This window comes from Pseudomonas sp. Ma2-10, assembly GCF_054330215.1.
Window position 1 is genome coordinate 1 of the sequence record NZ_JBTEYL010000007.1, and the last position, 56,333, is coordinate 56,333.

General features: G+C 58.3%; 54 protein-coding genes and 1 pseudogene (1 of these 55 running past the window's edge). 23 read left to right on the forward strand and 32 right to left on the reverse strand.

The window, feature by feature from the left end; all coding sequences use genetic code 11:
- Positions 1-147, forward strand: a 147-nt coding sequence (locus tag ACXPVS_RS10950; protein WP_458510125.1) for a transposase domain-containing protein, incomplete at its 5' end; no start/stop codon positions are given.
- Between the two features lie 512 nt (positions 148-659).
- Here the strand turns inward: ACXPVS_RS10950 and ACXPVS_RS10955 are convergent.
- A complete protein-coding gene (locus ACXPVS_RS10955) occupies positions 660-1,688 on the reverse strand; it encodes an AraC family transcriptional regulator (protein WP_458509953.1) in 1,029 nt (342 codons plus the stop codon).
- A gap of 534 nt (positions 1,689-2,222) precedes the next feature.
- Here ACXPVS_RS10955 and ACXPVS_RS10960 point away from each other — a divergent pair.
- From ACXPVS_RS10960 to ACXPVS_RS10980, 5 genes are all read left to right on the forward strand, one after another.
- Positions 2,223-2,714 (forward strand): lecithin retinol acyltransferase family protein, encoded by a 492-nt coding sequence (locus ACXPVS_RS10960; protein WP_458509954.1) that lies wholly within the window; start codon positions 2,223-2,225, stop codon positions 2,712-2,714.
- A 308-nt stretch (positions 2,715-3,022) separates the two neighbouring features.
- On the forward strand, positions 3,023-4,267 hold the full coding sequence (locus ACXPVS_RS10965; protein WP_140678256.1) for a dienelactone hydrolase family protein: 1,245 nt from the start codon (positions 3,023-3,025) through the stop codon (positions 4,265-4,267).
- Positions 4,268-4,277: 10 nt separating this feature from the next.
- Positions 4,278-5,063 carry an SDR family oxidoreductase gene (locus ACXPVS_RS10970; RefSeq protein ID WP_458509955.1) on the forward strand — a complete coding sequence of 262 codons (786 nt, stop codon included), beginning with the start codon at positions 4,278-4,280 and terminating at the stop codon, positions 5,061-5,063.
- Positions 5,064-5,142: 79 nt separating this feature from the next.
- The gene (locus tag ACXPVS_RS10975) at positions 5,143-6,381 is read left to right on the forward strand and encodes a styrene monooxygenase/indole monooxygenase family protein (RefSeq protein WP_140678258.1); all 1,239 of its coding nucleotides are present in this window, start codon (positions 5,143-5,145) and stop codon (positions 6,379-6,381) included.
- A gap of 25 nt (positions 6,382-6,406) precedes the next feature.
- Positions 6,407-6,949: a flavin reductase family protein gene (locus tag ACXPVS_RS10980; protein WP_140678260.1), complete on the forward strand. Its 543-nt coding sequence runs from the start codon at positions 6,407-6,409 to the stop codon at positions 6,947-6,949.
- Between the two features lie 54 nt (positions 6,950-7,003).
- On the opposite strand, the gene ACXPVS_RS10985 is transcribed toward ACXPVS_RS10980, so the two are convergent.
- Complete coding sequence (locus tag ACXPVS_RS10985) at positions 7,004-7,594, reverse strand: SDR family NAD(P)-dependent oxidoreductase (RefSeq protein WP_458509956.1); 591 nt, start codon at positions 7,592-7,594, stop codon at positions 7,004-7,006.
- A 406-nt stretch (positions 7,595-8,000) separates the two neighbouring features.
- Between ACXPVS_RS10985 and ACXPVS_RS10990 the strand changes: the two genes are divergently transcribed.
- Together ACXPVS_RS10990 and ACXPVS_RS10995 are read left to right on the forward strand one after the other, a co-directional pair.
- Positions 8,001-8,948, forward strand: a complete 948-nt coding sequence (locus ACXPVS_RS10990) for a SphA family protein (RefSeq protein WP_458509957.1) — start codon at positions 8,001-8,003, stop codon at positions 8,946-8,948.
- Between the two features lie 97 nt (positions 8,949-9,045).
- On the forward strand, positions 9,046-10,593 hold the full coding sequence (locus ACXPVS_RS10995; RefSeq protein ID WP_458509958.1) for a methyl-accepting chemotaxis protein: 1,548 nt from the start codon (positions 9,046-9,048) through the stop codon (positions 10,591-10,593).
- 93 nt (positions 10,594-10,686) lie between these two features.
- Here ACXPVS_RS10995 and antC read toward each other — a convergent pair whose 3' ends face one another.
- From antC to antA, 3 genes are read right to left on the reverse strand one after another with little or no spacing between them, the layout of a single operon-like run.
- A complete protein-coding gene (gene antC / locus ACXPVS_RS11000) occupies positions 10,687-11,718 on the reverse strand; it encodes an anthranilate 1,2-dioxygenase electron transfer component AntC (protein WP_458509959.1) in 1,032 nt (343 codons plus the stop codon).
- An 18-nt stretch (positions 11,719-11,736) separates the two neighbouring features.
- A complete protein-coding gene (gene antB / locus ACXPVS_RS11005) occupies positions 11,737-12,225 on the reverse strand; it encodes an anthranilate 1,2-dioxygenase small subunit (protein WP_458509960.1) in 489 nt (162 codons plus the stop codon).
- Position 12,226: 1 nt separating this feature from the next.
- The gene (gene antA / locus ACXPVS_RS11010; RefSeq protein ID WP_458509961.1) at positions 12,227-13,612 is read right to left on the reverse strand and encodes an anthranilate 1,2-dioxygenase large subunit; all 1,386 of its coding nucleotides are present in this window, start codon (positions 13,610-13,612) and stop codon (positions 12,227-12,229) included.
- A gap of 239 nt (positions 13,613-13,851) precedes the next feature.
- Here antA and ACXPVS_RS11015 point away from each other — a divergent pair, with 239 nt between their 5' ends.
- Positions 13,852-14,859, forward strand: coding sequence for an AraC family transcriptional regulator (locus ACXPVS_RS11015; protein ID WP_458509962.1), 1,008 nt, complete (start codon positions 13,852-13,854; stop codon positions 14,857-14,859).
- A 172-nt stretch (positions 14,860-15,031) separates the two neighbouring features.
- Positions 15,032-15,472, forward strand: a complete 441-nt coding sequence (locus tag ACXPVS_RS11020) for a CBS domain-containing protein (protein WP_458509963.1) — start codon at positions 15,032-15,034, stop codon at positions 15,470-15,472.
- A 272-nt stretch (positions 15,473-15,744) separates the two neighbouring features.
- Here ACXPVS_RS11020 and ACXPVS_RS11025 read toward each other — a convergent pair whose 3' ends face one another.
- From ACXPVS_RS11025 to paaF, 17 genes and pseudogenes are all read right to left on the reverse strand, one after another.
- Positions 15,745-16,476 (reverse strand): TIGR03747 family integrating conjugative element membrane protein, encoded by a 732-nt coding sequence (locus ACXPVS_RS11025; protein ID WP_458509964.1) that lies wholly within the window; start codon positions 16,474-16,476, stop codon positions 15,745-15,747.
- A 90-nt stretch (positions 16,477-16,566) separates the two neighbouring features.
- Positions 16,567-17,409: pseudogene (locus ACXPVS_RS11030) on the reverse strand (TraM recognition domain-containing protein); the annotation flags it as partial.
- Between the two features lie 649 nt (positions 17,410-18,058).
- Complete coding sequence (gene paaZ, locus ACXPVS_RS11035) at positions 18,059-20,113, reverse strand: phenylacetic acid degradation bifunctional protein PaaZ (protein WP_458509965.1); 2,055 nt, start codon at positions 20,111-20,113, stop codon at positions 18,059-18,061.
- A gap of 58 nt (positions 20,114-20,171) precedes the next feature.
- Positions 20,172-21,425, reverse strand: coding sequence for an OprD family porin (locus tag ACXPVS_RS11040; protein ID WP_458509966.1), 1,254 nt, complete (start codon positions 21,423-21,425; stop codon positions 20,172-20,174).
- Positions 21,426-21,458: 33 nt separating this feature from the next.
- Positions 21,459-23,105 carry a cation acetate symporter gene (locus ACXPVS_RS11045; RefSeq protein ID WP_458509967.1) on the reverse strand — a complete coding sequence of 549 codons (1,647 nt, stop codon included), beginning with the start codon at positions 23,103-23,105 and terminating at the stop codon, positions 21,459-21,461.
- On the reverse strand, positions 23,102-23,410 hold the full coding sequence (locus ACXPVS_RS11050; RefSeq protein ID WP_128872699.1) for a DUF485 domain-containing protein: 309 nt from the start codon (positions 23,408-23,410) through the stop codon (positions 23,102-23,104). Before ACXPVS_RS11050 ends, ACXPVS_RS11045 begins: the two co-directional genes overlap by 4 nt.
- Positions 23,411-23,547: 137 nt before the next feature.
- Entirely contained in the window at positions 23,548-24,624 is a 1,077-nt protein-coding gene (paaE, locus tag ACXPVS_RS11055) for a 1,2-phenylacetyl-CoA epoxidase subunit PaaE (RefSeq protein WP_458509968.1), read from the reverse strand.
- Between the two features lie 33 nt (positions 24,625-24,657).
- Complete coding sequence (paaD, locus tag ACXPVS_RS11060; RefSeq protein ID WP_458509969.1) at positions 24,658-25,191, reverse strand: 1,2-phenylacetyl-CoA epoxidase subunit PaaD; 534 nt, start codon at positions 25,189-25,191, stop codon at positions 24,658-24,660.
- Positions 25,178-25,939 (reverse strand): 1,2-phenylacetyl-CoA epoxidase subunit PaaC, encoded by a 762-nt coding sequence (gene paaC, locus ACXPVS_RS11065; protein ID WP_458509970.1) that lies wholly within the window; start codon positions 25,937-25,939, stop codon positions 25,178-25,180. The genes paaD and paaC overlap by 14 nt, the downstream gene beginning before the upstream one ends.
- Positions 25,940-25,947: 8 nt before the next feature.
- Positions 25,948-26,229, reverse strand: coding sequence for a 1,2-phenylacetyl-CoA epoxidase subunit PaaB (paaB, locus tag ACXPVS_RS11070; RefSeq protein ID WP_003208899.1), 282 nt, complete (start codon positions 26,227-26,229; stop codon positions 25,948-25,950).
- A 27-nt stretch (positions 26,230-26,256) separates the two neighbouring features.
- Positions 26,257-27,246: a 1,2-phenylacetyl-CoA epoxidase subunit PaaA gene (paaA, locus tag ACXPVS_RS11075; protein WP_111449688.1), complete on the reverse strand. Its 990-nt coding sequence runs from the start codon at positions 27,244-27,246 to the stop codon at positions 26,257-26,259.
- Positions 27,247-27,478: 232 nt separating this feature from the next.
- Positions 27,479-28,804 carry a phenylacetate--CoA ligase PaaK gene (gene paaK, locus ACXPVS_RS11080; protein WP_458509971.1) on the reverse strand — a complete coding sequence of 442 codons (1,326 nt, stop codon included), beginning with the start codon at positions 28,802-28,804 and terminating at the stop codon, positions 27,479-27,481.
- Between the two features lie 99 nt (positions 28,805-28,903).
- The gene (gene pcaF, locus ACXPVS_RS11085; protein ID WP_458509972.1) at positions 28,904-30,115 is read right to left on the reverse strand and encodes a 3-oxoadipyl-CoA thiolase; all 1,212 of its coding nucleotides are present in this window, start codon (positions 30,113-30,115) and stop codon (positions 28,904-28,906) included.
- Complete coding sequence (gene paaI / locus ACXPVS_RS11090; RefSeq protein ID WP_458509973.1) at positions 30,108-30,557, reverse strand: hydroxyphenylacetyl-CoA thioesterase PaaI; 450 nt, start codon at positions 30,555-30,557, stop codon at positions 30,108-30,110. Before paaI ends, pcaF begins: the two co-directional genes overlap by 8 nt.
- Positions 30,544-32,067, reverse strand: coding sequence for a 3-hydroxyacyl-CoA dehydrogenase PaaH (paaH, locus tag ACXPVS_RS11095; RefSeq protein ID WP_458509974.1), 1,524 nt, complete (start codon positions 32,065-32,067; stop codon positions 30,544-30,546). Before paaH ends, paaI begins: the two co-directional genes overlap by 14 nt.
- A gap of 3 nt (positions 32,068-32,070) precedes the next feature.
- Complete coding sequence (paaG, locus tag ACXPVS_RS11100; RefSeq protein ID WP_458510126.1) at positions 32,071-32,862, reverse strand: 2-(1,2-epoxy-1,2-dihydrophenyl)acetyl-CoA isomerase PaaG; 792 nt, start codon at positions 32,860-32,862, stop codon at positions 32,071-32,073.
- 55 nt (positions 32,863-32,917) lie between these two features.
- Entirely contained in the window at positions 32,918-33,691 is a 774-nt protein-coding gene (paaF, locus tag ACXPVS_RS11105; protein WP_458509975.1) for a 2,3-dehydroadipyl-CoA hydratase PaaF, read from the reverse strand.
- 371 nt (positions 33,692-34,062) lie between these two features.
- Here paaF and paaY point away from each other — a divergent pair, with 371 nt between their 5' ends.
- The 3 genes from paaY to feaR (ACXPVS_RS11120) all read left to right on the forward strand — a co-directional run bounded on the left by paaY (position 34,063) and on the right by feaR (ACXPVS_RS11120) (position 36,781).
- Entirely contained in the window at positions 34,063-34,659 is a 597-nt protein-coding gene (gene paaY, locus ACXPVS_RS11110) for a phenylacetic acid degradation protein PaaY (RefSeq protein WP_458509976.1), read from the forward strand.
- A 198-nt stretch (positions 34,660-34,857) separates the two neighbouring features.
- Positions 34,858-35,781, forward strand: coding sequence for a phenylacetic acid degradation operon negative regulatory protein PaaX (gene paaX, locus ACXPVS_RS11115; protein ID WP_458509977.1), 924 nt, complete (start codon positions 34,858-34,860; stop codon positions 35,779-35,781).
- Between the two features lie 85 nt (positions 35,782-35,866).
- A complete protein-coding gene (gene feaR / locus ACXPVS_RS11120; protein WP_458509978.1) occupies positions 35,867-36,781 on the forward strand; it encodes a transcriptional regulator FeaR in 915 nt (304 codons plus the stop codon).
- Positions 36,782-37,012: 231 nt separating this feature from the next.
- On the opposite strand, the gene tynA is transcribed toward feaR (ACXPVS_RS11120), so the two are convergent.
- From tynA to ACXPVS_RS11155, 7 genes are all read right to left on the reverse strand, one after another.
- Entirely contained in the window at positions 37,013-39,301 is a 2,289-nt protein-coding gene (tynA, locus tag ACXPVS_RS11125) for a primary-amine oxidase (protein WP_458509979.1), read from the reverse strand.
- 110 nt (positions 39,302-39,411) lie between these two features.
- Entirely contained in the window at positions 39,412-39,933 is a 522-nt protein-coding gene (locus ACXPVS_RS11130; protein ID WP_111449903.1) for a cytochrome C, read from the reverse strand.
- A gap of 107 nt (positions 39,934-40,040) precedes the next feature.
- Entirely contained in the window at positions 40,041-40,562 is a 522-nt protein-coding gene (locus ACXPVS_RS11135; protein WP_033062059.1) for a methylamine dehydrogenase light chain, read from the reverse strand.
- Positions 40,563-40,581: 19 nt separating this feature from the next.
- A complete protein-coding gene (gene mauD / locus ACXPVS_RS11140; protein ID WP_458509980.1) occupies positions 40,582-41,202 on the reverse strand; it encodes a methylamine dehydrogenase accessory protein MauD in 621 nt (206 codons plus the stop codon).
- 3 nt (positions 41,203-41,205) lie between these two features.
- A complete protein-coding gene (locus tag ACXPVS_RS11145) occupies positions 41,206-41,745 on the reverse strand; it encodes a MauE/DoxX family redox-associated membrane protein (RefSeq protein WP_458509981.1) in 540 nt (179 codons plus the stop codon).
- Between the two features lie 12 nt (positions 41,746-41,757).
- Positions 41,758-42,906, reverse strand: coding sequence for an amine dehydrogenase large subunit (locus ACXPVS_RS11150; protein ID WP_458509982.1), 1,149 nt, complete (start codon positions 42,904-42,906; stop codon positions 41,758-41,760).
- 168 nt (positions 42,907-43,074) lie between these two features.
- A complete protein-coding gene (locus ACXPVS_RS11155) occupies positions 43,075-44,556 on the reverse strand; it encodes a PAS domain-containing sensor histidine kinase (protein ID WP_111449674.1) in 1,482 nt (493 codons plus the stop codon).
- Positions 44,557-44,797: 241 nt separating this feature from the next.
- Here ACXPVS_RS11155 and ACXPVS_RS11160 point away from each other — a divergent pair, with 241 nt between their 5' ends.
- The 9 genes from ACXPVS_RS11160 to feaR (ACXPVS_RS11200) all read left to right on the forward strand — a co-directional run bounded on the left by ACXPVS_RS11160 (position 44,798) and on the right by feaR (ACXPVS_RS11200) (position 52,767).
- Positions 44,798-45,961 (forward strand): acyl-CoA dehydrogenase family protein, encoded by a 1,164-nt coding sequence (locus tag ACXPVS_RS11160; RefSeq protein ID WP_458509983.1) that lies wholly within the window; start codon positions 44,798-44,800, stop codon positions 45,959-45,961.
- Between the two features lie 30 nt (positions 45,962-45,991).
- Complete coding sequence (locus ACXPVS_RS11165; protein WP_033062066.1) at positions 45,992-46,363, forward strand: hypothetical protein; 372 nt, start codon at positions 45,992-45,994, stop codon at positions 46,361-46,363.
- Positions 46,364-46,366: 3 nt separating this feature from the next.
- Positions 46,367-46,837, forward strand: a complete 471-nt coding sequence (locus tag ACXPVS_RS11170) for a nuclear transport factor 2 family protein (RefSeq protein ID WP_458509984.1) — start codon at positions 46,367-46,369, stop codon at positions 46,835-46,837.
- Complete coding sequence (locus ACXPVS_RS11175) at positions 46,834-47,982, forward strand: amidase (protein WP_458509985.1); 1,149 nt, start codon at positions 46,834-46,836, stop codon at positions 47,980-47,982. The genes ACXPVS_RS11170 and ACXPVS_RS11175 overlap by 4 nt, the downstream gene beginning before the upstream one ends.
- 20 nt (positions 47,983-48,002) lie before the next feature.
- Positions 48,003-49,286, forward strand: coding sequence for an aromatic ring-hydroxylating oxygenase subunit alpha (locus tag ACXPVS_RS11180; protein WP_458509986.1), 1,284 nt, complete (start codon positions 48,003-48,005; stop codon positions 49,284-49,286).
- Positions 49,283-49,783, forward strand: a complete 501-nt coding sequence (locus ACXPVS_RS11185; RefSeq protein ID WP_458509987.1) for an aromatic-ring-hydroxylating dioxygenase subunit beta — start codon at positions 49,283-49,285, stop codon at positions 49,781-49,783. The genes ACXPVS_RS11180 and ACXPVS_RS11185 overlap by 4 nt, the downstream gene beginning before the upstream one ends.
- An 11-nt stretch (positions 49,784-49,794) precedes the next feature.
- Positions 49,795-50,535: an SDR family NAD(P)-dependent oxidoreductase gene (locus ACXPVS_RS11190; RefSeq protein ID WP_458509988.1), complete on the forward strand. Its 741-nt coding sequence runs from the start codon at positions 49,795-49,797 to the stop codon at positions 50,533-50,535.
- Positions 50,536-50,716: 181 nt separating this feature from the next.
- A complete protein-coding gene (locus ACXPVS_RS11195; protein ID WP_458509989.1) occupies positions 50,717-51,667 on the forward strand; it encodes a PDR/VanB family oxidoreductase in 951 nt (316 codons plus the stop codon).
- Positions 51,668-51,819: 152 nt separating this feature from the next.
- Entirely contained in the window at positions 51,820-52,767 is a 948-nt protein-coding gene (feaR, locus tag ACXPVS_RS11200; RefSeq protein WP_458509990.1) for a transcriptional regulator FeaR, read from the forward strand.
- Here the strand turns inward: feaR (ACXPVS_RS11200) and ACXPVS_RS11205 are convergent.
- Positions 52,754-53,383 carry a response regulator transcription factor gene (locus ACXPVS_RS11205; RefSeq protein ID WP_111449665.1) on the reverse strand — a complete coding sequence of 210 codons (630 nt, stop codon included), beginning with the start codon at positions 53,381-53,383 and terminating at the stop codon, positions 52,754-52,756. The two genes, feaR (ACXPVS_RS11200) and ACXPVS_RS11205, sit on opposite strands and share 14 nt — an antisense overlap.
- Positions 53,384-53,641: 258 nt before the next feature.
- On the opposite strand from ACXPVS_RS11205, the gene hpaC reads away from it, so the two are divergent.
- Positions 53,642-54,154 carry a 4-hydroxyphenylacetate 3-monooxygenase, reductase component gene (gene hpaC, locus ACXPVS_RS11210; RefSeq protein ID WP_111449664.1) on the forward strand — a complete coding sequence of 171 codons (513 nt, stop codon included), beginning with the start codon at positions 53,642-53,644 and terminating at the stop codon, positions 54,152-54,154.
- Positions 54,155-54,237: 83 nt separating this feature from the next.
- Here the strand turns inward: hpaC and ACXPVS_RS11215 are convergent, their stop codons facing one another.
- Both ACXPVS_RS11215 and ACXPVS_RS11220 read right to left on the reverse strand, forming a co-directional pair.
- Complete coding sequence (locus ACXPVS_RS11215; protein ID WP_458509991.1) at positions 54,238-55,251, reverse strand: phosphotransferase enzyme family protein; 1,014 nt, start codon at positions 55,249-55,251, stop codon at positions 54,238-54,240.
- 9 nt (positions 55,252-55,260) lie between these two features.
- Positions 55,261-56,333 carry the 3' portion of an aspartate aminotransferase family protein gene (locus ACXPVS_RS11220; protein ID WP_458509992.1) on the reverse strand. 208 nt of this gene lie beyond the right edge of the window, so the window shows 1,073 of its 1,281 coding nt (coding positions 209-1,281); the start codon falls outside the window, past its right edge; the stop codon is at positions 55,261-55,263.

Genomic DNA, 56,333 nt, shown 5'->3' on the forward strand with positions numbered 1-56,333 from the left:
CTGATGAGTTTGATCCAATCGGCCAAGCTTAACGGGCATGATCCGTATGCTTATCTCAAGGATGTGCTGATGCGGCTGCCGACGCAGCGCGCCAGTGAGGTCGCCGAGTTGTTGCCGCATAACTGGCTGCCGTTGCGCAACCTGTAATGCCCGTTCGCTTACGATAGTCGAATCGATAGCGTTCGTTTGGTTTAGAGGTACTGCCTAATTCGGCTCGTATCGTTAGGCTTTGGATAGTGTCGAGCTGCTGTTGGATCAGGCTGAGCTGCAATTGCTCATAAGTTGATGCGGCGCTGCTGCCATGGACAATAGTCAGCGAGATCAGTAACAAGCAGCGAGAAAGGGTAGTTGGCATGATGCTGGCCCATATGGATATGGGAGCAGAATCAAGTTAGAGGTCAAATCATTCAGTAAGAAACCTGAGGTCTGATGAATCGCTTTTTCTGAGGATGTCCAGGAGGTATTTACTCACAGCTATGTGGCCCTTCGATCTTTTGGACAATGGTTGGGACAATAGGGAGATTCCGCACTCAATCAGCTTCATTGATGACGCTATCGCCACAACCGACTTTCCAGAGAGAAGATCCAAGACCCGCCAGCTCATGCAATACTCGACAACTTTGATGGTGGCCACGGACCGTGCACTGTGATCTCTGAGTTCAGCTTCGGAATCTGAGTGTGGTTGAAGGAGCCTCGCCAAAACGTCTTTTATATTCTTGGGCAAACCGTCCTAAATGGGCAAAGCCCCATTTGAATGCTATGTCGGTCACTGACGCGTCAAGACTCTGACTGCTCAACTCAAGATGCACCTGCTCCAGGCGCAGATTGCGCAGGTATGCCATGGGAGTGGTGTCGCAAAAATCCCGGAAGCCGGCAAATAATGTGCGAACGCTAACCCCCGCGTGCTCGGCCAATTGCTCTATGCTCAGGGGTTCATTCGCATGTGCCCGCATATACTCCTCGGTCCTTTTGACGAAATAGGGTAAGAGCGCTTTTGGTTTACTGGCGCACTCCAGTTGTTCTTGCAGATTATTGGGTTGGCCATAGACCAATGCATTGATCAGAACCGACTCGAATTGCTTGAGCACCAAGGCGTGGTGGAGTGGATGTTCGTCCAATGTGATCGCGTCTGCCAGCAAGGCGATCAGCTGGAGGAAATAGCTTCCGCCTGGGGTGGTCAGATCGAGTTCTGGATGAAACTCCAGTGATCTGTCCATCACATGTCCAAGGTGCTGAGCGCAATGGTACTCAACCTCGCTACGTTCGATTCGAAGTGCCAGTTGGGGCGCATTGGCATCCCAGCACATCGATAACGGCAGGTTCGGTGAAATCAGGGAGGCCTTGTTGGGGGAAGAGATGAAGTCGTGCCCGCCACAAATGATGCGCGCCTTTCCGCTGATGGGGACCTGGATCAAAAAGAAATCTTCAAGGCGACCGGGATCGATGTTTACCCGGGCCCCATATTCCAGGCGGTTCAGGGACATGCGCCCACGACTGACATGATGCATACGCGCGCTGATGCGGTCGGTTTCCTGGATACAGCGCAGTTCGTGTTTTTTGAAGACGCTGCTGACACCGTCGCGAATGGCATCCAGGTCATTGAGAAGAAACAACTGATTTTTAGGGGTGAACAGCGAAGCTCTGTCAAAGAGACTGCCGCAACCCTCCAGAATGAGATTCAGGCTCATGGTCGCCTCACTTACATGCACGATTTCAAGGCATTGCGCACAATAGTGTTACCGAGGTTTTGCAGGATAAGGATAGTCGCTGCGTTAACCGGATAACCCGTGGCATGTCCGTTTCTTTTTGTGCCCTCATCGGGGCTTTCTACCTGCTCAAGCAATGGGCATGCCATAGGGCGTTCGGTTGTTCGGGCAGTTCCTGAACATGATTTATTCGCTCCTAGAATCCCCCCCGTGAATATTAGGTGTCCAACGTTATTTTTGTTGGCTGTGTCGTGTTTTTTAAGGATGGGCAACCAGGGTTTGCGAGTCAGTCGCGAAGTTCTGCTGCCTCGCCGACTCTCGGTGCCGATCTGAAAATCCCGGTAGTCAAATCCGAAACCTTTCTGCATGCCGTGGACAGATTTAGCGCCCAGCGGATAGTCCCTCTCGGGGCAGATGTTCAATATCTTATCAACGCTTCTGAATTAACTGAGGTGGGAGCGCCGTCCAGATCATTTTGGGGGGCACTCCTCCACAATTTTGGTAAGGCGAAGCTTGATGAACATCTCCCTTAAATTCTCTCCAGCAGAGGAACTTCCTACCCGCCAATGGTATGACTGGCATTGGGAAGCTGACGCAGAGGTACCCGTGGGGAGCCATCTCGTCACCTCACGAAATGGTTATTACCATCACGGGATCTACCTGGGAGCATCTCAAGTCGTTCACTACTCCGGCCTTTGTGCAGGCTTACACGCAGGTCCTGTAGAAGTGCTTGCATTGCAACAGTTTGCCTCGGGGAAACCGGTCTGGGTCCGGAGTACCCAACAGGTCAGATTCGAACGAGAAGAAGTGGTCCGGCGAGCCCTCTCTCGGGTGGGAGAAAATCAATACCGACTGTTGACCAACAACTGCGAACATTTCTGCAATTGGTGCCTTTACGGCGAGAGTCGCAGTGACCAGGTACGAAATTTTGCGGTTCATCCTTTCGCAGCGCTGCGGCTGCTTCTGCAAACCCTGCCGGGACTGTTTCAGCGCGCCGCCATCGTTTAGTGCTTCGCTTTCGCCCTTCAGATCGATTATTACGCTGAGCAGCGTATTCATTCGATTCATGTAGGAATCGACCACCCTTTTTCTTTTTTTCGTCGAGCATATCGAGGAGGAAAGGCGACTCTCTGCAACATATCTCGCTCTGTTTATCTTTAGGCTCTCACACAGCTTTATTTCATTCCGCGCATCGGTCCTGCTACTCCTGATAACTTCCCGCATGTCACGGATAGGCATCGCATTCAGCGGATAGTCGGCACCGCTGAAGGTGCCCAATATCATCTCCAACGTTCCTGAACCATTGGAGACTCGATATGAAAGGCCAGTATGTCAGCGTGCCGGTTGCGTCCGGCAGTCACTTCCAGGCTTACCTGGCGACCTCTGTCGATGGTCGCGGGCCGGGCGTGGTGCTCTGTCAGGAAATCTTTGGCGTTAACCAGGCTATGCGTGAAGTCGCCGACCTGTTGGCCGAGGAAGGGTACACCGTGCTGGTGCCGGACCTTTACTGGCGCCAGGAGCCTGGTGTCGAGTTAGGTTATACCGAGGCAGACTTTGGTCGTGCCTATGAGCTCTACCAGGGGTTCGACGAGGCACTTGGCATTGATGACATTCGCGCCAGTCTGAATGCCTTGGAGACCTTACCTCAATGTAAACCGGGTGACCTGGGGGTTGTCGGCTACTGCCTGGGCGGCAAGTTGGCTTACCTGGCGGCCTGCCGGTTGCCTGAGGTGGCTTGTGCCGTCGGTTACTACGGCGTGGGTATTGAAAACGCCTTGTCGGAAGCTGAAGGACTGCAGGGTCGTCTGGTGCTCCATATGGCCGAACAGGATCAGTTCTGCCCCGCCGAAGCTCGGTCCGCGATCCAGAAGGTCCTGCACGATAAGCCAGGCGTCGAACTCTACGTTTACCCAGGGGTTGATCACGCCTTTGCTCGCCCAAACGGTCATCACTATCACAAACCGTCGGCACTGTTGGCTCACGAACGGACTGTTGCTGCATTGCGTCGGGTTCTAGGACCAGACTACAACCTTTCTGATCTCTGGGATGAGCACGTGCGTCACGAGTTCGATACCCGGGACGTACCTGCGACCATGGCCACTATGGTCGCCGAGCCTTACGTCAATCACATCCCGACCATGACGGGTGGTGTGGGTGCAAAAGAGTTGAGCCGCTTCTACCAGCATCACTTCGTCCATGGCAATCCCAAGGACATGGCGCTGACACCACTGTCACGCACGGTGGGTGCGTCACAGATCGTTGATGAATTCATCATGAGCTTTACCCATGACTCGGAGATCGACTGGATGCTTCCCGGAGTAGCACCGACCGGGCGCCATGTCGAGATCCCGATGCTGGGCGTAGTCAAGTTTCGCGGTCCCAAGCTTTATCACGAACATATCTACTGGGATCAGGCCAGCGTGCTGGTTCAGATCGGCCTGCTTGACCCGACAGGGCTGCCAGTGGCGGGTGTGGTGACGGCGCAAAAACTGCTCGATGAAACGCTGCCTTCCAATACGTTGATGCCGAGTTGGGCCTCCAGCGCCGACAAGCCGGTTTAAGGAGATAACCATGTCTCATCTACAGAATAAGGTCGCCGTGATTAGTGGCGGCGCGACCCTGATTGGCTCCGCCGTGGCTCGAGCGTTGTTGGACGCAGGGGCTAGCGTTGCGCTGTTTGATATCGATCGTGAAGCGGGTCTCAAGGCGGCGGTCGAGCTCGGTGAGCGAGCTGCATTTTTTCACCTCGATGTGACGGATGACGAACTTATTGCGCATGCGGTCGAAGAGGTGCGTGCACGTTTCGGCGGCGTCGACCTACTGATCAATCTGGCCTGCACTTACAGCGACCAAGGCTTTGCCTCAAGCCGCCAGGATTGGTTACACGCACTTGATGTGAATCTGGTTTCTGCAGTGGCTTTGACTCAAGCGGTGCATCAGGACCTCAAGGCGCGACGTGGTGCAATTGTGAATTTTGCTTCTATCTCGGCCAAGTGCGCCCAGACAGGGCGCTGGCTTTATCCGGTCTCGAAGGCCGCCATGGTGCAGCTGACTCGCTGCATGGCCATGGACTTGGCCGCTGACGGTATCCGCGTCAATTCGGTATCGCCTGGTTGGACCTGGTCGCGAGTGATCGCCGAAGTCAGTGGCGGTAACCGTGAAAAGGCTGATGCAGTCGCCGCTTCTTATCACCTGTTGGGGCGCCTGGGAGAACCTTGCGAGGTGGCCAACGTGGTGGCGTTCTTGTGTTCACCCGCCGCCAGCTTCGTGACGGGCGCGGATTACGCCGTCGATGGAGGCTACTCGGTCATGGGGCCGGAACAGAACCTGCCGGCGATACCACGGCTTGCCGAATAAGACAGAACCCTAACAAGAAACCTAGTTCGGCGACTGCCGAATGCTGCACCTGTAACCGTCGATAACCAGGAGAATAACAATGCGTCGAATCGCCATCGTCGGAGCCGGCCAAGCCGGCCTGCAACTCGCTCTAGGCCTGCTCGCCAAGGGCTACCACGTGACCCTGACCACTAATCGCAATGGCGAGGACATTCGCAACGGCAAAGTGATGTCCAGCCAATGCATGTTCAACGCCGCGCTGCAAAGTGAGCGTGATCTGGGGCTGAACTTCTGGGAAGACCAATGCCCGGCTGTTGAAGGTATTGGCCTGGCAGTGCCTAACCCAGAGAACCCGAATGAGCCACTGTTCAGCTGGAGTACTCGACTGGATCGCTATGCTCAATCGGTCGATCAGCGCCTGAAAATGCCGGTATGGCTGAACGAGGTCGCGAAGCGTGGCGGCGAGGTCATTATCCAGGATGTAGGTGTGGCCGAACTGGAGCAATTGTCGACGAGCCATGACCTTGTACTGCTTGCTGCGGGTAAAGGTGAGATCGTCAATCTGTTCGAAAAAGATGCCGAACGGACTCAGTTTCAGCAACCACAACGGGCGCTGTCATTGACCTATGTGAAGGGCATGACACCGATGTCGCCGTTTTCCCGAGTCAGTTTCAACTTGATTCCAGGTGTAGGCGAATACTTTGTGTTCCCTTGCCTGACGACTACCGGACCTTGCGAAATCATGGTCTTCGAAGGAATTCCGGGCGGGCCAATGGACTGCTGGCAGGGGATTACATCTGCCGAGCAACATCTCGAAAAAAGTCTTGAACTTATCAATCGTTACGTTCCTTGGGAAGCCGAACGCTGTCGCTCCGTGGAAATGACTGATGACAAGGGTTTCTTGTCCGGCAGATTCACGCCGATGGTACGCAAACCGGTATTGACGCTGCCATCTGGCCGCAAGGTCTTTGGCATGGCCGATGCTCTTGTAGTCAATGACCCGATTACCGGCCAAGGTTCGAACAATGCGGCCAAGTGCAGCAAGGTTTACCTGGATGCGATTATCGCTCGTGGCGCGCAAGACTTTGGCCCTGACTGGATGCACGACACGTTCGAGCAGTACTGGAGCTATGCGCAGCATGTGGTCAAGTGGACCAACACCATGCTGACGCCACCACCTCAACACCTGCTTGAACTGCTCGGTGCCGCCAGCCAGTCAAAACCTCTGGCATCGGCTATCGCCAATGGCTTCGATGATCCACGCAACTTTGCACCTTGGTGGTTCGACGCCCAGTCTTGCCAAGCCTTTATTCAGGAAAAGACTCGTCAGGCCGCTTGAGCCGCCATCGAGCCAGGAGTTCATCATGAATGCATTTACCGCAGAATCCATCCAGCATGATTTGGTCAACGCGCAGGACTGCGATCCGCGCGAACTGCGCAATCTGCTCGGGCAGTTTGCCACTGGGGTGACCGTAATCACTACGCGCACGACCGATGGACGCAATGTTGGCATGACTGCCAACTCCTTTTCGTCGGTTTCACTCGATCCGCCACTGGTGCTTTGGAGTATTGCCCGCAACGCGCCGAGTCTGCCGGACTACCTGTCGTGTGAGCATTTTGCGATCAACGTCCTGGGCGCTGATCAGCACGATATTTCCGGACGTTTTGCACGACCTGCGCCAGACAAGTTTTCGGGTGTGGCCTTCAAGGCCGGAGAGTCCGGGGTGCCTCTGCTCGATGGCGTGATTGCCACGCTGGTCTGCCGCAATGTCACTCAGTATGAGGGCGGTGACCATTTGATATTCCTTGGACAAATCGAACACTACCGCCACGGCGCAGGGGAGCCGCTGGTGTTTCACGGCGGGCAGTATCGAGTGGCTGCGCACCATCCTGGGTTGAGTCGATAAGTCAGGAGCCTTTGAGCTTCGCCGTTCTTTTCGAGCGGCGAAGTACGCCTACTGCTATGACACGTATCTTGCCGCAGGAATGATGGTTCCGAAACATTGCAGAGTGACCATGACCCCGGCCGGGGCAAGTTCTTTGGATGCGGCCTGAGTCAGCGCACGTACAGCCATTTTCGACGCGGTGAGAATATCCACCAAAGCCGGGTTTTCATGCCCTGCGCTGGACGATACGTTGATGATCGTGCCTTTTTGGTTTCGCTGACGAAATTTATCCGCCGCGGCCTGAATACCCCAAAGTGTGCTTTGAATACTGTGACTGATCAGTCGCTCGACTTCTTCATAGCCAATATCAGCGTCTGCGTGCTCTCTTTCGAAGACAGGGTTGTTGACCATGATGTCGAAGTTTCCGAATGTTTTTTCCGCATGGTCGACTGCGTCCCGAAGTTGTTCCTGTCGGGTGATATCGGTCAAGAAAATTGACACGCGACGACCTATTGCTGTGATCTCGTCTGACGTATCCTTCAGCGGCGCTGCGTCCTTATCGACCAACACTATATCAGCCCCCTCCTTGGCCAGGCGGAGAGCGATACCCCGCCCGATACTCTGTCCGGCACCCGTTACAAGTGCAATTTTTCCAGGGCTATTCATATTAACTTATTCGCTCTCTCGGATAATTAGCTGAAAGACTCTAATGTCGTTTATTTTAATGAGGCCGAAGCCTGCTTTACAACCCGCTTTGAATTTTAAATGGAGGAGGCGAATCTGTCGTCTTAAACAAATAATCCAATGGTTTTATTTGCGCATAGCGGATAGCCCCTGCAGTTGGCGGATAGTCAGAAAGAGATGGGGTGATCATGATCAGCTCAGCCGCACAACGAAAAAAAGTGGCTGTAAAAACACAAATACCTGCTGAACATTCTATAGGTATCGAGATTTGTTGATGCTGTGGCTTGTGCGGCGAGGGTTCAGCGTTATGTGTTAACGGATGGACTTTACGCGCCGGTTGCTACGTTCAACTACTCTGCCTTTAGCCTTGCTGCAAGTGGAGAGCGTCATGAAAATAAAAAGAAAACTGCTATCGGTATGTGTGTTGGGCACTGGCCTCTTGGGAATTGAAACCGCGCAGGCGTATGACCTGCCAGTCGTCAATCTGGGTTTAACAACTTTTCTCGATGGCGCGCCGCCAGCGGGGGCGGGGTGGTACTTTCAGGAATACTTCCAGAATTACAGTGCCAATCGTTTTCGGGATCAAAATGGCAAATCGCTGGGCTTGCCCAAGCAGGAGCTGGATTATCAGGTCGCGGTGACACAGGTCAGCTATTTTTCCGACCTTCGCTTGGGCAACGCGACGCTGGGCATGAATGCCGTGCTTCCTTTTGTAACGAGCATGGATGTTGATGACGGACTCAATAACGCGGCGCTGAAGGCTCAAAGTGGCGTAGGCGATCTGCTTTTGGGCCCGATGATTCAGTTTGATCCAATCATGGGGCCCGATGGACCGCGTTTCGCGCACCGCATTGAGTTGCAGGTGAACGTGCCGACTGGCAAATACGACAGTAAGCATGACATCAACCCGGGTGCCAACGCTTGGTCGTTTGACCCCTATTGGGCGGCCACTTACTGGTTTACTCCAAAATGGACGGCGTCAGTCCGTGCTCACTATCTTTACAGTGGCAAGAACGATGATCCGGGGCCAGGGTTTGGTGGCGCCGACGATATGCAAGCCGGCCAGGCTTTACACGCAAACTTTGCTACCGAGTATGCGGTGACGCCGCAGCTGCGTTTGGGTATCAATGGCTATTGGCTAAAGCAAATCACCGATACCAAAGTTGACGGTCATGAGGTTTCCGGCCGCCGCGAAAAGGTATGGGCTATCGGGCCTGGGGCGATGTACAGCTTTTCCAAAGAGGATCATGTGTTTGTGAATGCGTACTTCGAACAAGACGTCGAGAATCGTCCTGAAGGTAGTCGTGTGCAAGTGCGGTATGTCCATCACTTTTAAGACTGCCATAGTTATTGTGCTCCATAGCTTCGATTACTTTGGTCTTCTGCCTGCCCCTAGGGGGCGGGCTTTTTTTTCCTTTTTGGGACCTTCAGCCATGTCTGCATCTCCTACTTCTTCTGATAATGTTGTTCTGATATGTCGTACCGACTTGCTGGGGCGCATTACGCACAGTAGCGAAGCGTTTATCAAACTTAGCGGGTATACGAGTAAGGAGCTGTTGCAACAGTCAAGCAGTCTTCTGAAGCACCCTGATATGCCTGCACATATTTTCAGTAGCCTGTGGAACGCGCTGCAACAGAGAAAACCCTGGATGGGACTTTTGAAGAACAGGCGCAAGGACGGTTCAACGTACTGGTTGAACGTCTACATAAAACCAGTGTTCGGCGATGATGGTGTTCAGGCATATGGGGCTGTCTATAGCTCACCCTCGCAAGCGCAATGTGAGCGTGCAGAAAAGCTCTACTCACGATTGAAATCTGGAGGCGGCGCTCTGCAGTGGAGTTCTCATATCCATCAACTGGTGGGCGTTGCATTACCGAGCCTGCCGCTCGGATTACTGTTGTCGGCAGGCCTTTGGCAACTGAACTCCCATATGGCCCAGAGCGCTTTCATTGTTGCTGGATCGCTCGTTATGGCGGGTATTCAGGATTGGCGGCAGACCCGAGCCGTCAAGCAGGTTTTTGTGGCGCATCCCAAAGCGTTTGCCGATCGATTGACCGCGAAAATTTACAGCAGCGCGCCAGGTGTTGCAGCGTTGATGGAGATGGCCCTCGTTGCCGAAGAACGTCGTCTGCAAAGCGCATTATCACGAATAGGGACGACCGGGGGCGTCGTAGAGCAGCGGGTGGTCGAGCTTGCCCAGTTGATCCAGGGCGAAACCCTGCGCCTCGAACGTCAACGCGATGAAACCGACTTGTCGGTGACCGCCCTAAGCGAATTGGGCGCCACCATTCAGGAAGTTGCCAGCAATGTTCAGGCTACCAATCTGGCCACTCAGGAAGCTGCCCGGCTTGCCAATCATGGCGAACAATTGTCCGGCAAAAGCCTCGATGCGATGCAGCAGCTCAGTGCATCAGTTGGGGATATTGCACTGGCGGTTCAACAACTGGCCAGCTCTACCGAGTCCATTGGCGCTATTACCAACATCATCAGTTCGATTGCCGGACAAACTAATCTACTGGCTCTGAACGCGGCTATTGAGGCAGCTCGCGCCGGCGAAGCGGGCAGGGGGTTCAGTGTCGTTGCCGACGAGGTACGGCAACTGGCAACTCGGACGCAGGAAGCAACACAGCAGATCCAACCGCTGTTATTGCAACTGCGTAATGCCACAGAACGCACCGTACAACTGACCAAGGAGGGGCGGGAGTTCGCGCGAAACAGTACGTGTGAGGTGGAATCAGTCCAAGGCAATTTGGTTGGAGTGAGTTTTTCACTGACCCAGATATCTGGCATGAGCATGCAGATCGCATCCGCCATGGAGCAACAATCCCAAGTGGTCGAGAGCTTGTCGCAACAGGTTATGCAAGTGTCCGAGCTGTCGACGCAAAGCGTTGATAAGGCATTGGACGGTCAGCGGATTGGTGAGGATCTGCTCGCTCAAGCCAAAGCGCTACGGCATTTGGCAGATCGTTTTGATCGCTGAGAGTTCGACGCTGGGGCATTGATCAGTAGCGTCGGCGGATGATGAAAAAAGCACAGGAATATCTGGTCTGCACCAGATATTCCTCATGCAACCTCAGTGCTTGGAATTGCTCTCGATGAATTTTTCGTAATACATCTGGAACCGCTCAATCTTCTGATCGCTGAACCAGGTTTTAATCGCTTCGACCATCGGCGGGGGACCGCACAGGTAAATGTCGAATGGATTGGCTTCGAACGACTGGCGGTCGAAGTGATCAGGAATCCAGCCGGTTTTACCTTTCCAGTGTTCTGATGGCTTCGACACTACCAAGTGATAATCGAAGTTCGCGATTCTGTCGCGATAATCAGCCAGGCGTTGAGTTTCGCAGAGGTCATTATCCTGCGTGACGCCATAGAACAGTTGGATCGGGTGTCCGCAACCACCTTTTTCGGCAATGGTATCCAGCATTCCGAGGAAGGCCGATAGGCCGGTTCCTCCTGCCACCAGGACGAGAGGCTTACTGACCTGACGTAGATAAAAGCTACCCAAAGGCGCCTCGAATTCGAGCATTTCTCCGGGGCGGCAATGCTCGCGGATGAAGTTGCTCATCACCCCATCAGGCAACAGCCTGATGAGAAACTGAAGCTGGTTATTGGGGTTGGGTCGGTTGGCAAATGAGTAGGAGCGCCACTCATCGGTGCCAGGTACATGCAGTCGAGCGTATTGCCCCGGAAGAAAGTCCAATTGCTGGGAGTGGGAGCAAGCATCTAGATGAAGGATCGCCGTGGTGGCCGAAACCTGCTCTACACCAGTTATCACCGCTTGCAATAACTGAGTGGCCCCAGCGTTGCACAAGCTCGAATCGAAGTCGAAGTAGAACGAGGCATCCGATTGCACGCGGGTCTGGCAAGAGAGCATCTTGCGTTGCGCCAGGTCCTGTTCGGAAAGGGCCTCGTCATCGACGTAATCTTGAGTGTATTGGCCTGATTCGCAGCGCCCCTGGCAGGTCCCGCAAACACCTTCGCGACAGTCCAGGGGGATGTTTACGCCATTACGTAGCGCGGCGTCGAGCAGCAACTCGTTTGGCTTGACCTCGAAGAACGAGGTCTTGCCGTCGGCGAAGCTGAAAGCGACTTTATGATTCATGACAGCGTGCTCCTCAGCTCACAGGTGATAGAAATCAAGCACTGAGTTGATGGTGTCGTTGAGCAATACGATGTGCTTGCGAGTGATCTTCCAGCTGTCCGCGACGGGTTTGAGGTGGTAGGTCACATGGCCGTAGAACTGCTCGGACAACCCTTGTCGTGTGAAGAGCGTGACCCATGCTGCCTTGACTTCAAGTAGTCCGTTATCGAGCTCGTTGATGCGCACATTGCTGATTTGATGCAAGGTGCGCGGCATCGGCGTTGAAGCCGCCGACTTACCGGTGCGCAAACGAAACACGCGATCTTCCAGGCCGGAGCGGTTCGAGTAGTAAATCAGCGACATGCCGCGCTTGGGGTCGGTGGTGTACACATGCTCTGACTCCCATTGCGGCAGGTGGAATTCACTCTGCTCATCAAACAAGGCGATATAGGCGTCCCAGTTCTGTTGATCACACAGCTCGGCTTTGCGGTAGAGAAATTGTTCGACGGAATACTGTAGTGCGGTCATTTCACACCTCCTTCAACTTCAGGGCTTTTTGTTCCAGGCCTTGCAAAAGGAAGCGCTGCCAGGATCCGTGCTGATTGATGTAAAGCCCTTCATGGGTGAACTCGGTGCCGGTCAGTACCGGGCTGATACCCAGAACCTCGCTGTTAGGTGTGGGACCTTCGACCCATTTTTCACTGCCGCGAGACACTTCGTTCCAGCGCTCGAGGCGCGCCTGGAATCCGCGCTGGGCTTCGCGAAACTCAACCAGGTCGTCCGGGGTTCCCATGCCTGAAACGTTGAAGAAATCCTCGAACTGGCGAATCCGGTTTTCCCGGTCGGCGTCGGATTCACCCTTGACGCCGATGCACTGGCTGGTGATCTCTGTCTTGTTCCAGGCCACCGGGCGCACGATACGCAGCTGTGAGCTGATTTGATCCATAAAGAACAGGCTTGGATAGATGTTGAGGTTGCGCAGGCGGTGCATCATCCACTCGGCCTGCTGCTGGCCGTATTCCTCGATCAGGCGCGGCATGACCGTGGCATAACCGGCGCGCACCGATGGATTGGGCATGTCGCTGAACAACAGGCTGTGGCCATTCTTGAACGAGAACCAGCCGTCGTCGGTTTCTGCATCGCCGGCGCCCAGTTTGCTGTAGTCCAATGTGTCGGACACGCCGCCATTGGCGGCATTGACTTGCTGGCGATGTTGCACCGTGGAGACGTAGTTGTAGTGCACAGTGCTGACGTGATAACCGTCCAGACCGTTTTCGTGCTGCAGTTTCCAATTTCCGTCGTAGCTATACGTCGACTTGCCGGGCAGTATTTCCAACTCTCCAGTGGGAGACTGCGCGACCATCATGTCGAAGAACACTTTTGCATCGCCGAGGTAGTCTTCCAGCGAGTCGCTGCCGTTGACGTCCAGGCTAATGAAGACGAAGCCCTTGTAGCTCTCGATCCGGGCTTTCTTCAGGCCGCGGGTGGCCTTGTCGAAACCTTCCGGATACTCCCCCGGGGCCTTGACCTTGACCAGGCGACCATCACTTTTGTAACACCAGGCATGGAACGGGCAGGTGAAGGTGGACTGGTTCCCTTTACTGACGCGTGTCAGGGTCGCGCCCCGATGCTGACAAGCGTTGATCAGCGCGTGGAACTGGTTGTTGCCGTCGCGGGTGATGATCATCGGCTGACGACCTGCACGCATCGTCAGAAAGTCATTGGGATTGGCGATTTCACTCTCGTGGCAGGCGTAGATCCAGTTCTTCTCGAAGATCAGTTCCATCTCCAGGTCGAACAGTTCCGGCTCGGTGAACATGTCACGGGCGACGCGGTAAATACCTTCGGCTGGCCGAAAATCCAGGCAACCCTGAATGTATTCCTGCCACTGAGTAATGCTTTTAGCGCTGTTCATCAGGTACACCCTTTTTGTAGTTTTAGGCTCACCCCGATTGAATGCCTTTCTGTGCGGTGCAACTATCCGCATTTGAGGCGATATCTATCCGTTTCTGAGGGGCGGAGCTGGCTTTTCGTGAGGATGAATAGACAAGGTTTATTTGTGCGTTTTTTTGATCATTTTTGCATTATGCGGATAGCGATCCTGAGGCCTTGGAAGTACGGTTGCAGTTAATCTGTAACCACTGTGGTGCTGCGATGAATCTGCAAACTCATGCGGGAACCGATGTTGAATTTCAAGACATCCATGCGGTACGTCATGACCTGCAGAGTGCGCAGGCCTGGATGGCGAACATTTGCGGCCCCCACGAGCTCAAGGCCTCGTGTCCACAACGTATTCATTTTCAACATGCCGGAAACGTTTTGAAGTCGATGTCTACGGTGATTGGGTATATCGAATATGGTACCGATGTCACTATCGATATTGATGCCTCGGAACTCAACAGCTACAGCATCAGTCTTCCTATCAGTGGTCAACAGGAACTCCGGAAATCAAATGGATTGCTGATGTCCGATAGCGATAATGGACTAATCGTTTCGCCTTATGATCGGCAAGAGCTTTCTATTGCCGGTGATTGCCGCAAGATTCAGGTCGCAATTAAGTGTGCAGCAATGCGTCAGGTGTTGGAGGAGTTACTACAGCGACCCACGCAACAACCCATAGTCTTCGAGACGCAGGTAAGTACAAATCAGGGAGCTCCTGCAGCATGGTGGCGGTTTGTCAAGTACCTGCTTGTGGAGATGGATCAGGCGCGTAACTTATTGGGTTATGTATCCGTGGCTCGTGATATTGAAAAAGCATTGATAAAGGGTTTTATTTTGTCGCAGCCAAATAATTATTCAAGCGAGTTGGTTGGCCTCTCGCAAGCTCGGTGTCCTGAGTACTTGTTGAAAGCCAAGCGGCTTATACATGAGCATGCTAGCGATGAAGTCGATTTGGACGAGGTCGGTCGGGCGGTTGGAGTGTCTCGCTTCAAACTATATGATGACTTCAAGAAGTACTTTGATATCACGCCAACTTTGTACTTGAAGCGTTTTCGGCTTGAAGCGGTAAGACAGGCACTGCTGGAAGGAGGCCACAATGAAAACATTACTGCGGTGGCGATGCGCTGGGGATTTAATCACTTGGGTCGCTTCTCATCCGATTACAAAAAATTATTTTTGGAAGTGCCATCGAAGACGGTTGAGCGAAGTCGCAAGCATTGATCGCAGACGATGGGTTCAATGCCAGGTTTTTCGAAGCAGGTGCGTCAAGGTTAAACTGATTTAAAAATTTTCTTCTTTTGATTTACACGTGTTTTGTTGGCTGTCGTGGTCTTTGCGGGCTAAGCGCCCGGCAGAGGGCGTTCGCATTCAAGAAAAATAAGAGAGAATCATTGTGAAAACGGTTGCGCAGGTACTTTTTTTAAAAGCAGAACATAATCAAAAGGTTCATACCGTTGCACCGGAACAAATGGTGCTTGAGGCGGTTAGGATTATGGCTGAACGGAACGTTGGCGCTCTACCTGTCGTAGAGAACGGGATCGTAATCGGCGTTATCAGTGAACGAGACTACGCGCGAAAGATGGTGCTACAGGGGCGCTCCTCGGCAGGTACGCCCGTTAGGGTTATTATGAGTTCGCCAGTGGTAACGGTGGACTCTCGTCAGAGCATTGAGGCGTGCATGGGTATTATGACCGATAGTCACCTTCGTCATCTGCCGGTTGTAGAGAACGAAAAACTGCTTGGCTTACTGTCGATTGGCGATCTGGTAAAGACAGCCATTACCGAGCAAGCTGACCTAATACTGCAACTTGAACGGTACATTCGCGGAGATTAATGCTTCTCCGACGACTGGCACGGTTTGGCCCGAGTGGGGGCATAAGTTCTTTGACTTGACTTGACTTGGTTCGCGCCTCGTTGATTTCGTCCGCATGAGCACAGACGCATTCAGTAAAGCCGCACGTGCGAAGTCGGGATCGGAGCACCACGCTCCTCGTATAGTCAATGCCTCGTTGGTTACAGATGCGGCAGTGGTAGTGGTAGTGGTAGTGGTAGTGAGTGGGCGTCATGATATCGACTGTAATGAAAAAATTAGCACTCGTATCGCACTCAGATATATTTTTTGAACGTCGCCGCCGTGATTGCCATAGTTACCCCAAGCATCACGGAGCAAGGCAGAAATATCGCCATTGGAATGATCGAAAAGGGCAGGGATAGATAAATGATCCACGGCACAATCAGCAGTGGTATCACTGCTCGTTTAGCGCGGTGATAGACAAAGCTGCTTTCTCGCCCAGCGCCAAACTTGCGTAGGTCGCGGCGCATCAAGCCATCGACAAAACCGGTGAACGAAGCCAACAAAAATAGTGGTGTGGACAGGACCAGAATGGTCAAGCGCACCACGAAGGTAAAGGTCACATACACCGCGGCCAGCACGAAATCCTCAATGCTCACGTAGAGCTGATTGGTCCAACTCCAGAAGCCGTTGCCCTGGCTAGACACCCGCGCCAACTGGGCAACATCCGCAAAGCCAGTCTTGACCAGCAACCACTGATTAAGGAAATCCAGCCACTGGACGATGGTTGGCCCGGGTTGTTGGAGGATGAGTGACGATTTGAAGTGCTCACTGAGCCAGTCCAGTTCGCTGCTCAGCATGGCCTGACTATGCTGCCAGCCCTGATCACCCCAGAACAGCAGGAGACCGGCGAACTCGATCAGGATCGAGAACAGCAACGAGGCGATCAACACGCTGATGATGCGCAGGACTAGGCTGATTCCTGAGATGATCAATCCCGGGCGCTGGATCGGTTGTGGCGGCGTGTTCTGGGCAGAAGTCGCCATTGTTCACTCCACTGCGCGCTGCAGAGTTGATGTGGGCAATACGTCTTCTGGATCGTTTCCTGCTGAATTGAAACCTGTGGTGGGGGAGGGCTATTCCACCTGATCCAGATCGAAGTTGGTTGTTGGGCTACCACCGCTCGCACTCCACCATTGGCCCGCCTGTTCGTTGTAAGTGGCCCGCATCCGCTGGGTGAGGTCCTGCAGGTCCTTGGGCATGGCATCGTCGTTGGAGGGTTTTGGCAAAGGCATGCGCACTTTCCAGAGCTGGCCACCGGCCTGGAAGGAGAACATTTGTCCCTTGGGCAAACTGACGATATGCGCTGGCTCGATTAGCGGCACACTGGTGCTACTGACGCGATCCTGCGAGGATGAAGTGAAGTCCGTGTTGGCCTCTGGATCAGAGGTGTCGGTGGCGCCCGACACCAGGGTTTTGGTCAGCACATTGACCTTGGGCAACTGCTGGGTGAGCAGTTCAGCGGTGGCGGTTTCGCGCACGCGGAGCATCTGCAGGGTGTTGAAATTGCCGATCACCTGGCCGGCCTTGGCGCGGTTACCGATTCGCGCTTCGATGTCGCTGAGGGTCTGGGTGTAGGCGGTTACCTGGATACCGGCACCACCGCCCTTATTGATCAGCGGGATGAATTCATCACCCATCAACTCGTTGAACTCATCGGCGTGGAGGTTGATCGGCAGCATGTCACTGTTGTCACCCGATTGGGGCAGGCCATGGTCGATGCCGTGTTTGTAGATGTGTCCGGCGACCGAGACCAAGTCGGCGAACATGGAGTTGCCCACGGCGGCGGCCACCTCGGCATCGGTCAGCGCATCCAGGCCGACGTAAACGATGCCGCGTTTACGGATGATCTGCATCCAGTCGAAGATTGGCCGCGGGTCATCTAAATCGGTGTAGTTGGGGGCCAGTAACTGGGTGCTGAGATGTCACTGACCCAGTCTGTTCCTCGCAAACCGTTGCCTTGGCTGGATTTGTGTAAATTTGGATATGGGTCAGTTTTGCGTCAGCACGTGGGGGATGCGGCGTCGGCGTCAACAATTGTGACGCAAAACACCGGCGTCCAGCGCTCTCTAGTATTCCGAAGAGCATCGTAAACCGCATTGCCGTGCTGTCAGTTTTGCGGCAAATCATGCTCTCGAGGCGGTGTACAAGCAGTGGGTCGAGTTTCGCAGGCAGAGCCTGAAGGAGGGTCACCAGAGCACGCTCTCGCAAATATCAAGAATCTTCAACAAACACATCCTGCCATTTATTGAGTTATTGAAAGAAAATTCTGAGATCGCTTAGGGCTAGACTCATATTTATCTCGGAGAGCGTTGGACTTTGCTGGAGTTCATTGGACGATAAATTGGTGGCTATAGCCCCGCCATTTTTATGCGACAAAGCCCTGATTATTCAGGGCTTTGTCGTTGATGGGGTTCGGATTGGGAATTTTTTTGGTTCATGCGTTCCCAAACCACCCCTATTTTCAAGGTTTGGTATTGGCCCCGGCCTTTTGACACGCCCGCTTTGAGACATCCCCTGTGCGGGTCCTGAGAAGCGGGCTTGGCCGTTCAAGGCTTTTGAGTCGGATTACTCCTCGCGCTTCACTACCAGGGTCAAAATGTCGTAACTGGCTACCAGTTCTCCCAACTGATTGGTCACTTCCACATCCCAGGCCACCACGCCTTGCGGAATGCCTTGCGGGCTCTTTTTGCCCTGGTCGATTTTGCGTTTGCAGGTCAGGCGCGCCTGGATGGTGTCGCCGATGCCCACCGGGGTGATGAAGCGCAAAGTATCCAGGCCATAGTTGGCCAGGACCGGGCCCGGCGCCGGGGACACGAACAGGCCGGCCGCCGCCGACAGCACGAAGTAACCGTGGGCGATGCGTTTGCCGAATTGCGACTCCTTGGCGGCGATGTCGTCGAAGTGCATGTAGAAGTGATCGCCGGACAGGCAGCCGAAGTTCACCAGATCGGCTTCGGTCACGGTGCGACGGTGAGTCAGCAGCGATTCGCCGATCTGCAGGTCCTGGAAGAACCGGCGGAACGGATGCACTTCGGTTTCGATGACCTTGGCGCCACGCACGTATTCGCCGGTGACCGCCGCCAACATGGTCGGCGAGCCTTGCACCGCCGCACGTTGCAGGTAGTGCTTCACGGCGCGTAGACCTCCGAGTTCTTCACCGCCGCCGGCACGACCCGGGCCGCCGTGTTTGAGTTGTGGCAGGGGTGAACCGTGGCCGGTGGATTCGGCGGCGGATTCGCGGTCCAGCACCAGCAAACGGCCGTGCCAGGCAGCCGCTACCGGGATTGCCTTGGCGGCGATCTGCGGATCTTTGGTGATCAAACTGGCCACCAGGCTGCCTTTGCCGCGAGCGGCCAGGACCAGTGCTTCGTCCAGATCGTCGTAGGCCATCAGGGTGCTGACCGGGCCGAACGCTTCGATATCGTGAGCACCGCCCTCGGCGTGCGGGTCGCGCGACTGCAGCAACGTCGGCGCAAAGAACGCGCCCTGGCTGACGTTTTCGCCACGAGGTGCGAAACCGTCACGGGCGCCGAACAACAGGTCACTGCTCTGCAACAGGCTTTCAAGACGCTCAGCCACGTCTTTCTGTTGATCGTGAGAGGCCAGCGCACCCATGCGCACACCTTCCACCGATGGGTCGCCAACCACGACTTTCGCCAAGCGATCCCGCAGGCGGGTCGCCACCGCATCGATGTGCTTGGCCGGAACGATGGCGCGGCGGATGGCCGTGCATTTCTGCCCGGCCTTGGTGGTCATTTCCCGGGCGACTTCCTTGATGAACAGCTCGAACTCTTCGTCGTCCGGCGTCACGTCCGGGGCGAGGATCGCGCAGTTCAGCGAGTCGGCCTCGGCGTTGAACGGCACCGAATTACGGATCAGGTTCGGATTGACTCGCAGCTTGGCGGCGGTGTCGGCCGAGCCGGTGAAGGTCACTACGTCCTGGCCTTGCAGGCGATCTAGCAGATCACCGGTGCTGCCGATGATCAACTGCAAACTGCCTGTGGGCAGCAAACCGGATTCGTCCATCAGGCGCACCACGGCTTCGGTCAGGTAGCTGGTAGCGCTGGCCGGTTTGACGATGCACGGCATGCCGGCGAGAAAGCTCGGTGCGAACTTTTCCAGCATGCCCCAGATCGGGAAGTTGAAGGCGTTGATGTGCACCGCCAGGCCACCACGGGGCACCAGAATGTGCGTGCCGGCGAAGGTGCCGAGTTTGCTCAGCGGCATCGCCGGGCCTTCGTGGACGATATTGCCCGACGGCAGTTCGCGGGAACCGAGGCCGGCGTAGGTGAACAGCGTGCTGTTGCCGCCTTCGATGTCGATCCAGCTGTCGGCACGGGTGGCGCCGCTGTGGTGCGAGATAGCGTAGAGCTGTTCTTTGCGTTCGCTCAGGTACAAGGCCAGTGCCTTGAGACGCTGGGCCCGTTGTTGGAAATCCAGCGCCATCAGCGCGCTGACGCCTTGGCGACGACCATGCTCAATGGCTTCGGCGAAGTCCGGACGCTCTTCGTGAGTGCGCGCAATCTCGTGGCCATCGATGGCGCTGCGCAGCACCTGGGCACCGTGTTGGCCGATCCAGCGACCGGCGATGAAACTTTGCAGGGTAGGGGCGTGAGGCATCACGATTCCTCCAGGTTATGAAAAGTGCGGGCGCGGCTGTAGCCACGCCCTTCAGGGATTACCAAAGCGCCACGGTGTAACCGACGATCAGCCGGTTTTCATCGATGGCGGTACTCAAGCCATTGCCGGAACGGAAGGTCACGTTGCGCCAGCGCAGGCTGACGTCCTTGAGCACGCCGCTCTGGATGACGTAACTGATGTCGGTGTCGCGTTCCCGCTCACGGCCGTTGTCGACGCTGCCGGATTTAACGTGGCTACCGTCGGTGTAACGCGTCATGAAGGTCAAGCCGGGGATGCCTTGCGCCGCGAAATCATAGTCGTAACGCAGCTGCCAGGAGTCCTCGTCGGCGCGGGTGTAGGTGTTGTAGGTCACCAGGTTGACCACGTACGGATCGCCGCCGTTGAGGAACGGAAAGGCGCTGTCGCCGGACAACTGCTGGTACGTGGCACTGACCTTGTGGGCTCCGTGGGACACGGTAAACATGCTGTTGAAGTTACGGTTGTCGATGCGCCCAGCGCGCTCTGCGCCATCCCCACGGCTATCGAAATAGCGCACGTCGCTGCGCAGGTTGAAACCGTTGCCGAGCGGCTGGGTATGCACCAGCCCGACGAACTGCTGACGATAAATTTGATCAAGCTTGCCGTAGTAATAGCTCAGGTTCAGTTGCGGGCTGAAGGCGTAGCTGCCGCCGGCGAAGTCGAAGTGATCGCTGCTGGCGGTTCCATAGCCGATGTCATCGTTGCTGGAGGAATTCCGCAGGTTGGCCTTGGTCAGGCGCCCGGCATTGACCGTCAGGCCACTGATCTCCTGGCTGGTGAGCAAGCCGCCTTCAAAGGTCGACCCCAGCAGACGGGTGTCGTTGTAGGTCGCCACCGGCAGCAAGGGTTGCAGGGTGCCGAGCTTGAACACGCTCTTGGATACGCGCAGCTTGCCGGTCAGCCCCAGTTGGCTGAACTCGTCAGCCGGCTCATGGCTGTTCGGGCCAAAGGGCAGCAGCCCGGTGCCACGGCGATCCGGGCTGGAGTCGAGTTTCAGCCCCAACTCCCCAAGCGCGTCGAGACCGAAGCCGAATGTACCGTCGGTGAACCCGGACTCGATGCGCGCGGTGAATCCCTGCGCCCATTCTTCAGCCTTGGACTGCGGCGCGTTGTCCTGACGGAAATCGCGATTGATGTAGTGGGTGCGCATTTCAATACGGGCCTTGCTGTCGTCGATGAAGTCGGCCATGGCGCAGGGTGCGATCAGGGGCAGACTCAATGCGGCGGTTAACGAAAACAGTGATTCGTAAGGTGCGGTACGTGCGGGCTTCATTATTTTTATTCCCTGCCATCGGATCGTCGTTGGTTAGTGCTTGCTGGCACCGGAGGCACCGATGCCGGTCATCGAACGGATGAACTGCGCCAGATAACGGCCACGCTCAAGGGCTGCGCGGGGTGAGGTGTCGGTGACCGAAAAAAACCAGGCGCTGAAGAACGCCAGGCTCATGGAGAACAACGCTGGGTTGGAGTAGGGGAACAGCGCCTTGTCGTGATGCAGCACGTTGACCCACACCGCCGGGCTCAACACCAGCAGGACAATCGCTGAGGTCAGTCCTGCCAGACTGCCGGTCACCGCACCGCGAGTGGTCAGGCCTTTCCAGTACATCGAGAGGAACAGCACCGGGAAATTCACCGACGCGGCGATGGCCAGTACCAGGCCGGACAAGAAGGCAATGTTTTGCGATTCAAATAACAGGCCGAGGATGATCGCCAGGACACCGATGCACAGCGTGGCAATCCGCGAGACCCGAATTTCCTGTTTCTCGCTGGCCTGACCTTTGCGCATCACACAGGCATACAAATCGTGGGACACCGCCGAGGCACCGGACAACGCCAACCCGGCAACCACCGCGAGAATGGTGGCGAAGGCGACCGCCGAAATGAACCCGAGGAACAGGTTGCCGCCCACGGCCTGGGCCAGGTGCACGGCGATCATGTTGCCGCCGCCGATGATCGCGCCGTTGGCGTCACGGAACGCTGGATCGGTGCCGACCATGACAATCGCGCCGAAGCCGACGATGATCAGCAGCAAGTAGAAGTAGCCGATAAATCCGGTGGCGTAGAACACACTTTTACGCGCTTCCTTGGCATCGCTGACGGTGAAGAAGCGCATCAGGATGTGCGGCAGGCCGGCGGTGCCAAACATCATGCCCAGACCCAGCGAAATTGCATCGATCGGGTTCGACAACAAACCGCCGGGCGCCATGATCGCGTTGCCCTTGGCGTGCACGGCAGTGGCGCCGGCGAACATTGCTTCGGTGCTGAAACCGAAATGCTTGAGCACCATGAACGCCATGAACGTGGTGCCGAACAGCAGCATCACAGCCTTGATGATCTGCACCCACGTGGTGGCGAGCATGCCGCCGAAGGTCACGTAGAACACCATCAACACGCCGACCAGCATGACCGCGTAGAGGTAATCGATGCCGAACAACAATTCAATCAGCTTGCCGGCGCCGACCATCTGCGCCACCAGGTACATGAGGGCCACGGTCAGGGTGCCGAAGGCCGAGGTCAGGCGCACCGGAGTTTGTTCCAGGCGATAGGAAACCACGTCGGCAAAGGTGTATTTACCGAGGTTGCGCAGGCGTTCGGCGATCAGGAACAGAATGATCGGCCAGCCCGCCAGTACGCCCAACGCGTAGAGCAAGCCGTCATAGCCATTGAGGAACATCATCGCCGAGATGCCCAGAAAGGACGCCGCGGAGATCATGTCGCCGGCAATCGCCAGACCGTTCTGAAAACCGGTCATGCCACCGCCAGCGGTGTAGAAATCGCTGGCGGAGCGGGTACGCAACGCGGCCCAGCGCGTCACACCAAGGGTGAACAGCACGAACACCAGGAACATGCCGATCGCGTTCCAGTTCAGCGGGCGGGACGCGCCGTCGGCCGCTGCCGCAAAGTCAGCGACGAAGGCCAGAGGCAGCAGGAATAACGCCAGGAACCGGCTCATCGGGCGCACTCCTGTTTCAGCTTTTCGTTGAGCGGATCGATCACGTTGTTGGCGCGATAGACGTAGAAACCGGTCAGTGCGAAGGCCAGCACCACGATCACCACACCCACCAACATACCTACAGTGGTCACCCCGCCACTGAGGGATTGGCCGAGGGTGGCGGGGGAGAACGCCACCAGTAAGACGAAGCCGAAATAGATCACCAGCATGATCAGCGACAGCGACCAATACAGGTTCTGTTTGCGGCGTACCAACTGGATGAAGTCAGGGTTCTGGCGGATGAGTTCTACGTCTTTGGGTGACATGGCGCGCTCTCTGTTGTTGTTTTTGTTGTGGGGTGAAGCGGGTTTACGGTTTCACGCTGAAAGAAGGTCCTGCGGCCCTTATCGCGGGCAAGCCACGCTCCCACAAGTAATGCGTAGACCTTGTGGGTGTGGAGTAATCAGAACTGGTCGAAATCGAGCACCACTTTGTCGCTCACCGGAAACGCCTGGCACGACAGCACATAGCCGGCGGCCACTTCGTAATCTTCCAGCGCGTGGTTGCTGTCCATTTCCACTTCGCCTTCGATGACCTTGCATTTGCAGGTCGAGCACACGCCGGCCTTGCACGAGTAAGGCAGTTCGGCGCCCTGGGCGTTGCCGGCGTCGAGGATGCTCTGGCTGTTGCGCGGCAGGTCGAAGGCCAAGGCGCGGCCGTCGCTGATGACGGTGATCTGGCTGACGGCGGCATCAACCTGCCGAGCCGCCTCGCGGGCTTCGCGTTTTTGTTGGCTACCGGCGGCGGCAAACAGTTCGAAATGAATGCGCTCAGGCGGCATGCCTTTGGCTTTCAGGCTGTCGCGCACGGTTTCGGTCATTTCCTGCGGGCCGCAGATGAAGGCCGCGTCGAGGGCTTTGACGTCGAGCCAGCGAGAGAACAGTTGCTCGCATTTCTCGGCGTTGATCCGGCCGTTGTACAGGTCGACATCCTGCTGTTCGCGGCTGAACACAAAGATCAGATTCAAACGTTGCAAGTAGCGGTTTTTCAGGTCTTCGAGTTGCTCGCGAAACAACGCGCCGGAGCTGGAACGGTTGCCGTACAACAGCGTGACACGGCTGTGCGGCTCGGTTTGCAGGGTGGTCTTGATGATCGACAGGATCGGTGTGATACCGCTGCCCGCCGCGACCGCCAGGTAGTTGCCATGGCGGGTCGGGTCGAGTTCGACATGAAAGTGCCCGGCTGGCGGCATCACCTCCAGGCTGTGCCCGGCCTTCAACTGCTCATTGGCGAACGCCGAGAAACGTCCACCCGCCACGCGCTTGATGGCGACGCGCAGTTCACCGTCGTTGACCCCGGTGCAGATCGAGTAGGAACGGCGCACTTCTTCGCCGTCCATCTGAGTGCGCATCACCAGGTGCTGGCCCTGGGTGAAGTGAAAACTGTCTTGCAGGTGCTGCGGAATCTCGAAGGCGATGGACACCGCGTCACGGGTCTCGGCGCGCACGTCCTTGATGGTCAGGCTGTGAAATTTACTCATTTTTATTCTCCAGCTGGGACGGCCGATCGCCGCTCAGATGCACTTGAAATAGTCGAACGGTTCCCGGCAATCGACGCAGCGGTACAGCGCCTTGCACGCGGTGGAACCGAACTCGCTGAGTACTTCGGTGTGCGCGCTGCCGCATTGCGGGCAGACGATCACCGGGCTTTCGCCGAGCAGGCTGCGCTTGCTGGTGCTGCCGTTGGGCGGCGCGATGCCGTAGGCGCGTAGGCGTTCGCGACCGCTGTCGGTGATCCAGTCAGTGGTCCAGGCCGGGGTCAATTTGCGTTCCAGGTGTGGCGCCTTGAACCCGGCGAGCTCCAGCGCCTCACGAATATCGCTTTCGATCACTTCGGTGGCGGGGCAACCGGAGTAGGTCGGCGTGACCACCACGTGCAGGTGCCCGGCCTGCCAGTCGAGATCGCGAACGATGCCCAGGTCGACGACGCTGACCACCGGCACTTCCGGGTCCATGACGTGCGCCAACGTCTCCCAGGCAGCGGCCAGGTCGGTTGGCTGAGCCGGCCGTGCGCCCTGGTCGCTGGCGATCAGCTCACCAGGTTGCATTGGGGTACGCTCGTGGCAGTGATTGCATCTCGGCCAACAGAATGCCCAGGTGTTCGGTGTGCAAGCCGCGGCGGGCATTCAGGTAGAAATAGCTCGGTGCGGCAGGCACGGGCAGGGTGGCGCTGGCGAAAATCTCGCTGACCTTGGCTTGCCAGGCCGCGGCGACTTGCGCAGCGTCCGGGGTGACGCCGGCATCGCACAGGCGTTGCTCGCTGTCGTCAGCACTGGTCAGCTCGACCGTGAAACGCCAAACCTCAGGGATGGCCGCGAGCATGCGCTGATGACTTTCCTCGGTGCCGTCACCCAGACGCTCAACCCATTCACCGGAGCGGCGCAGGTGATAGGTGACTTCCTTCACGGCTTTGGCGGCAATGCCGGCGATGCGCTCATCGCTGGACTGGCTCAGGCCGCTGAGTACTTGCAGGTGCCAGGCGTCGTAGAGGAATTGCTTGAGGATGGTCACCGCGTAGTCGCCGTTGGGTTGTTCCACCAGCAGCAGGTTGCGATAGGCGCGCTCATCACGACGGAACGCCAGGTGATCGGCGTCGCGACCGTCGTTCAGCAGTTCGGCGGCGTATTCCAGCCAGTTGCGTGCCTGGCCCACCAGGTCGAGGCCAACGTTCATCAGCGCCAGTTCTTCTTCCAGCGCCGGGGCCTTGCCGCACCATTGGCACAGGCGCTGGCCCTGGATCAGGGCGCTGTCGCCGAGGCGCAGCAGGTATTCGATCAGATCAGTCTGCTTGTTCATGGTCGACCTCACATGTGCCCGACTTCAGCCGGCAACTCGTAGAAGCTGGCGTGGCGATAAACCTTGTCGTCCGCGGGGTCGAACAGCGGGTCTTTTTCATCGGGCGACGACGCGGTGATCAGTGCCGAAGGCACGACCCACAGGCTCACGCCTTCGCTGCGGCGGGTGTACAACTCGCGCGCGTTCTCGATGGCCATGGTGGTGTCGGCGGCATGCACGCTGCCGACATGCTTGTGGTTGAGGCCGTGCTTGCTGCGCACGAAAACTTCGAAAAGGGTCCATTCAGACATATCAGTGACTCCACATCAGGTGGCCGATCAGGCGGCGTTCTTGTTCTGTTTTTTGCGAGCGTGGGCGACTGCGGCTTCGCGGACCCAGGCACCGTCTTCAATGGCTTTGCGGCGGGTGGCAACGCGTTCCTGGTTGCACGGGCCGTTGCCCTTGAGCACTTCGTAGAACTCGTTCCACTGGATTTCGCCGAAGTCGTAGTGGCCGCGCTCGGCGTTCCACTTCAAGTCCGGGTCGGGGCAGGTGCAGCCCAGCAGTTCCAGCTGCGGGATGGTCTGGTCGATGAAGCGCTGGCGCAGTTCGTCGTTGCTCTGGCGTTTGATTTTCCAGGCCATGGACTGGGCGCTGTTTGGCGAGTGTTCGTCGCTCGGGCCGAACATCATCAGCGACGGCCACCACAGGCGGTTGATCGCGTCCTGGACCATGTCTTTCTGCGCCTGGTTGCCGTGACGCATCATGGTCAGGAGGATTTCGTAGCCCTGGCGCTGGTGGAAGCTCTCTTCCTTGCAGATCCGCACCATGGCCCGGGAGTAGGGGCCATAAGAAGTGCGCTGCAACACCACCTGATTGACGATCGCCGCGCCGTCCACCAGCCAGCCCACGGCGCCCATGTCGGCCCAGTTCAGCGTCGGGTAGTTGAAGATGCTCGAATACTTGGCTTTGCCGCTGTGCAGTTTGGCAATTTCTTCATCGCGGTCGGCGCCGAGGGTTTCCATGGCGCTGTAGAGGTACAAGCCGTGGCCGGCTTCGTCCTGAATCTTCGCCATCAGTTGCAGTTTGCGTTTGAGCGATGGCGCGCGGGTGACCCAGTTGCCTTCGGGCAGCATGCCGACGATTTCGGAGTGGGCGTGCTGGGAGATCTGCCGGATGAGGGTTTGGCGATAGGCATCGGGCATCCAGTTTTTGGCTTCGATCTTGATTTCTGAATCGATTTTTTCCTGGAAGGCGCGTTCCTGGTCAGACATCTCCGACAGGTCTTTTATGCGCTTGACGCCGGTTTCTACGAGCTGTGCGTACATGGGGGGCTCCCGCCGTGAATCTTCTTGATGGCATGGAGAACTTTATAAGCGATACATAAATTAATATCAAACACAAAATAACGTGTCGTATGTGTTTTTGTATCACTTCGGGATGAGTGGTCGCTTTGGGAGAGGTTGTTATGTGTGTATATCCATTTCTTCGGTAACGGATATGTACAAAAAAAACCCAAAAAAAACCCCGCAAAAAGCGGGGCCATAAAGGGTGCAGCAGTCATGCTTTCGGGCGTTTGTCCAGCACGTGACAAGCCTTGCCCTCAGACCGCTTGATCGAATGCAGAGGCTGCAAAACGATCCGCGTACTGATCCCGATATACGTCTTGATATGCCGACTCAACTCGGCGGCGACAGCTCTCTGCTGATCTTCTCCCAGATGCTGATGCTCAGCCTTCAGCTCCACATGCACATCCACGCTGTCCAGGTTGCCATTGCGATACAGATGAATCTCATAACACTCCGAAAGCTGTTTGATTTTCAGCACCTGTTCCTCGATCTGCGTCGGAAACACGTTAACCCCGCGAATGATCAACATGTCATCGCTGCGCCCAGTGATCTTGTCGATACGCCGCATCGGCCGCGCAGTGCCCGGCAACAGACGCGTCAAGTCGCGGGTGCGATAGCGGATCATCGGCAACGCTTCTTTACTCAGCGACGTAAACACCAGCTCGCCCATCTGCCCGTCCGGCAGCACTTCACCGGTAACCGGATCAATGATTTCCGGGTAGAAGTGGTCTTCCCAGATCGTCGGCCCGTCCTTGGTTTCCGCGCATTCCATGGCGACGCCTGGCCCCATGATCTCCGAGAGGCCGTAGATGTCCAGGGCGGTAATGCCCAGGCGCGCTTCGATGGCGCTGCGCAGTTCGGCGGTCCAGGGTTCGGCGCCGAAGATGCCCAGGCGCAGGGCCAGTTTGTGCGGGTCGATGCCCTGACGCTCGATTTCATCGGCGATGTTAAGCATGTACGACGGGGTGACCATGATGATGTCTGGTTGGAAATCCTTGATCAGCTGCACCTGTTTCTCGGTCTGCCCGCCGGACATCGGAATCACCGTGCAACCCAGGCGCTCAGCACCGTAGTGGGCGCCGAGTCCGCCGGTGAACAGGCCGTAACCATAGGAAATATGCACTTTGTCGCCACGTCGGCCACCCGCCGCGCGGATCGAGCGGGCGACCACGTTGGCCCAGGTGTCGATGTCGTTCTGGGTGTAGCCGACGACAGTCGGTTTGCCGGTGGTGCCACTGGAAGCATGCAGGCGCACGACGTCATGCATCGGCACGGCGAACATGCCGTAGGGGTAGTTGTCGCGCAGGTCGGATTTGGTGGTGAAAGGAAACTTCGCCAAGTCTTCCAGCGACTTGATGTCATCCGGGTGCACGCCCAGCGCATCGAAGCGTTGACGGTACAGCGGCACGTTCTGGTACGCGTGTTTCAGGCTACAGCGCAGCCGATCCAGCTGGTGCTGACGGAGTTCGTCGATGCTGGCGGTTTCAATCGGGTCCAGCACTGGATCAAGCACGGCGTTGGCAATTGGCATGTTCATAACTTCACTCGAATTATTTTTGTGTTTCAGCCCTTTCGCACAAGGGCTTAGAGTGCATGCCCCAAGGATACCTCTCGGCTCCTCGGGAATCGCGGTTCTTTAGTCGGACAGGCGCTCAATGATCAGCGCGATGCCTTGGCCAACGCCGATGCACATGGTGCATAAGGCGTAGCGACCCTGACGCTCTTCCAGTTCATGCAGGGCGGTGGTCACCAACCGCGCGCCGCTCATGCCCAGCGGATGACCGAGGGCAATCGCGCCGCCGTTCGGGTTTACGCGTGCATCGGTGTCGCTCAGGCCGAGTTCGCGCAACACTGCCAGGCCTTGTGCGGCAAAGGCTTCGTTGAGTTCGATCACGTCCATGTCGGCGAGGCTCAGGTTGGCCAGTTCCAGTACCTTGCGCGTTGCCGGCACCGGGCCGATGCCCATGATGCGGGGTTCGACGCCAGCGGTGGCCATGGCGACGACCCGGCCGCGAGCCTTCAGACCGTGGCGTTTAGCGACTTCCGGGCTGGCCAGCAACAGTGCGCAAGCCCCATCGTTGACCCCGGACGCGTTGCCGGCGGTGATGCTGCCGCCTTCGCGAAACGGCGTGCCAAGCTTCTGTAATTGCTCAAGCGTGGTATCGCCCCGGGGGTGTTCGTCGTGCTCGACCACTTTGGCCGGGCCTTTGCGCTGGGGGATTTCTACCGCGACGATTTCTTTGGCAAAGCGGCCGCTGGCCTGGGCTGCGGCGGCGCGCTGCTGGCTGCGCAGGGCAAAGGCGTCCTGGTCGGAGCGAGAAATGTTGAACTGCTCGGCGACGTTCTCGGCGGTCTCCGGCATGGAGTCGATGCCATAGGTTTTTTTCATCAGCGGATTGACGAAGCGCCAGCCGATGGTGGTGTCGTAGACCTGAGCGTCGCGGGAAAACGCCTGTTCAGCCTTGCCCATCACCAGCGGTGCACGGGACATCGATTCGACACCGCCGACCAGCATCAGCCCGGCCTCGCCGCAGCGAATCGCCCGGGCGGCGGTGCCGATGGCATCCAGCCCGGAACCGCACAAACGGTTGAGGGTGGTGCCCGGCACGCTGACCGGCAACCCGGCCAGCAGCGCCGACATGCGCGCGACGTTGCGGTTGTCTTCGCCGGCCTGGTTGGCGCAGCCGTAGATCACGTCATCAACGGCATTCCAGTCGACTTGCGGGTGACGGCGCAGCAATTCGCGCAGCGGCACCGCGCCGAGGTCGTCGGCGCGCACGCTGCTCAAGGCTCCGGCGTAGCGGCCGATCGGGGTCCGCACCGCATCGATGATCAAGGCGTCATTCATTCGGGTTCTCCTGCGTCAGCACAGCGCCGCGCACTTTGTAGGATTTGCCATGGAACAGGGCGATCAGTTGGCCCTGTTGGTTTTCAATGCGTACGTCGTAGTTACCGGTGCGACCGGAACGGCTTTGCTCGGTGCAATCGGCCGTCAAGGTGTCGCCCAGGCGTGCCGGGGCGATGTAGTCGATGCTGCAACCGATGGCTACCGTGGCCTCGTTGTAGCTGTTGCAGGCAAAGGAAAACGCTGAATCGGCGAGGGCAAACAGGTAACCGCCGTGGCAGGTGCCGTGGCCCTGAATCATCTCGGCGCGCACGTTCATCCCAACGCGAGCACAGCCGGGCGCAGCTGAGAGCAGGCGCATGCCCATTGCCTGGCTGGCGGCGTCGCGCTTGAACATCGCTTGCGCGCAGGTGCTGGCCAGATTCATTGCTTCATGGTTTGTCATGGAATGTCCTTCCTTCAGCGACCCGACGGCGCAACAGCAGCGACGGCCGATAACGTTCTTCGCCGTAACTGGCTTGCAGGTGTTCCAGCACGGTGAGGATCTGCGAAAGCCCGATGGCATCGGCCCAGGCCAGCGGGCCTTGGGGGTAATTGACCCCGGCGCGCATCGCCAGATCGATGTCGGTGGACGAGGCAACGCCTTGCAGCAGGGCATCGGCGGCTTCGTTGGCGAGCATGGCGACGGTGCGCAACACGGCGAGGGCCGGGCTGTCGCTGAGCAGGCTGACTTTGAGGTCGGCCCGTTGCAGCAGCGCGACGCCTTGTTCGAGAGCGGATGGATCGATGCCTGCCGAACAGCTGATAGCGATTCGGCTGGCCTTGCCGTAGTCGAACGCCAGATCCAGCAGGATCAGATTGCGCAGGCCGTCCTCATTGGCCCGTTGACTGGCCATGCGCCCGTCGCTCAACGCCAGCAACGCGTCGCCGACCCGCAGCAAACCTCGGCCGTCGCGCTGAATGACCTCGACGCCGTGTTCGCGCAAGCGTGGGATAAGCCCCTGCGCAATACCAAGATCGCCTTCCACGACGCAGGTTTCAACGGTTCGTTCGCTGCTGATCGAGGCGGGCTGCGCACGCTCGATACCGTCAGCATAGCGATAGAAGCCCTGACCGCTTTTGCGCCCCAGCCGCGCGGCGTCGACCAGTTCTTTCTGGATCAACGACGGCAGGAATCGCGTGTCGCCGTAATAGGCGTCGAATACAGAGCAGGTCACGGCATAGTTGACGTCATGGCCGATCAGATCTGTCAGCTCGAAAGCGCCCATGGCAAAACCACCGGCATCGCGCATCAGTGCATCGAGGGTCGGGCAATCGGCGGCGCCTTCCTGGAGCAAACGCAAGCTCTCGGCATAGAACGGCCGGGCCACGCGGTTGACGATGAAACCCGGCGTGGAGCGGGTGTGCACTGGTTTTTTGCCCCAGGTTTTGGCGGTGTCATACAGGCACTCGGCCAGTGCTGGATCGCTGGCCAGGCCTGAGACGATTTCCACCAGCGCCATGACCGGCGCCGGGTTGAAGAAGTGCAGGCCGAGCAGGCGTTGTGGGTGATGCAATTGCGCAGCGATGCTGGTGATCGACAGCGACGAGGTATTGCTGGCGAGAATGCAGTGCTCGCCGCAGATGCTTTCCAACTGACGGAACAGGGCGCGTTTGACCTCAAGGTTCTCGACGATGGCTTCGATGATCAGCTCGCAATCGGCCAGCGCTTCGATGGCTTCCACAGCCTGAAGACGGGCGATGGTTGCAGTGCGTGCTTCGGCCGAGAGTTTGCCGTTTTCGACGCGTTTGCCCAGTTGTCGGTCAATGCCATCGATCGCCTGCGCAGCAGCGCCGGGACGATTGTCGAGCAGCAGCACTGGATGGCCGGCCTGTGCGGCGACCTGCGCAATGCCGGCGCCCATGGCACCGGCGCCAATCACCGCGATGCGCGCGTTAGTGTTCAGTGCAGTCATGACTCAGCGCCCCTTGAAGCTTGGGCTGCGTTTTTCCATGAACGCGCTGACGCCTTCACGGTAATCCTCGCTGCGTCCGGCCAGACGCTGCAGGTCTTTTTCCAGCTCCAGCTGTTCGTCAAACGTATTGCTCAGGCTGGCGTTCAGGCTGCGCTTGATCAGTGCCAGTCCGTAAGTCGGTTGCGTGGCCAATTGACGAGCCAGCGTCAGGGCTTCATTGCGCAGTTCCGCGTCATCCACGCAGCGGTAGATCAGTCCCCATTGCTCGGCTTGCTCGGCACTCAAGCGATTGCCAAGCAAGGCCAGCGCCTTGGCGCGTGCCATGCCGACCAGGCGCGGCAAGGTCCAGGTGCCGCCGGAGTCAGGGATCAGGCCGATTTTGCAGAAGGCTTGGATGAAACTCGCCGAACGTGCCGCCAGTACGAGGTCGCAGGCCAGCGGGATATTGGCGCCGGCCCCGGCCGCCACGCCATTGACCGCGCAGATTACCGGCATCGGCAGGTCGCGCAGTTGGCGGATCAGCGGGTTGTAGAACTTCTCGATGGACTCACCGAGATCCGGCACGGCGCTTCCCGGCGCGACATTGCGGTCGCTGAGGTCTTGTCCGGCGCAGAAACCGCGACCCTCACCGGTCAGCAGCAAGACGCGCACGTCCGGATTCTGGCGGACCTGTTTCAGCGCTTCCTTCACTTCGCCTTGCATCTGCGCGTTGAAGCTATTGAGCTGGTCCGGCCGATTGAGGCTGAGCAGGGCGACGCCGGCCTCGATGGAAAACAGGATGTGTTCGAAGTTCATGGTCATGGCGCTCTCTGAGAGGTCGTTCGCTGCTTTTTTATTGGGGGTGACCGGGTTATTGCCCGATGAAGGTCGGCGTGCGCTTTTCCTGAAAGGCCCGGATGCCTTCATCGCGGTCGCGGGTGCCGGCCAGCACGGTGAAGGCATGGCGTTCGAAGCGCAGGCCGCTGGCCAGGTCGGTGTCCATCGCCTTGAGCAGCGCTTCCTTGGCCAGACGCACGGCCAGCGGTGCCTTGCCGGCAATGCTGCGGGCGATTTGCAGGGCGCGTTCGACGGTGAATTCCGGTTGGGTCACTTCACTGACCAGGCCGGCACGTTGGGCCTGGCGGGCGTCGATCGCTTCTCCGGTCAGCACCATTTGCATGGCCATGGATTTCCCGACGGCGCGCAGCAGGCGTTGGGTGCCACCGGCGCCGGGCATGATCCCGAGATTGATTTCCGGCTGACCGAAGCGCGCATCTTCACCAGCAATGATGATGTCGGCGTGCATCGCCAGTTCGCAGCCACCGCCCAGGGCGAAGCCGTTGACGGCGGCGATCAGCGGTTTGTTGAAACGGGTGATGGTCTGCCACGACGCCTGGCGTGGGTCGTCGAGGATGCCGACCAGATTGCGTTCGGCCATTTCCTTGATGTCGGCGCCGGCCGCGAAGGCTTTTCGGCTGCCGGTCAGGACTACGGCGCGGGTGTCGGGATCGGTCTGCGCAGCGTTGAGTTCGTCCGCCAGTTCACCGAGCAATTCGGTGGTCAGGGCGTTCAGCGCTTGTGGGCGCTGCAGGGTAATCAGGCGGACGCCCGGCTCGATGAACTCGATAGCAAGGGTTAGAGGCATGGCGGATGCCCTCACGGTGCACGCTCGGCTGTAATGCCGGCTCATTATTGGATCGGCTCGGTGGGCCGGTTTTGCCTGAGTATATCTACAACGTGATACTAAAATACAACTATAAAATAGAATTAATGTGTCTTATTGATGAGTGGGTGGTGTTTGGGTGATAGCTTTATGAGGAGGCTTTACAGCGGCTTATTGCCGGTTTTATTAGCTTAGATGGTTGCACTAGACGCATTGTCGGGCCTTTTTCAAAGGCCGTGATTAAGTGATACGGATTTTTGTCTTTGTGCTGGTAAAAGCGATGTGATACAAAATGACCCCATATCGGCATCGCTTTGCAAATACACCCGGCATTGCGCTTAAAGGAACGTCCCATGACTTGCTACAGCCTCGATGGCTTGACCCCGGTGGTTGATCCCACTGCTTACGTTCATCCGTCGGCCGTCCTGATCGGTGACGTGATTGTCGGCCCCCATTGCTATGTCGGGCCGCTGGCCAGTCTGCGCGGGGACTTTGGCCGGATCGTGCTGGAGGAGGGCGCCAATCTGCAGGACACCTGCGTGATGCACGGTTTTCCGGACAGCGACACGGTGGTGGAGCGCAACGGCCATATTGGTCACGGCGCGGTGTTGCACGGTTGCCGGATCGGTGCCGATGCACTGGTGGGCATGAATGCGGTGGTGATGGACAACGCGCGGATTGGCCCTCGCTCATTCGTCTCGGCAGCAGCCTTCGTCAAAGCCGGATTCGCATGCCCGGAGCAGTCACTGGTGATGGGCACACCGGCCAGCGTCAAGCGCAGCCTCAGCGATGAGGAAGTGTCATGGAAGCAGGCGGGCACTCGCGAATATCAGCAACTGGCCAAGCGTTGCCTTGAGCAGATGCAGGTCTGCGAGCCGCTGACCGAACCGGAACCCGATCGCCCACGTATCAGCGACAGCGGTTTGCGGCCAAAAGGCAGCAGCCTGTGAACACCCCCCTGTGGGAGCGAGCTGTGGCGAGGGGATTTATCCCCGTTGGGCTGCGAAGCGGCCCTGAAAATTTCGGCTACAACATAGATTTTTACGACTGCTTCGCAGCCGAACGGGGATAAATCCCCTCGCCACAGGGATTGCGCTTAATTGGCTGGCATTCGGTATATTCCTTTTCTTTTTTAGCTCGGTACGCCCATGTCGTCCCTGACACCGTTGAACCATCTGATTACCCGCTTCCAGGAGCAGACGCCTATCCGCGCCAGCTCCTTGATCATCACGTTATACGGCGATGCCATCGAACCCCACGGCGGAACGGTCTGGCTGGGCAGCCTGATTCAATTGCTCGAGCCCATCGGCATCAACGAGCGGCTGATTCGCACCTCGATCTTCCGTCTGACCAAGGAAGGCTGGCTGACCGCCGAGAAAGTCGGGCGCCGCAGTTACTACAGCCTGACCGGCACCGGTCGCCGGCGTTTCGACAAGGCATTCAAGCGGGTCTACAGCTCCACCGTGCCGGCGTGGGATGGCTCCTGGTGCCTGGTGATGCTGACGCAACTGACCCAGGACAAGCGCAAACAAGTGCGCGAAGAACTCGAGTGGCAAGGTTTTGGTGCGATTTCGCCGGCCGTGCTGGCCTGTCCGCGCAGCGACCGTACCGATCTCAATGCAACCTTGCTCGACCTCGGCGCCCAGGAAGAGACCATCGTCTTCGAAACCACCGCGCAGGACGTGCTGGCCTCCAAGGCCCTGCGTTTGCAGGTGCGCGAGAGCTGGAACATCGAAGAGCTGGCGACCCATTACAGCGAGTTCATTCAGCTGTTCCGACCGCTCTGGCAAGCACTTCGCGAGCAAGAGAACCTCGAACCCTCCGATTGTTTCCTGGCGCGGGTTCTGCTTATTCATGAGTACCGCAAATTGCTATTGCGCGACCCGCAATTGCCGGACGAGTTGTTGCCCGGTGATTGGGAAGGTCGGGCCGCCCGCCAGTTGTGCCGCAACATTTACCGGCTGATCTACGCCAAAGCCGAAGAATGGTTGAACAGTGCGCTGGAAACCGCCGATGGCCCATTGCCGGATGTGGGTGAAAGTTTCTATCGGCGGTTTGGCGGGCTCAAGTAGCCCGTTATCGTTCAGGGAGAATGACTGTTCAGGAGAACCTGTGGATTGGCGTAGACAATAAAAATAAGCCTGCGTGAGGCCCGACATGATTTCTTCAATTGCACAACGCCGTGATGGCTTTGATCAGTGGATTCATCAGATCAACCAGATCTGTGGCGCCTTCAATGCGCAACCTCTGGGCGCTGAGTTTGCCGGCGATATCCGGGAACACCAGGACGGCACGCTGAAACTCAGCTTTGTCGATGCCTGCCAGGCTCGACTGTTCCGCACGCCACTGGAAGTCGCTGCCGGAGAGGGCGGGAAATACTTTGCGGTGTTCCAGCTCGACGGCACGGCCGGCATGGCCCAGGGTGACAACAAGGTTTTACTCTCGGCGGGTGACATCACGCTCATCGATGCTTCGCGCCCCAGCGACTTCACCTACAGTGAAAACTCCCGGCAGTTGTCGCTGATTTTGCCGTCGCAACTGGTCGAGCAAACCCTGCGCTTCAATCAGGTCAAGTGCGGTCACCGGATCGTCGGGACGTCCCCGATTGCGATGCTGTCTCACCGCTTGGTACTGGACGCTACGTCCCAGACAAACCTTAGCCGGCAAGAAAGCGAAGCGACCCTGGAGGCCATTGTCAGCCTTCTGCGCCCGGCGATCAGTCACAGTGAAGAGTGCGGTGATGCGCATGAACGGGCCTTCCGCAAGACCCTTGGCTTTATTGACGAGCACATCCGCTCGGAAGAATTGTGCCCCGAATGGCTGGCGGGCGAGGTCGGTATGTCGACGCGGGGTTTGTACCGGATGTTCGCCAGGAAGGGCCTGGTAGTGGCGCGGTACATCAAGAATCGGCGACTGGATTTGTGCGCCGAATCCCTGCGTCAAACACGTACGGAGCAGAAGTTGTCGGTGCTGGGGTATTCCTGGGGGTTTTCGGATTCGAGCTACTTTTCTACCGCGTTCAAAACACGCTTCGGCATTTCACCCGGTGAGTACCGCAAAAAGCACGCCTGATAGTTCCCTTGATACACGCAGACCCTGTGGGAGCGGGCTTGCCCGCGATAGCGATGTGTCAGACAACACTGATGTCGACTGACACTACGCCTTCGCGGGCAAGCCCGCTCCCACAGGTTTTTGTGCATTACCACATTACTTCAGGGCGTTGAGGTTCAACGTCGGCGTTTCATCGAAGAAATTCCACGGCTTCAACAGCACATGCACCCACTCGGTCGGCATGATNCCACATTACTTCAGGGCGTTGAGGTTCAACGTCGGCGTTTCATCGAAGAAATTCCACGGCTTCAACAGCACATGCACCCACTCGGTCGGCATGATCGGCCATTCTTCGGCCCGCGCGATGTGCGTGGTACCCGTGGTCAGCCAGACCACATCGTCGGTATTTTCGATGGACTGGTTATCGTGGCTGAACTGACCCAGACCCGAATCTTGGTCCGAGCGATTCGGGTATTTACCTTCCGGGTATTTCTCGTCCGGGTTGTAGCGTGTCACCCACAGTTGTTTGTCCATGAAGCTCAGGCGGTGATAGAGCCATTCGTCCTTGCCGAAGTTGGCTCCCTTGGCCACCGGGTGAGTACCGCCGGCATACGGAATCAGCTGATAGGAAACCGGGTTGCCGACTTTGTTTTCCTTGCTGAAGTTGGTCATCAAGCGGACGGTCGAAGGGTCGAATTTCTGCGCGGCTTGTTGTTCGGTGCTGACCACGTTGTGCTCGGTCTGCATCGTACTGGTCCGGGGCCCGCCACGGTCGTTCGCGACCACCACCGGGTTCACTTCAACCAGTGAGTTGTTTTCACCGTCAACATCCATATCCAGACGGAAGTTGTAGATGTGCTGGTGGGTGGTGCCGACGATGTTGTGGTCCAGCAGGGTGCCGTAGCGGGTGTCTTCCTTGGCCGTGGCCTCATGCATGGTTTTGGATTTCACACCCTTGACCGCTTCGATCCCGGTAGCGCCGGCATCGATGCCAATGGTGCCGTTTTGCTGGAAGACCCAGTCGAAGATGTAGTCGTAGTTGCCGACGGTGCTGATCCAGCGCACCACCAGTTCGCGACGCTCGGTGCTGAGATTGGGCTGGCCCATCTCCTGGTGTTTGTATTCCGGACCGGCGTAGCGCTCGAATACCGCCATCGCGCGCGGGATCGAAGTGGGTGCACCGGTGTAGTCGGCAATCGTGGCGTCCAGCAGCACGGCGTTTTCCGGGGCGTCTTTGCCGCGCGCAATCGGCGAGGTCAGCGTGCCCATGCCGTAATCGCCCGAGTCGAGGTAAGCCTTGAAGTACCAGCCGACGTCGGGATCGCCGTAAGGCACGATCATGCCGCCCAGCGAGCCCTCGTACATGATTTTGCGTTTCTTGCCCTTGTCGTCATAAGTGACCGTCGACAGTATCGGGCCGACCCGCGAGTCGAGGCGAACATGAAAGTCCCAGTTCTGCCAATGAATGCTGTTGCCGGTAATGGTGTAGTTCTTTCCTTCCGGCTCTATGATCTCCAGCGGCTTGACCTGCGTGCCTTTGCGGCCACGCCCGTCATAGGGTGTCGGCTTCATCGGAACCGGGATGACGGCCTCATCTTCGATCTTGATCAGCTTCTTCTGCTCCAGATCGACAATCGCCACCAGGCCCTCGATCGGGTGCGCCCAGTAGTTGCCATCACCGGTATTGAGGTAGCTGACGATTTTCAGGAGGCGTTTATCCTGCGCCAGACCGTCTTTGCCGTCGAAGTAACCAACGGTCAATGGCGTGGCCACGACTTTTTTGACATCCGTGATACCGCGCTTGGCCAGTGCTTGCGCGTATTCTGGGCTCGTCTCTACGGCCGACTGCACGGTCGCGAAGTCGTCCAGCAGCACCATGCCGTGAGCGCCTTCGACAGGTTTCCAGGACTTGAGTGTCTTGCTGCCGAGATCGACCAGCGCCTCGATCACATGCTTGCCATCGAGCACCACAATATTGGCCTGGCGAGGCTGGGTTACGTTTTGGCCGGTGTAGATGAAATTCCAGACCTGATCCTTGGGGGGCTCATTGACGGAAACTTCGGTGAAACGAAAGCCGGGTTTGTAGTTGGCGGAATTCTTGACGACATCCACCGCCGCCTTGATTTCGTCGGCGCTTAGCGGGTTGAGCGGGTTAGGGCGGGTCTCGACGACAAACGTCTTGTCCAGACCGGACTGGAAGACCTGGTTGATGAAGTCCTTGGACATGAACGCCGTCTTGCCTTTGAACACCACCGGCACTGACAACTCCATCCGTTTACCGTTGAGTACGGCCACCTTGCTACCCGGTTTGACCTTGAGGTAGACACCGTCCTTGGCAATCACGAACAGGTCGGAATAGTCGTCCCATTTGACCGTGGCGCCGAAGTCCTCAAGGGTCGATTGCAATGGCACCATTTCGGCGGCTGCCCCATGGGCGTCGGCATTGGGCAGCCAGCAAGGCAACCCGAAGGTGCCCAAGGTAATGGCCAGCGCGAGTCGGGCAAGCGGCTTTCTTTTTAGCAACGCTACGGACGTAAACATTTCTTATTTTCCTTGATACGAGCCGAAGAAAGGCACACGTAGCACTTTGCTACAACTGGTCAATGGATTCTTTTTGATTCTTGCCAGAAACCTTTTGCTCCGTGCCGAAATCAGTAACTCATCCCGTCTTCAATCGCAATGCCTTGCGCGCGCATTGCTTTTATCAATTCGGCGCGGGTGCCCGGGAGGTTGAGCATGGCTTTTTGGCGCAGCGCGGAGACTTCTTCGGCGTTGTAAGGCTGGTAGTGCGCGGGGGTGCTTTTGCCAGCCATGCCGTCTTCACGCATTAACCAGTTGAGTAAATCGGCCAACTGCGCGTTATTAAGCGCGGACTGTGACATACCGGGTACGCGCACGAGAAATTCGCGGCCGCCCGGTACTTTTAGAAAATTGCCGACAAACCCCTGTAGCCGAGGCGTGTCATTGGCGGGGGAACCCATACCATCACCCAGATGGCAACCGGCGCATTGCAGTTGGTAGTTCACACCAACACTGTAGCCCGCCTCGGAAATGGGTTTTTGAAGTTCTTCGTTGCCCGGAGCATGACGCTGCGCCGGGTTGGGAATGGCTCTGGCATAAACGAGCGGGGCGGTCATGACGCAGACAAGACCGAGCAATAGCAACCTACGCATGACAAGCACCTTTTTCATGTTGTCGGTAACAATGAACAAAAAAAAAGCAGCCCACAAACACAGAAAAAAAACCGCCGATTGCGCGAGCAACCGACGGCAAATGCGCGTTAAACCGCGACGCCGCGTATGATCGAAACGGTGCAGTGGTAGATGTGCGATTTTGCGGCCAGGCACCAGTTCACATCGTTGTTGTTGAACGGACGATAGGCGGGTTCTTCACTGTCGTTACGGGTGCACGCGCACTGGGCGCAGCTTTGCTTACCGCAGCAGTCGTTGTACGAAATGATGTAGTCCTTTCCGTCGGCCGGGTTGCGGCAGGTGCCGATCCAGGTGACTTGCGACGCTTCCGTGCCCGGCGGGCAGGACGTGACCGAGCCTCCGCAGCAGCTGCACAAGAAGCCATCGATGGAACAATAACGCCAGTAGTCGCAGCTGTTTGGATCACCCGGGTCGCCGGCTTTCGGGTTATCGGCGGCCAGGGCTTTGCTGGTGCGGTCCAGCGGCAACAGCAAGGGCAGCGCAGCGCCCGCGACCATCAAGGAACCCATGCGCGCGAGCAGTTTGCGTCGCGAGGTGGTGTCGGCGACACGGCGAGCCGAGCGTTCAAACAACAGATCCAGCAGTTTCATAAAAGTCTCCCTGCCTTAATCAGTGGCTATGGCCGTGGCTGTGGTCGTGCGTGTGAGATTGGCTGTTCAGGTATTCCTGCAGCGTGGCGCTTTTCAGGTGCTCGACTTCGAACAGGCTGTCCAGGTGCTCGCGGGAATTGACCAGGCCTTTGGCGCGCAGGGTGCCAGCCTTGTCGATCAGCGCAGCGTAAGGCAGCTTGCCAATCTGATAGGTCATGCCCACTTGCGGGCCGACCACGTAAGTGGCGTCGTCCAGTTTGTGTTCGCGGATCAGCGCTTGCTGAGCGTCCATGTCGCCGTCGCTGATGAACACCACGTCGAGACGATCGGCCTGTTCCTTGGCGATGGATTTAATGGCCGGCAGCAGGGATTTGCAGATCGGGCAGGTCGGCGAGAGGAAGAACAGCAGTTGGGATTTTTCACCGGCATAGCCAAAGTTCACCGGGCGACCGTGACGGTCGGTCGCGGTGACTTGCGGCGCGGGCTCGTTGACGGCCACGCCTTTGTCGACCATCAGCGCACCGGCCGGGGCCAGTCGGCCGTGCAGCACACCAATTTGCCGAACCAGGCCCATGACGACAAACGCCACGGCCAGCAGCAGCATCCAGAGCAGAACGTTGGAAACGATTAAGCCTTCCATTGATCACCTACCAATCAGTTTGAGCAGAAGAGGGGAGTTCGCCAGCAAGCCATCGGCTGCGGCGTAAATGAGCAGCGCAACAGCACTGGCTGAGACAGTCACAAAGCCATCGAAAATGTTCAGGTCACGGACTATCGGCGTCACGCTGGCAAGCAGCGCCAGCCCTACCAGCACGGTGTTGCGCAGCAGCAGAACCGGGCGCAGTGGTTGCGCCTGGTCCGGACCGGCACAGCCGCAGTCGATGTCGCGACGGCCGCGCCACAGGTTGATGCCGATGGCGGCGGCATACAGTGCCAGCAGGCTTGCGGCACTCAACGCTGCCCAGGCACGGCTGACCGGAACCAGCAACGCGAAGGCAATCACCAGCTCAAACAGTGGAATCAGGCTGGCGCTCGGACGCACCAGTGAGTTGGGCAGCAGTTGGTAGTCAGCCAGTTGCTTGGCGAAACGCGCCGGTGCCCGCAACTTGTGAGTTGCGGCACTGGCCAGCAACACGGCAATAGCGAGTGCGCTGGCAATGATGAAGATCGGATCTGTGTGCATGGCCGAACCTCGTTAGTAGCTCAGAACCTGAGTCGCCGTTTTCGCGACTTTCGGCATGCTGCCGGTGAGCGTGTTGGTCTTGAGGTCGAAGATCTGCAAGCCGCCTTCCACGTCGGTGCCGAGCAACAGCGGTTTGTCGTCGCCGGTCGCTTGCATGCTCCACACCGGAACCGGTGCTTGCAGGGTCGCCAGTTTCTTGTGGGTCTTGAGGTCAAAGGCCCAGATCAGCGGGCTTGGGTCTTCCCACTTCATGGGTTCGTGAGCGTCGTGCATCAGCACGTACAAACGGTCCAGCTTCGGCGCGACGGCCATCAGCTGCCAGCCACCCGGAGCCCAGCCGGCTTTCTTTTCCTCGTCGGTGGTCAACGACCAGGACGGCAGGATCTTTGGCGCTTCACCGGCAAAATCCACCGGCCGCACGGTGCCCGTTGTGGTGGTGAAGTAATAGGTGTCGCCGACGTTCACGGCGCGCTCCACCAGTTTTTCCGCGTTCGGGTCGAAGAACGGCGTGCGGTTGCGCGAGGCTTCCTGCCCCTGCTCATTGAGAGTGACCACCTGCAAGCTGCCGTCGCCACACAGCGAGGCGAAACGGCGGTTGCCGATCGGGTAGTTGAGCACGCAACCCGGAATCGCGATTTCGGTGGTGACGGCCTTGGCTTGGGTATCGACTACGGTCACAGAGGTCGAAGGGGTGAAGTTGTAGACGTAGACGAAACGGTCATCGCCGCTCGGCTTCAGCGAGTAACGCTGGGTCAGGGATTCGGCGCGTTTGGTCGGAATCAACAGCTCCCAGGCCGGCGACAGGGTCGAGCTGTCCCAGGCGGTCAGCACATCGGTACGCGTACCGCGGGTACCACGGGAGTAGAAGATGTCGGCGCTGTAGATCGTCTTGCGGTCATGGCTCAGCGTCGAGGGGGCGGCAAAGCCGGTCGGCACCATGCCGAGGACGCGTTTTTTGTCAGGGTCGACCACGGTGACACGGCCCGCCACGAAACTCTCGAATTCAACATCAATGATGAATGCTCGGTGTGCTTCAGCGGGAAACGCCAAGGTGGTCTGGCCGATTGTGTCAGCGGGCAGGTCCGCGCTGGCATTATTCAAACCGAGTACCAGCAGGCTGAGACTCAGCCCTGACTGTACGGTGATCCTGGTGGCTCGCATTAGGGGGAACTCCCTGAATTATTGTTCTCGCACATCGCGGGTGCAGTGGCAGATTTTTGCAGTTCGATTCTGCCTCGCCGGGAAAACCGAAGAATTGTTGTGGCTGCCAAGTGTTTGTGTGTCTGTGCCAGTCTGATGAAACTGGCCACACACGCCGCGATTGCGGGGTCAGGCGGGGGTTGCGAGGGGAAGGGAGAAGGTAAAAACGGCGCCGCAGGGCTCGAGGTTTTGCGCCCAGATATCGCCACGGTGACGGCCGATGATGTTTTTGCACAGGGCCAGGCCGATGCCGTTACCGCTGACCTTGGAAGAGAAGAAGCCGTCGAAAAGCTTCTCTTGCGCCTCGGCTTGAATGCCGCGACCGCAGTCTTCGATGCTCACTAATGCGACCTCTTTGTCGGCGCTGGCATGGATGCGCAGCAGGCGCCGTTCGACGGGCAAATCGCTCATCTCTTCAATCGCATTGAAGGCCAGGTTGAGGATGACCTGGCCGATCAACACTTTCTCGCAACTCACCAGCAGCGGTTCAGGGCTGGTGACAATGTCGACTTTGATCAAGCTTGGGGCGGCGCGCAGGCTGATGAAGTAACGGGTTTCGCGCAGCAGCTCATTGAGGTCAATCAGCTCTTCGGATTGCTCCAGCTTGACCACGTAATCGCGCACGCTTTTGATGATCAGCGAGGCATGCTCGATTTGTCGCACGGCGTTTTGCAAACCCCAGGCAACGCCTTGTTCAGTCGTTTCAACGTTACCCAGGCGAATTACCGCGCCTTCAATGAAGTTGCGAGTGGCGGCCAGTGGCTGACTCAGTTCATGAGCGATGGCCACGGCCATTTCGCCCATCGCGTTGTAGCGTGCCAGGTACTCGAGCTTTTGCTCGCTGACGCGCCGTGCTTCTTCGGCGCGGACTTGCTCGGTGACGTCGCGGAACAGCAGCAGATGGCCGATCAGGTCGTCTTCAATCTCGATAAAACGGCACGTCGCGTCATGCCAGCGCCACTCACCGTCACGCCGCTGCACGTGGTAGTGCACGCTGAAGGGCGCGTGCTCCGGTTGTTCGCTGGCCATCTGGTGCAGCAGGCGCAGGCGCGAAGGCTCGTCGCACCAGGCGAGGAAGTTTTCGCCGATCAGCGCGTGTTCCTCACCGTTGAGCAAGTGCGCGCCGGAGTCGCTGATAAAGCGGATATCACCTTGCGGACCGAGCACCGCAACGCCCTCGGCCAGGTCCTGCATAAACGCTTTGAGCCGGCTTTCGAAACGCTTGAGGTCGCGTTTGACCTTGTCTTCCTTGGAGATGTCGCGGAACTGCACCATCAGCACATCGCGGCCATCCAGATGCACCAGGGTCGCGACCGCCTCGGACAGAATTTCCACCCCTTGTTTGGAGCGATAACACCACTCGATGGCGCGCTGGCCAGTGCGCGCGGCGCCCTCCAGCCAACGCAAACCTACCGAGCGGCGGTACTTCGGTGCGTCGCGGGTCATGTCCGGGGCCTTCAGTGGAGTAAGTTCTTCCAGGGTAAAGCCGAGCGCCTTCAAGGCCGCGGCGTTGGCCCAGAGAATCTCCTTGCTCTGTGCGTCGTGAAGAATGATGCACAACGGCATGGCTTCGATGAGGGTGTAAAAGTCGTTCGGTTTTGGTAGATACATCGCGCAACCCTTGGAGGCGGAGAGTTCCACTAGGGGTGAAAGTGGAAGTATGGCGTTTTATACCGTCTTGCGTGTGGGGATGCGCTCAGAGGTAACGGGGGGCGGGCTAGGGGTTTTCTTTAGCCGAGGGGCTGCACGCCCCAATAGTGGTGACCCGATGCGGTTTTTACACTGAACCCATCAACGGTCGCCACGCCTCCAGGCAGGCTCCGGCTAATAACAAATAAACGGAGAGAAGCCCATGCTGCGTTCAGCTGTCGCGGAAAAAGACGCTCTGCCAAGCGTTGTCGATAATATCGTCGAGAGTCGGGAATTTCAGCAGGTGCTCGACGAGGTGCGCCAGCGTCGGAACGAATTCGACACCGGCTCCCACGTGCCACGGGACATGATCGAGCGCTTCAAACAGGTGGGCATCTACCGTGCCGCGACACCGAAATGCTACGGCGGTAACGCCATGGCACCGGCACAATTTCTACACATAATTGAACGCATCTCCGAAGCCGACGGCTCCGCAGGCTGGGTGGCCAGTTTTGGTAGCGCCGGCGTCTATCTTGCGGCTTTGCCGAAAGAAACCCTGGCCGAGATTTACGCGCAAAGCCCTGATCTGGTGTTCGCCGCTGGCTTGTTCCCGTTGCAGCCCGCCGAGGCAGTAGAGGGCGGATGGCAGGTTAACGGCACCTGGAAATTTGCCAGCGGCTGCAAAGGCGCTGATTTGCTAGGTGTCGGTATCGGCGCTGCCGGCGGCAAGCCGCGCACAGCAGTATTCCCGGCAAGCCAGGTCGAGATCATCGAAAACTGGGATGTGGTCGGTCTCAAAGGCACCGGCAGCCATGACCTGCGAGTCAACGACAAACGCGTCGATGAGCGCTGGACCTTCATTCGTGGTGGTGCCTCAACCGTCGATGAACCGTTGTTCCGCTACCCGTCGATTGCCTACGCCGCGCAAGTGCTGGCGGTGGTCAACCTCGGCCTGGCCCGTGCAGCGCTCGACGAAGTCAGCCGCATGGCCGCCGGCAGTGGCATCACCGGCGCGCCGAAGATGGCCGACCGCCCCTATGTGCGCATCGAGATTGCCAAGGCCGAAGCGCAACTCGCCGCCGCACGCGGCTTCTTCTACGGCGCTACCGAGCAGGTGTGGAACTCGATCCTCGCCGGCAACCCGGTCACCGCCGAACAAACTAGCCTGTTGCGCCTCTCTGCCATTCACGTTTCACGTGCGGGTGCGGCCGTGGTGCAGAGCGCTTACAGCCTGGCGGGGACCACCGCGATTTACTTGCGCCATCCGCTGCAGCGTTACCTGCGCGACTCGATGGTGGTCACCCAGCACGCATTTCTCAGCGAAGGCCTGTATGACGGCGCCGGTTCGGTGTTCCTCGGCGTACCGCCATTTCCTGGCTACATCTGAATCGTCATCACTTCTTCAAGGATCAATCCCATGTCGCAAGCTACCCAAGAACCCCTGCGCGTCGTCTTTTGCATCGGCATCACCCAGAACTTTTTCGACTTGCCGACCGGCGAAGGCCTGAGCGTGTGGAAAGGCTTCAGCCAGATGATGGGCTCACTCGGCGCCATGCCGGGCATCACCGTGCTGGGCGCGATGGACGATGACCGCTTGATGGTCGGCCCATCCACGACCTCACCATGGACCGTCTACATCATGGCCGACGTCGATTGCCATCAGTCGGTGATCGACGCCTGCAACCTGTTCCGCACCACGCCGGTGAACGAATACAGCCTGTGGCGCTACGCCAAGGTCGAAGCGCGCATCGGCCGTCCGCTGACCATCCCTGACGCCGCCAAGGTTTAAGCCATGAACGAGGCCTTGCTGCAGCGTCTCAAGACGCTCGAAGGGGAGAGTCAGGTGCGCCGTTTGATGGCGCGCTACATGGACCTGTGCGATGTACCCCGGGCGGCCACCCATATCAGCGAGTTGGCGCAGTTGTTCAGTGCCGATGCCATCTGGGAAGGCGTTGGCAGCCAGACCGCGCAGACCTTTGGCCAGCACCGGGGGCGTGACGCCGTGGCGACGTTTGTGGCCGGTTACTTGCCACCGTCCGAGCACTTTCGCCTGAACCTGCATTACCTCACCAGCGAGTCGATCGTGGTCGACGGCAGCACGGCGCAAGGGCAATGGATCATGCAGCAGATTTGCACCTACGCCGATCGGCGCAGCGAATTGTTCGGCACGCGGCTGAACATCGATTTCCGCTGTGTCGACGGTGTCTGGTTGATCGCGCATTTTCGTACGCAACGCTTATTCAACACGGAGCTGGGTGTATGAGTACTTTTATCAGCGAGTTCTTACTGGGCGGCGGTGGCAAACGGGTCGCGATCAAAGACTCGATCGACATTGCCGGGCATCCGACACGTTCGGGCAGCCGCGCATTTGCCGATGCCATGCCTGCAACACGCAACGCCGAGGTGGTAGACGCGATCCTCGACGCCGGTTGGCAGATCGTTGGCAAAACCAACATGCATGAGCTGGCCTTCGGTGTTACCGGCATTAACGACTGGACCGGCACGCCGATCAATCCGCAAGCACCGGATCGGGTCCCGGGCGGCTCCTCCAGCGGTTCGGCAGCAGCCGTCGCGGCAGGCCTGGCAGACATTGCCATTGGCACCGACACCGGCGGTTCAGTACGTGTACCAGCGGCGTGTTGCGGCATCGCCGGGCTGAAACCGACTTACGGGCGAGTCAGCCGCGTGGGCGCGCATCCGGCAGTGTCCAGCCTCGATTGCGTGGGACCGTTCGCGGCGAACATGGACGACCTGATTGCCGCGATGCAGGTGATCTGCCCCGACTTCCGGGTTCAAAACCTGCCTTCGAGCAATGTGTCAGTGGGCTTCCTCGACGTCGCCTGCGACCCGCATCTGCACGCGTGCCTCGGCGCCGCTGCCGACCGTGCGGGTTGGCGTCGCAGTAGCGTGCAACTGAGCGAATTCGACGCCGCATTCGCCGCCGGCCTGACCGTCATCAATTTCGAAAACTGGGCCGCGTTTGGCCACCTTACCGGCAAAGGCCTGATCGGCGCGGATGTGGAACAGCGCCTGTTGGCCGCCAGCCGCACCAGCGCCGCTGACCTGGCGGAAGCCGAAAAGGTGCGCGTGCGCTTCAGCCAGCAGGTGGATGCCGCCCTGGAAGAATTCGCGGTACTGCTTTTGCCGACGTTGCCGAGCCTGCCACCCACGCTGAACGAAGCCCGCAGTGCGAGCAAAGCCGTGGCCGGCATGACGCCGCTGGTAAGACCTTTCAACCTCAGCGGCCATCCAGCACTGACGATACCGGTGGAACTGGATTGCGGCGGGCTGAAAGTCGGCCTGCAGATTGTTGGCCGTAAAGGTCAGGACGAACTCGTCTGCGCTTTCGGTGCGCAGCTGCAAAAGAGCATGGCCGGTGAACGGCCCGCCTCTAAAAATAAATCTTAAAAAGCCATGAGGAGGACCGCATGAGCACTCATGAATACCGGTTGATCGCAACGTCTAAAAGCCCGGACGAACTGGTCAAACACGACCGCGTTGACGTCTCGCTGTACAACGATCCGGCGCTCTTCGAAGCCGAGCTGGAAAAGATTTTCTACCGCACCTGGGTGTGGGTCGCTCACGAAAGTGAAGTGCGCAACAGCGGTGACTTCAAGACCGCGACCATCGGCCGGCGTCCGGTGATCGTTGTCCGCGATAAAAAGAACAACATCAACGTCCTGGAAAATCGCTGCCGGCACCGTGGCGCCACTGTGTGTGAAAAGCACAAAGGCAACGCCACCGGTTTCACCTGCCCGTACCACAGTTGGTCGTATGGCCTGGACGGCAAGCTGCGTGCGCTGCCTTATCCGGACGGCTACGAAGGCATTCTGGAAAAGTCCGAACTGCCGCTCACCAGCCTGCGCGTCGAAAGCTACGCCGGCATGGTGTTCGCCAGTTACAACGATGAGATCGAACCGCTGGAAGACTTCCTCGGTGGCGCGAAACACTGGATGGACCTGTTCATGAAGCAGGGCGCTGGCTATCCGATCAAGACCCAGGGCGAACACAAGTTCAGCTTCAAAGGCAACTGGAAGATCCAACTGGAAAACACCACCGACGGTTACCACTTCCCGATCGTGCACAAGTCGTTCATGTCGTCGGTGGATGAAGAAACCTCGGAAATGCTCTCGTTCATGACCGACGAACAGGCCGTCACTCATTCGCTGGGCAACGGTCACAGCGTGATGGTGATGGTGCCCGAGCATGTCGACCTGGATCATGACGACGGCACCGAACAGTTGCAGGAGCGTTTCGCTCACGTCACTGAAGAACTGTCGAAAACCATGGAGCCTGCGCAAGTCCGTCGCATCGTCCGCTCGCTGCACGGCGCCGGTTTCAACCTCAACCTGTTCCCGAACGTCGCGATGTCGATGTCGTTCTTCCGCGTGCTGCGCCCGATCTCGGTCACTGAAACTGAGATCCGCCACGTCGCGCTCGGCATGGACGGCGGCCCGGAGATCGCCAACCGCGAACGGATGCGCATTCACGAACACTTCCAGGGCCCGTTCGGTTTCGGCAGCCCGGACGATGCCGAGGCCTGGGACCGTGTGCAGCGCGGTTCGTACGCCGGTGTCGACGCGCCGATCCTGGTCAACCGTGGCCTCAATCGCGAAATCATTGCCGACAACGGCGACAAGGTCTCCCACGCCACTGACGAGGGCGGCATGCGCGGTGCCTATGACATGTGGAAAAGGATGATGAGCCAATGAGCAATCACGACACCCTGAACGGTTTTTCCGGTCCGTTGGCCCAGGCCATCGAATTCATCTGGCGCGAAGCCGAACTGCTCGACCACAAGAATTACGCCGAGTGGGCGTCGTTGTGGAGCGAAAGCGGTCGGTACATCGTGCCGATTGACCCGGACACCGAAGACTTTGAAGCCACCCTCAACTACGCCTACGACGACGCGCGTATGCGTGACTTGCGCATCGAACGCCTGACCGCCGGCTATTCACCGTCGGCGGTGGATGCGGCGAAAACCGTGCGCAGCGTCTCGCGGTTCCGTTTGGTGGAAGCGGCGGGCGACCTCGTTGAAGTCAATTCCGCGCAGCTACTGTATGCCTACAAACGCGGCGTGCATACGCCGTTCGTGGCCGACCTGAACCACCGCATTCGCTTCACCGACGGAGTGGCGACGTTGGAACGCAAGGTCGTACGCCTGATCAATTCCACCGACAGCCTGAGCGCGCTCGGCTTCCTGCTATGAGGCCCACCACCATGAACCGAGTAGCCCTGGTCACCGGCGCCTCGCGTGGCCTGGGCGAGTGCATCGCCCGGCGCTTGCATGCAGCAGGTTATCGCGTGGGTCTGGCGGATGTGCGCCTGGACGGTGTGCAAAGTCTTGCTCTTGAGCTTGATAGCAGCGGTGCGAGTGCCGTCGCCATTGAACTGGATGTGCGCAACAAAGCCGATTTTGTGCGGGCCCGCGATCTGCTCGCCGAGCGTTGGGGCGGCACCGACATTCTGGTGAACAACGCCGGCGTGTCGAAAGTCGCGGCGCTGATGGACATTACCCCAGAGGAGTTCGACGAGTCGATGGCGATCAACCTGCGCGGCACGTTTGTCGCGTGTCAGGTGTTCGGCGCACACTTTGCCGAGCGCGGTTTTGGTCGCATCGTCAACATCGCCTCCCTCGCCGGGCAAAACGGCGGTACCGCCACTGGCGCGCATTACGCCGCGGCCAAGGGTGGCGTCGCGACACTGACCAAAGTCTTCGCCCGCGAACTGGCCCCGCGAGGCGTGACCGTCAACAGCATTTCGCCAGGGCCGCTGGATTTGCCGGTGGTGCGCGAAACCGTGGCTCCGGAGCGCCTGGAACAGATTCTGAAAATCATCCCTGTCAGCACTCTGGGAGACCCTGAGTACATCGCCGACAGTGTGTTGCTGCTGATCGCTGACCACGCGGCTTCGGTTACGGGTGCGTGCTGGGACATCAACGGCGGCTTGTTCATGCGCTGAAACCGGCCTGTTGAAGATCACTGTGGCGAGGGGATTTATCCCCGTTCGGCTGCGAAGCAGTCGTAATTCCGGACAACACAATTTGTCTGAATGGACGCTGGGGGCCGCTTCGCAGCCCAACGGGGATAAATCCCCTCGCCACAAGGCCTCATTACAAAAACAACCGTATTCAGGTGACGCAATGATGAAGGTGAAAATCGAAAGGATCGTCGACGAAGCGCTGGATATCCGTTCCTTTCGCCTCGTGCGCAGTGACGGCCAGCCACTCGACACCTATGAACCGGGAGCTCATGTTGACCTCACCGGGCCAACCGGGGTTACCCGCCAGTATTCTCTGTGCAGCCCGCCGCACGATCGCCGCGCGTATCTGGTGGCGGTGAAGAAGGAGGCGCAGTCGCGCGGTGGCTCGTTGGCGTTGCACGAGCAGGTGGAAGAGGGCATGGAGCTGGAAATGGGGGCACCGCGCAACCTGTTTCGCCTCGACCCGTCGGCGACCGAGCATGTGTTGTTCGCGGCCGGTATCGGTGTTACGCCGCTGCTGAGCATGGCGTATCGGCTGACGGAAAGCGGCCAGCCGTGGCGTCTGCATTATTTCGCCCGTTCGCCGGCCTATGCGGCGTTTGCTGACCTTCTGGCGAGCACTTTTGCCGGTTACGTGCAGTTTCACTACGGCGTCGAGCCGGGTGATCTGGATGCGGCGTTGAGTGAATGCCTGAACCAGTCGGGCAGTGCAGCGCATGTGTACACCTGCGGTCCGGCACCGTTCATGAATAAAGTGGTGGAAGTGGCCGCGCGCAGCCGATCTGACGACGCGATTCACCTCGAACACTTTGCAGCCGACTCGGCCGCCAATGCGGGCCCTAGTGGCGGTTTCGAAGTGGAGCTGGCCAGCTCTGGCGTGGTTCTTCAGGTACCGGCCAATACCAGCCTGATCGATGTGCTGCAGGCCCACGGCTGTGATATCGACACCGAATGTCGCGAAGGTATCTGCGGTACCTGCATAGTGGAGGTACTGGAAGGTGTACCGGAGCATCGCGACAACTGTTTGTCGAACAAAGAGAAGGCGGCCAACAAGCAGATTTGCGCCTGCGTTTCGCGAGCGCTTTCCGCTCGTCTGGTATTGGACATTTAACGAGAGGGAACGCTGGCAAGCACACGCCGGAGCCTGTTGAATGGGGGCCGGCGGCCGTCGAAGGAGGTGACGACCCAGTACGAAACATTTGCCGAACCGCTCGACGAAGCGGTCGAAAAATAACAATAAAATACGCGTGAGGCTTTGCAGTGATGATGACTTCTTCGGCGGTTCGCAATGAGGCGTTCGAAAACTGGCTGAGCCAGGTCAACCAGGCCTGTGGGCGTTTCGATGCCCGAGCGCTGGATTCGGATTTTTACGGTGAGCTGGCGGAGTTCCGCAGCGGCGCCATCAACCTCAGTGTCGTCGACATGGCGCACGTTCATCTGTATCGCACCAGCAAAGACGTCAGTATCAGCAGCGACGGCCACTACTACGCGGTATTCCAGATGCGCGGCAGTTCGCAGCTGGAGCAGGGCGACAACCGCGCTCAGCTGGGCACTGGCGACATCGCCCTGATCGATGCCTGCCGCCCGAGCGACATGACCTATAACGATGATTCCCGACAGTTGTCACTGATCCTGCCGCGTCAGGTGGTGGAGCGTGGCTCGCATTTCAATGCTGTCAACTGCGCCACGCGCATTGCGGCTAACACGCCTTTGGCCGCGATGGCCAATAAGCTGGTGCTGGATACCCGGCAGCAGGAAGGCCTGGACATGCAGGAAAGCGAAGCCGTACTCGATGCCCTGGTCAGCCTGCTCTTGCCGGGGATCAGCGGCCGTGACAACGGCGGCGATGCCCATGAGCGGCAGTTCCGCAAGATCATCGCCTACATCGACGAACACCTCAGTGTTGAAGAACTGTGTCCCGAGCTGATTGCCCGTGAGGTAGGGATTTCGGTGCGTGGCTTGTACCGGATGTTCTCCAAGCGCGGCCTGGTGGTGGCGCAATATATCAAGCACCGACGCCTGGATTTCTGCGCGGAAAACCTGCGCCGCGCGCACGTCGAGCAGAAGCTCTCGGCGCTGTGCTACGCCTGGGGATTCTCCGACTCAAGTTACTTCTCGTCGGCATTCAAATCGCGTTTTGGCGTGTCGCCGGGTGCGTATCGCAAGCTCGACAGCTGCGACAGGGGGAGTGTGTGCCTTAGTGTCGCGTAGGCTCTTCCGCCGGCAAATGCAGCACTTCACGCACCAGCATGGCGATGCTGGTCACGCCCATCTTTTCCTTGATCTTGGTGCGATGCACGTCAACGGTTTTGACGCTGATGTTCAGCTCCCGGGCAATCACTTTGCTGGCTTTGCCATCGATCACCAGCATCAACACTTCGCGTTCGCGGCTGGTGAGCAACTTAAGCTTGCTTTGCAGATGCTGGCGTTGTTCCTGATCGGCCTGGGCGTGCACGGCAGCCTTCAGCGCGGCCTGGATGCGTTCGATCATTTGCTGCGGGTTATAGGGCTTCTCAACGAAATCCAGTGCGCCGTTCTTCATCGCTGTCACGGACATCGGAATGTCGCCATGGGCGGACACGAATATGGTCGGCAAGGTGCTGCCGCGCTGGTTGAGTATTTCCTGCAACTGAAAACCGCTGGTCTCCGGCATGCGCACGTCCAGCACAAGACACGCCGGCTGCTTGGGGTCGTATTGGCTGAGGAATTCTTCAGCGCCTGCAAAGCATTGCGCCTGCACGCTGACCGACTCCAGCAACCAGGCCAGTGAGGTGCGCAGGTCTTTGTCGTCATCAACGATATAAACAATCGGTTTGCGGATTTCCATCAGGGACTGCCACGAAAATTTCTAATTATTGTTTTCGCACGCGTGCACGCTGCGGCGGATATCGGCTCATCAAGGAGCTAGTTAGCAGGATACTCACTGTGACTGGCCCTGACGATAAAGAAACCACCTAGTCGACTAGCGGAAAGCCAACCTCAGCATGGGGATGGTCAGGATAGTCGTGCAGCGTGTCGGACCTTAGTCTTGTTCCATCACCTACGGACCGCATACTGGCGGTCCTCCTAAAGGAGGGGCAATGACATGGCCGACCTGAGCCAGCATCAAATAGACTTTCGCAACGCCATGGCGCAGTTGCCTGCTGCAGTGAACATCATCACCACCAATGGTCCTGGCGGGCGCTGCGGCATTACCGCCAGTGCGGTGTGTTCGGTGACTGATTCGCCCCCCACCGTGCTGGTCTGCGTCAACCGTGGCAGTGCGACACACGATGTGTTCCGTACCAATGGCCGTCTGTGCGTCAACGTTCTGTGTGGCGAGCAGGAAGAGTTGGCCCGACACTTTGCCGGCATGACCCAGGTGCCGATGGCGGAGCGTTTTGCTTGGGATTTGTGGGATGGCGGCGAGACAGGCGTGCCGGTGCTGCGCGATGCGCTGGTGCAGCTCGAAGGGCGGATCAGCGAGTGCAAGGAAGTCGGTTCGCACTCGGTGATGTTTGTCGAGCTGTCGAAGGTTGGTGTACGCGGGGAAGGTGACAGTCTGGTGTATTTTAACCGGCTGTTTCATCGGCTTGAGCATGCCGGTGCGGTGTGCTGAAACTGCCTTGATTAAAAGCGTTTAGCATAACTGTGGCGAGGGAGCTTGCTCCCTCGCCACACAAGCTCTGGTGTTTGCCACTACTATTGCAAATACTCCCGCGCCAATCGACACGCCCGATCAATCAACATCGGCGCCATCTCAATCGCCGTCGGCGTGCCTTTACGGGTATGAATCCAGCCCAGGTACGTCGTGCCACGCAGCAGCAGAAACAGCGCCAGCGTCTCTCGATCAGCCGCAGTCAGCGGTTTGATCGCGTCATAACCAGCAAACAGCGCCGTTTTGATTTGCTCATAACGCGGGTCGTCCAGGCAGAAGTACAGCGCGGTGGCGAGCTCAAACATGTGCCAACCGAACCCGGCATCGTCGAAGTCGATCAGGCGCAGGTTGGCACCTTCGATCAGCAAATTCTCGGGCACCAGGTCGGCGTGAATCATCCCGAAGTTGTCCAGATGCCGACCATATTGGCGCAGGTCGCAGCGTGCGCGGCGACGGGCCTGTTGCAACAGTTCACGTTGTTCTTCATTGAGTTGTTCCAGATCCCAGAAACGTCCCCAGAACGGGTTGGCACCAATCAAACCCTCTTCATCCCAGGCATGCCGGACAAACTCGTCCGGCTGCTGCCACTCGGCTGTATGCAAATGAATGCGCGCGGCAATCGCACCTGCTTCGGCAAACAGAAAGTCGATTTCGGTATCCGCCTGTACCCCGGCTTCCGAGGTGCCCGTCGTCGCGCCGGGCAGCCAGGCGAGCATGTCGACATGGCGCGGTTCGCCGATGTCGGCATGGATCACTTCGATCAGATGGCGCTCGTTCCGGGCCCGGATAATCTGTGGCACGGTGATGCCGGCCGTGGCCAGCGCCTCCATCCATTGCAGCTCGGAACGCAGCGCCGCCTCGCCGTGATAGCCATTGCGATGGATGCGCAGGGCGACTCGTTGGCCGTCCTCACGGCGTGCCGAGAACACCGCGTTCTCGCGGAATTTCACCAGTTCAACCTCGGCAAAGGTGCCATCCCAGTGTTGCAGGGCGTGGCGCGCAAGGTCGTGCAGTTTGGCAACTTGCTGGTCGTGGCTCAGGGTGTGGAAATCAGTCATGGCGGGGCCTCAGATAGCGCTCAGGGCGGTGTCTAGCGTGTCAACGAAGAGGTCGGCGTGCTCGCGGTTGAACACCAGCGGCGGCCGCAGTTTCAGAATGTTGTCGCCTGCGCCGATCTTGCTGATCAGCACGCCAAGTTCACGCATATGGTTGACCACCTTGCGCGCTTCCAGCCCGGCGGGCTCTTTGCTGGCGTGGTCACGCACCAGTTCCAGGGCGAAGAACAGGCCTTTGCCGCGCACGTCGCCAATGATCGAATGCTTGCTGGCGAGCACTTGCAGACGCTGCTGCACATAAGCGCCCACGGTGTGCGCATTACGCAGCAGCTGTTGCTCTTCAATCACATCGAGCACCGCCATTCCGACCGCTGCCGCCACCGGCGAACCGCCAAACGTGTTGAAGTACATGGCACTGCGCCCGAATGACTCGACCAGCGCCTTGCTGGTGATCAAACCGGCTAACGGATAACCGTTCCCCATTGGCTTGCCGAGGGTGACGATGTCCGGTACCACAGCGTGGGCCTGATGCCCCCACAGATGTTCGCCGGTACGAGCAAAGCCGGATTGCACTTCATCAGCAATGAATAAACCGCCCGCCGCGCGGATCAGTTCAGCGGCTTTGTTTACGAAACCGGCCGGCACCCGTGGCAAGCCTTCGTTAGCAAACAGGGTGTCGATCAGCAACGCTGCCGGGCGAATGCCCTGAGCCTGCAGCGAGGCGATGGCCGCTGCAATGTTCGCGGCATAGTGCTCCGCCAGTTGCGCCTCGGTGGTCCCGGCTGGTGCCCGGTACAGGCACGGAATGGGTACCGCGCGGGCATGTGTGGCGAATGGTTCCGGCGACGGCAGTGCGGTGGTGACTTCGGCCAATGACGCGGAATTACCGTGGTAGTTGTAATCGCTGACGATGATGCCGGTACCGCCGCTGGAGAAACGTGCCAGGCGTAGCGCCAGTTCGTTGGCCTCGCTGCCAGTGCAGGTGAGCATTGCGGTGTCGAGCGGCTCGGCGAAGGTCGCCGTCAGGCGCTCGGCGTAGCGCACGATGTGTTCATCGAGGTAGCGCGTGTGGATGTTCAGCGTCA

Bases quoted from the DNA above. Each gene is read 5' to 3' on its own strand.
- ACXPVS_RS10955 (WP_458509953.1), bottom strand. From the start codon at position 1,688: ATGAGCCTGAATCTCATTCTGGAGGGTTGCGGCAGTCTCTTTGACAGA.
- ACXPVS_RS10960 (WP_458509954.1), top strand. From the start codon at position 2,223: ATGAACATCTCCCTTAAATTCTCTCCAGCAGAGGAACTTCCTACCCGC.
- ACXPVS_RS10965 (WP_140678256.1), top strand. From the start codon at position 3,023: ATGAAAGGCCAGTATGTCAGCGTGCCGGTTGCGTCCGGCAGTCACTTC.
- ACXPVS_RS10970 (WP_458509955.1), top strand. From the start codon at position 4,278: ATGTCTCATCTACAGAATAAGGTCGCCGTGATTAGTGGCGGCGCGACC.
- ACXPVS_RS10975 (WP_140678258.1), top strand. From the start codon at position 5,143: ATGCGTCGAATCGCCATCGTCGGAGCCGGCCAAGCCGGCCTGCAACTC.
- ACXPVS_RS10980 (WP_140678260.1), top strand. From the start codon at position 6,407: ATGAATGCATTTACCGCAGAATCCATCCAGCATGATTTGGTCAACGCG.
- ACXPVS_RS10985 (WP_458509956.1), bottom strand. From the start codon at position 7,594: ATGAATAGCCCTGGAAAAATTGCACTTGTAACGGGTGCCGGACAGAGT.
- ACXPVS_RS10990 (WP_458509957.1), top strand. From the start codon at position 8,001: ATGAAAATAAAAAGAAAACTGCTATCGGTATGTGTGTTGGGCACTGGC.
- ACXPVS_RS10995 (WP_458509958.1), top strand. From the start codon at position 9,046: ATGTCTGCATCTCCTACTTCTTCTGATAATGTTGTTCTGATATGTCGT.
- antC (WP_458509959.1), bottom strand. From the start codon at position 11,718: ATGAATCATAAAGTCGCTTTCAGCTTCGCCGACGGCAAGACCTCGTTC.
- antB (WP_458509960.1), bottom strand. From the start codon at position 12,225: ATGACCGCACTACAGTATTCCGTCGAACAATTTCTCTACCGCAAAGCC.
- antA (WP_458509961.1), bottom strand. From the start codon at position 13,612: ATGAACAGCGCTAAAAGCATTACTCAGTGGCAGGAATACATTCAGGGT.
- ACXPVS_RS11015 (WP_458509962.1), top strand. From the start codon at position 13,852: ATGAATCTGCAAACTCATGCGGGAACCGATGTTGAATTTCAAGACATC.
- ACXPVS_RS11025 (WP_458509964.1), bottom strand. From the start codon at position 16,476: ATGGCGACTTCTGCCCAGAACACGCCGCCACAACCGATCCAGCGCCCG.
- paaZ (WP_458509965.1), bottom strand. From the start codon at position 20,113: ATGCCTCACGCCCCTACCCTGCAAAGTTTCATCGCCGGTCGCTGGATC.
- ACXPVS_RS11040 (WP_458509966.1), bottom strand. From the start codon at position 21,425: ATGAAGCCCGCACGTACCGCACCTTACGAATCACTGTTTTCGTTAACC.
- ACXPVS_RS11045 (WP_458509967.1), bottom strand. From the start codon at position 23,105: ATGAGCCGGTTCCTGGCGTTATTCCTGCTGCCTCTGGCCTTCGTCGCT.
- ACXPVS_RS11050 (WP_128872699.1), bottom strand. From the start codon at position 23,410: ATGTCACCCAAAGACGTAGAACTCATCCGCCAGAACCCTGACTTCATC.
- paaE (WP_458509968.1), bottom strand. From the start codon at position 24,624: ATGAGTAAATTTCACAGCCTGACCATCAAGGACGTGCGCGCCGAGACC.
- paaD (WP_458509969.1), bottom strand. From the start codon at position 25,191: ATGCAACCTGGTGAGCTGATCGCCAGCGACCAGGGCGCACGGCCGGCT.
- paaC (WP_458509970.1), bottom strand. From the start codon at position 25,939: ATGAACAAGCAGACTGATCTGATCGAATACCTGCTGCGCCTCGGCGAC.
- paaB (WP_003208899.1), bottom strand. From the start codon at position 26,229: ATGTCTGAATGGACCCTTTTCGAAGTTTTCGTGCGCAGCAAGCACGGC.
- paaA (WP_111449688.1), bottom strand. From the start codon at position 27,246: ATGTACGCACAGCTCGTAGAAACCGGCGTCAAGCGCATAAAAGACCTG.
- paaK (WP_458509971.1), bottom strand. From the start codon at position 28,804: ATGAACATGCCAATTGCCAACGCCGTGCTTGATCCAGTGCTGGACCCG.
- pcaF (WP_458509972.1), bottom strand. From the start codon at position 30,115: ATGAATGACGCCTTGATCATCGATGCGGTGCGGACCCCGATCGGCCGC.
- paaI (WP_458509973.1), bottom strand. From the start codon at position 30,557: ATGACAAACCATGAAGCAATGAATCTGGCCAGCACCTGCGCGCAAGCG.
- paaH (WP_458509974.1), bottom strand. From the start codon at position 32,067: ATGACTGCACTGAACACTAACGCGCGCATCGCGGTGATTGGCGCCGGT.
- paaG (WP_458510126.1), bottom strand. From the start codon at position 32,862: ATGAACTTCGAACACATCCTGTTTTCCATCGAGGCCGGCGTCGCCCTG.
- paaF (WP_458509975.1), bottom strand. From the start codon at position 33,691: ATGCCTCTAACCCTTGCTATCGAGTTCATCGAGCCGGGCGTCCGCCTG.
- paaY (WP_458509976.1), top strand. From the start codon at position 34,063: ATGACTTGCTACAGCCTCGATGGCTTGACCCCGGTGGTTGATCCCACT.
- paaX (WP_458509977.1), top strand. From the start codon at position 34,858: ATGTCGTCCCTGACACCGTTGAACCATCTGATTACCCGCTTCCAGGAG.
- feaR (WP_458509978.1), top strand. From the start codon at position 35,867: ATGATTTCTTCAATTGCACAACGCCGTGATGGCTTTGATCAGTGGATT.
- tynA (WP_458509979.1), bottom strand. From the start codon at position 39,301: ATGTTTACGTCCGTAGCGTTGCTAAAAAGAAAGCCGCTTGCCCGACTC.
- ACXPVS_RS11130 (WP_111449903.1), bottom strand. From the start codon at position 39,933: ATGCGTAGGTTGCTATTGCTCGGTCTTGTCTGCGTCATGACCGCCCCG.
- ACXPVS_RS11135 (WP_033062059.1), bottom strand. From the start codon at position 40,562: ATGAAACTGCTGGATCTGTTGTTTGAACGCTCGGCTCGCCGTGTCGCC.
- mauD (WP_458509980.1), bottom strand. From the start codon at position 41,202: ATGGAAGGCTTAATCGTTTCCAACGTTCTGCTCTGGATGCTGCTGCTG.
- ACXPVS_RS11145 (WP_458509981.1), bottom strand. From the start codon at position 41,745: ATGCACACAGATCCGATCTTCATCATTGCCAGCGCACTCGCTATTGCC.
- ACXPVS_RS11150 (WP_458509982.1), bottom strand. From the start codon at position 42,906: ATGCGAGCCACCAGGATCACCGTACAGTCAGGGCTGAGTCTCAGCCTG.
- ACXPVS_RS11155 (WP_111449674.1), bottom strand. From the start codon at position 44,556: ATGTATCTACCAAAACCGAACGACTTTTACACCCTCATCGAAGCCATG.
- ACXPVS_RS11160 (WP_458509983.1), top strand. From the start codon at position 44,798: ATGCTGCGTTCAGCTGTCGCGGAAAAAGACGCTCTGCCAAGCGTTGTC.
- ACXPVS_RS11165 (WP_033062066.1), top strand. From the start codon at position 45,992: ATGTCGCAAGCTACCCAAGAACCCCTGCGCGTCGTCTTTTGCATCGGC.
- ACXPVS_RS11170 (WP_458509984.1), top strand. From the start codon at position 46,367: ATGAACGAGGCCTTGCTGCAGCGTCTCAAGACGCTCGAAGGGGAGAGT.
- ACXPVS_RS11175 (WP_458509985.1), top strand. From the start codon at position 46,834: ATGAGTACTTTTATCAGCGAGTTCTTACTGGGCGGCGGTGGCAAACGG.
- ACXPVS_RS11180 (WP_458509986.1), top strand. From the start codon at position 48,003: ATGAGCACTCATGAATACCGGTTGATCGCAACGTCTAAAAGCCCGGAC.
- ACXPVS_RS11185 (WP_458509987.1), top strand. From the start codon at position 49,283: ATGAGCAATCACGACACCCTGAACGGTTTTTCCGGTCCGTTGGCCCAG.
- ACXPVS_RS11190 (WP_458509988.1), top strand. From the start codon at position 49,795: ATGAACCGAGTAGCCCTGGTCACCGGCGCCTCGCGTGGCCTGGGCGAG.
- ACXPVS_RS11195 (WP_458509989.1), top strand. From the start codon at position 50,717: ATGATGAAGGTGAAAATCGAAAGGATCGTCGACGAAGCGCTGGATATC.
- feaR (WP_458509990.1), top strand. From the start codon at position 51,820: ATGATGACTTCTTCGGCGGTTCGCAATGAGGCGTTCGAAAACTGGCTG.
- ACXPVS_RS11205 (WP_111449665.1), bottom strand. From the start codon at position 53,383: ATGGAAATCCGCAAACCGATTGTTTATATCGTTGATGACGACAAAGAC.
- hpaC (WP_111449664.1), top strand. From the start codon at position 53,642: ATGGCCGACCTGAGCCAGCATCAAATAGACTTTCGCAACGCCATGGCG.
- ACXPVS_RS11215 (WP_458509991.1), bottom strand. From the start codon at position 55,251: ATGACTGATTTCCACACCCTGAGCCACGACCAGCAAGTTGCCAAACTG.